The organism is Nocardia takedensis NBRC 100417 (assembly GCF_000308695.1).
Taxonomy (GTDB): Bacteria; Actinomycetota; Actinomycetes; order Mycobacteriales; family Mycobacteriaceae; genus Nocardia; species Nocardia takedensis.
Genome location: NZ_BAGG01000068.1, coordinates 1 through 57,671, shown reverse-complemented (window position 1 = coordinate 57,671; position 57,671 = coordinate 1). Strand labels below are relative to the sequence as shown.

At 68.4% G+C, this 57,671-nt stretch carries 54 protein-coding genes, 1 tRNA gene and 1 pseudogene (1 of these 56 running past the window's edge); 30 read left to right on the top strand and 26 right to left on the bottom strand.

All coding sequences use genetic code 11. From position 1 onward, the window contains the following. The 3 genes from ON30_RS14955 to ON30_RS14945 all read left to right on the top strand — a co-directional run. A protein-coding gene (locus tag ON30_RS14955; protein ID WP_040707652.1) for a PfkB family carbohydrate kinase crosses the window boundary here: on the top strand, positions 1-308 show its final stretch. 1,159 nt of this gene lie to the left of the window's left edge; the window shows 308 of its 1,467 coding nt (coding positions 1,160-1,467); the start codon falls outside the window, past its left edge; the stop codon is at positions 306-308. 92 nt (positions 309-400) lie between these two features. Then, the gene (locus ON30_RS14950; protein WP_063719882.1) at positions 401-1,150 is read left to right on the top strand and encodes a GTP cyclohydrolase II; all 750 of its coding nucleotides are present in this window, start codon (positions 401-403) and stop codon (positions 1,148-1,150) included. A gap of 224 nt (positions 1,151-1,374) precedes the next feature. Then, complete coding sequence (locus ON30_RS14945) at positions 1,375-3,204, top strand: AMP-dependent synthetase/ligase (RefSeq protein WP_040707650.1); 1,830 nt, start codon at positions 1,375-1,377, stop codon at positions 3,202-3,204. Between the two features lie 64 nt (positions 3,205-3,268). Here the strand turns inward: ON30_RS14945 and ON30_RS14940 are convergent, their stop codons facing one another. From ON30_RS14940 to ON30_RS14930, 3 genes are all read right to left on the bottom strand, one after another. Continuing rightward, the gene (locus ON30_RS14940; RefSeq protein WP_040707649.1) at positions 3,269-3,802 is read right to left on the bottom strand and encodes a YbhB/YbcL family Raf kinase inhibitor-like protein; all 534 of its coding nucleotides are present in this window, start codon (positions 3,800-3,802) and stop codon (positions 3,269-3,271) included. 31 nt (positions 3,803-3,833) lie between these two features. After that, complete coding sequence (locus ON30_RS14935) at positions 3,834-5,198, bottom strand: M20/M25/M40 family metallo-hydrolase (protein ID WP_373282545.1); 1,365 nt, start codon at positions 5,196-5,198, stop codon at positions 3,834-3,836. A 135-nt stretch (positions 5,199-5,333) separates the two neighbouring features. Next, on the bottom strand, positions 5,334-5,606 hold the full coding sequence (locus tag ON30_RS14930) for a cold shock domain-containing protein (protein ID WP_281004730.1): 273 nt from the start codon (positions 5,604-5,606) through the stop codon (positions 5,334-5,336). A 322-nt stretch (positions 5,607-5,928) separates the two neighbouring features. Here ON30_RS14930 and ON30_RS36130 point away from each other — a divergent pair, with 322 nt between their 5' ends. Both ON30_RS36130 and ON30_RS14920 read left to right on the top strand, forming a co-directional pair. Then, positions 5,929-10,425 carry a caspase family protein gene (locus ON30_RS36130; RefSeq protein ID WP_051029367.1) on the top strand — a complete coding sequence of 1,499 codons (4,497 nt, stop codon included), beginning with the start codon at positions 5,929-5,931 and terminating at the stop codon, positions 10,423-10,425. Between the two features lie 132 nt (positions 10,426-10,557). After that, positions 10,558-11,502, top strand: a complete 945-nt coding sequence (locus ON30_RS14920; RefSeq protein ID WP_040707647.1) for an alpha/beta fold hydrolase — start codon at positions 10,558-10,560, stop codon at positions 11,500-11,502. 54 nt (positions 11,503-11,556) lie between these two features. On the opposite strand, the gene ON30_RS42270 is transcribed toward ON30_RS14920, so the two are convergent. Further along, on the bottom strand, positions 11,557-12,576 hold the full coding sequence (locus ON30_RS42270) for an LLM class flavin-dependent oxidoreductase (RefSeq protein ID WP_083911420.1): 1,020 nt from the start codon (positions 12,574-12,576) through the stop codon (positions 11,557-11,559). Positions 12,577-12,846: 270 nt separating this feature from the next. Between ON30_RS42270 and ON30_RS14910 the strand changes: the two genes are divergently transcribed. The 3 genes from ON30_RS14910 (at position 12,847) to katG (ending at position 16,680) form a co-directional block, all read left to right on the top strand. After that, the gene (locus tag ON30_RS14910; RefSeq protein ID WP_040707751.1) at positions 12,847-13,788 is read left to right on the top strand and encodes a TauD/TfdA dioxygenase family protein; all 942 of its coding nucleotides are present in this window, start codon (positions 12,847-12,849) and stop codon (positions 13,786-13,788) included. A gap of 226 nt (positions 13,789-14,014) precedes the next feature. Beyond that, complete coding sequence (locus tag ON30_RS14905) at positions 14,015-14,431, top strand: Fur family transcriptional regulator (RefSeq protein ID WP_040707644.1); 417 nt, start codon at positions 14,015-14,017, stop codon at positions 14,429-14,431. A 35-nt stretch (positions 14,432-14,466) separates the two neighbouring features. Next, complete coding sequence (gene katG / locus ON30_RS14900; RefSeq protein WP_040707643.1) at positions 14,467-16,680, top strand: catalase/peroxidase HPI; 2,214 nt, start codon at positions 14,467-14,469, stop codon at positions 16,678-16,680. A gap of 55 nt (positions 16,681-16,735) precedes the next feature. Here the strand turns inward: katG and ON30_RS14895 are convergent, their stop codons facing one another. Continuing rightward, on the bottom strand, positions 16,736-17,050 hold the full coding sequence (locus tag ON30_RS14895) for a hypothetical protein (RefSeq protein ID WP_157183742.1): 315 nt from the start codon (positions 17,048-17,050) through the stop codon (positions 16,736-16,738). A gap of 49 nt (positions 17,051-17,099) precedes the next feature. Next, positions 17,100-17,666, bottom strand: coding sequence for a type 1 glutamine amidotransferase domain-containing protein (locus ON30_RS14890; RefSeq protein ID WP_040707640.1), 567 nt, complete (start codon positions 17,664-17,666; stop codon positions 17,100-17,102). 177 nt (positions 17,667-17,843) lie between these two features. On the opposite strand from ON30_RS14890, the gene ON30_RS14885 reads away from it, so the two are divergent. Continuing rightward, positions 17,844-17,928, top strand: a tRNA-Leu gene (locus ON30_RS14885). Positions 17,929-18,670: 742 nt separating this feature from the next. Here the strand turns inward: ON30_RS14885 and ON30_RS40620 are convergent. Continuing rightward, a pseudogene (locus ON30_RS40620) lies at positions 18,671-19,546 on the bottom strand (recombinase family protein); the annotation flags it as partial. Between the two features lie 120 nt (positions 19,547-19,666). Then, positions 19,667-19,825 carry a hypothetical protein gene (locus ON30_RS14860; protein WP_157183741.1) on the bottom strand — a complete coding sequence of 53 codons (159 nt, stop codon included), beginning with the start codon at positions 19,823-19,825 and terminating at the stop codon, positions 19,667-19,669. Between the two features lie 466 nt (positions 19,826-20,291). Here ON30_RS14860 and ON30_RS39185 point away from each other — a divergent pair, with 466 nt between their 5' ends. The 4 genes from ON30_RS39185 (at position 20,292) to ON30_RS14840 (ending at position 23,930) form a co-directional block, all read left to right on the top strand. After that, positions 20,292-20,465: a hypothetical protein gene (locus tag ON30_RS39185; RefSeq protein ID WP_157183740.1), complete on the top strand. Its 174-nt coding sequence runs from the start codon at positions 20,292-20,294 to the stop codon at positions 20,463-20,465. Between the two features lie 745 nt (positions 20,466-21,210). Continuing rightward, positions 21,211-22,263 carry a tyrosine-type recombinase/integrase gene (locus ON30_RS14850; protein WP_051029365.1) on the top strand — a complete coding sequence of 351 codons (1,053 nt, stop codon included), beginning with the start codon at positions 21,211-21,213 and terminating at the stop codon, positions 22,261-22,263. Between the two features lie 23 nt (positions 22,264-22,286). Next, positions 22,287-23,255 carry a DUF2637 domain-containing protein gene (locus ON30_RS36125; protein WP_051029364.1) on the top strand — a complete coding sequence of 323 codons (969 nt, stop codon included), beginning with the start codon at positions 22,287-22,289 and terminating at the stop codon, positions 23,253-23,255. A 9-nt stretch (positions 23,256-23,264) separates the two neighbouring features. Further along, complete coding sequence (locus tag ON30_RS14840; protein WP_157183739.1) at positions 23,265-23,930, top strand: hypothetical protein; 666 nt, start codon at positions 23,265-23,267, stop codon at positions 23,928-23,930. Between the two features lie 7 nt (positions 23,931-23,937). On the opposite strand, the gene ON30_RS39180 is transcribed toward ON30_RS14840, so the two are convergent. The 3 genes from ON30_RS39180 to imuA' form a co-directional block, all read right to left on the bottom strand. Beyond that, complete coding sequence (locus ON30_RS39180) at positions 23,938-24,198, bottom strand: hypothetical protein (RefSeq protein WP_157183738.1); 261 nt, start codon at positions 24,196-24,198, stop codon at positions 23,938-23,940. A gap of 500 nt (positions 24,199-24,698) precedes the next feature. Further along, positions 24,699-25,145 (bottom strand): hypothetical protein, encoded by a 447-nt coding sequence (locus ON30_RS39175; protein ID WP_157183737.1) that lies wholly within the window; start codon positions 25,143-25,145, stop codon positions 24,699-24,701. Positions 25,146-25,444: 299 nt separating this feature from the next. Further along, a complete protein-coding gene (gene imuA', locus ON30_RS42625; RefSeq protein WP_501040354.1) occupies positions 25,445-26,116 on the bottom strand; it encodes a DnaE2-dependent mutagenesis accessory factor ImuA' in 672 nt (223 codons plus the stop codon). A gap of 207 nt (positions 26,117-26,323) precedes the next feature. On the opposite strand from imuA', the gene ON30_RS14835 reads away from it, so the two are divergent. From ON30_RS14835 to ON30_RS14815, 5 genes are all read left to right on the top strand, one after another. After that, positions 26,324-26,941: a hypothetical protein gene (locus tag ON30_RS14835; protein WP_040707632.1), complete on the top strand. Its 618-nt coding sequence runs from the start codon at positions 26,324-26,326 to the stop codon at positions 26,939-26,941. A gap of 48 nt (positions 26,942-26,989) precedes the next feature. Then, positions 26,990-28,030: an ATP-dependent DNA ligase gene (locus ON30_RS14830; protein ID WP_051029363.1), complete on the top strand. Its 1,041-nt coding sequence runs from the start codon at positions 26,990-26,992 to the stop codon at positions 28,028-28,030. Positions 28,031-28,113: 83 nt separating this feature from the next. Then, entirely contained in the window at positions 28,114-29,142 is a 1,029-nt protein-coding gene (locus ON30_RS14825; RefSeq protein ID WP_051029362.1) for a tyrosine-type recombinase/integrase, read from the top strand. Then, positions 29,139-29,465: a helix-turn-helix domain-containing protein gene (locus ON30_RS14820; protein ID WP_040707628.1), complete on the top strand. Its 327-nt coding sequence runs from the start codon at positions 29,139-29,141 to the stop codon at positions 29,463-29,465. Before ON30_RS14825 ends, ON30_RS14820 begins: the two co-directional genes overlap by 4 nt. A 1,100-nt stretch (positions 29,466-30,565) precedes the next feature. Continuing rightward, a complete protein-coding gene (locus tag ON30_RS14815) occupies positions 30,566-31,753 on the top strand; it encodes a hypothetical protein (protein ID WP_051029361.1) in 1,188 nt (395 codons plus the stop codon). A gap of 266 nt (positions 31,754-32,019) precedes the next feature. On the opposite strand, the gene ON30_RS39170 is transcribed toward ON30_RS14815, so the two are convergent. Then, the gene (locus ON30_RS39170; protein WP_157183736.1) at positions 32,020-32,718 is read right to left on the bottom strand and encodes a hypothetical protein; all 699 of its coding nucleotides are present in this window, start codon (positions 32,716-32,718) and stop codon (positions 32,020-32,022) included. 730 nt (positions 32,719-33,448) lie between these two features. Between ON30_RS39170 and ON30_RS14805 the strand changes: the two genes are divergently transcribed. Then, positions 33,449-34,090: a M23 family metallopeptidase gene (locus tag ON30_RS14805; RefSeq protein ID WP_245554052.1), complete on the top strand. Its 642-nt coding sequence runs from the start codon at positions 33,449-33,451 to the stop codon at positions 34,088-34,090. A gap of 169 nt (positions 34,091-34,259) precedes the next feature. Here ON30_RS14805 and ON30_RS14800 read toward each other — a convergent pair whose 3' ends face one another. The 9 genes from ON30_RS14800 to ON30_RS14765 all read right to left on the bottom strand — a co-directional run bounded on the left by ON30_RS14800 (position 34,260) and on the right by ON30_RS14765 (position 42,875). Then, on the bottom strand, positions 34,260-35,117 hold the full coding sequence (locus tag ON30_RS14800; protein WP_040707621.1) for an alpha/beta fold hydrolase: 858 nt from the start codon (positions 35,115-35,117) through the stop codon (positions 34,260-34,262). 56 nt (positions 35,118-35,173) lie between these two features. After that, positions 35,174-35,776, bottom strand: a complete 603-nt coding sequence (locus ON30_RS14795; RefSeq protein WP_040707619.1) for a methyltransferase family protein — start codon at positions 35,774-35,776, stop codon at positions 35,174-35,176. A gap of 296 nt (positions 35,777-36,072) precedes the next feature. After that, entirely contained in the window at positions 36,073-37,323 is a 1,251-nt protein-coding gene (locus tag ON30_RS14790) for an Nramp family divalent metal transporter (protein WP_040707617.1), read from the bottom strand. A gap of 81 nt (positions 37,324-37,404) precedes the next feature. Then, on the bottom strand, positions 37,405-37,773 hold the full coding sequence (locus ON30_RS14785) for a hypothetical protein (RefSeq protein WP_040707615.1): 369 nt from the start codon (positions 37,771-37,773) through the stop codon (positions 37,405-37,407). A 42-nt stretch (positions 37,774-37,815) separates the two neighbouring features. Beyond that, positions 37,816-40,068: a SulP family inorganic anion transporter gene (locus ON30_RS14780; RefSeq protein ID WP_040707613.1), complete on the bottom strand. Its 2,253-nt coding sequence runs from the start codon at positions 40,066-40,068 to the stop codon at positions 37,816-37,818. 238 nt (positions 40,069-40,306) lie between these two features. Continuing rightward, a complete protein-coding gene (locus tag ON30_RS14775; RefSeq protein ID WP_040707612.1) occupies positions 40,307-41,227 on the bottom strand; it encodes a cation diffusion facilitator family transporter in 921 nt (306 codons plus the stop codon). 73 nt (positions 41,228-41,300) lie between these two features. Further along, entirely contained in the window at positions 41,301-42,296 is a 996-nt protein-coding gene (locus ON30_RS14770) for a cytochrome c oxidase assembly protein (protein WP_040707610.1), read from the bottom strand. A gap of 4 nt (positions 42,297-42,300) precedes the next feature. Then, positions 42,301-42,444, bottom strand: coding sequence for a hypothetical protein (locus tag ON30_RS39165; RefSeq protein WP_157183735.1), 144 nt, complete (start codon positions 42,442-42,444; stop codon positions 42,301-42,303). Next, the gene (locus ON30_RS14765) at positions 42,441-42,875 is read right to left on the bottom strand and encodes a copper resistance CopC family protein (RefSeq protein WP_083911407.1); all 435 of its coding nucleotides are present in this window, start codon (positions 42,873-42,875) and stop codon (positions 42,441-42,443) included. The genes ON30_RS39165 and ON30_RS14765 overlap by 4 nt, the downstream gene beginning before the upstream one ends. 207 nt (positions 42,876-43,082) lie before the next feature. Here ON30_RS14765 and ON30_RS14760 point away from each other — a divergent pair, with 207 nt between their 5' ends. Together ON30_RS14760 and ON30_RS14755 are read left to right on the top strand one after the other, a co-directional pair. Beyond that, a complete protein-coding gene (locus ON30_RS14760) occupies positions 43,083-43,448 on the top strand; it encodes a BlaI/MecI/CopY family transcriptional regulator (protein WP_040707608.1) in 366 nt (121 codons plus the stop codon). Then, positions 43,445-44,389, top strand: a complete 945-nt coding sequence (locus tag ON30_RS14755; RefSeq protein WP_040707606.1) for a M56 family metallopeptidase — start codon at positions 43,445-43,447, stop codon at positions 44,387-44,389. The genes ON30_RS14760 and ON30_RS14755 overlap by 4 nt, the downstream gene beginning before the upstream one ends. A 25-nt stretch (positions 44,390-44,414) precedes the next feature. On the opposite strand, the gene ON30_RS14750 is transcribed toward ON30_RS14755, so the two are convergent. Together ON30_RS14750 and ON30_RS14745 are read right to left on the bottom strand one after the other, a co-directional pair. Beyond that, positions 44,415-45,137: a DUF305 domain-containing protein gene (locus ON30_RS14750; protein WP_040707604.1), complete on the bottom strand. Its 723-nt coding sequence runs from the start codon at positions 45,135-45,137 to the stop codon at positions 44,415-44,417. A 9-nt stretch (positions 45,138-45,146) separates the two neighbouring features. Then, positions 45,147-45,854: a thioredoxin-like domain-containing protein gene (locus ON30_RS14745; RefSeq protein WP_040707601.1), complete on the bottom strand. Its 708-nt coding sequence runs from the start codon at positions 45,852-45,854 to the stop codon at positions 45,147-45,149. A 556-nt stretch (positions 45,855-46,410) separates the two neighbouring features. Here ON30_RS14745 and ON30_RS14740 point away from each other — a divergent pair. From ON30_RS14740 to ON30_RS14730, 3 genes are all read left to right on the top strand, one after another. After that, positions 46,411-46,806 (top strand): hypothetical protein, encoded by a 396-nt coding sequence (locus ON30_RS14740; RefSeq protein ID WP_040707599.1) that lies wholly within the window; start codon positions 46,411-46,413, stop codon positions 46,804-46,806. Between the two features lie 105 nt (positions 46,807-46,911). Then, positions 46,912-48,012: a PLP-dependent cysteine synthase family protein gene (locus tag ON30_RS14735; protein WP_083911405.1), complete on the top strand. Its 1,101-nt coding sequence runs from the start codon at positions 46,912-46,914 to the stop codon at positions 48,010-48,012. Then, complete coding sequence (locus ON30_RS14730; protein WP_040707598.1) at positions 48,009-49,259, top strand: MFS transporter; 1,251 nt, start codon at positions 48,009-48,011, stop codon at positions 49,257-49,259. Before ON30_RS14735 ends, ON30_RS14730 begins: the two co-directional genes overlap by 4 nt. Positions 49,260-49,332: 73 nt before the next feature. Here the strand turns inward: ON30_RS14730 and ON30_RS14725 are convergent, their stop codons facing one another. Further along, a complete protein-coding gene (locus tag ON30_RS14725) occupies positions 49,333-49,977 on the bottom strand; it encodes a DsbA family protein (protein WP_040707738.1) in 645 nt (214 codons plus the stop codon). 145 nt (positions 49,978-50,122) lie between these two features. On the opposite strand from ON30_RS14725, the gene ON30_RS14720 reads away from it, so the two are divergent. The 4 genes from ON30_RS14720 to ON30_RS14705 all read left to right on the top strand — a co-directional run bounded on the left by ON30_RS14720 (position 50,123) and on the right by ON30_RS14705 (position 54,187). Continuing rightward, entirely contained in the window at positions 50,123-50,452 is a 330-nt protein-coding gene (locus ON30_RS14720; protein ID WP_040707736.1) for an ArsR/SmtB family transcription factor, read from the top strand. Further along, positions 50,449-51,171, top strand: coding sequence for a cation efflux transmembrane domain-containing protein (locus ON30_RS14715; protein ID WP_373282548.1), 723 nt, complete (start codon positions 50,449-50,451; stop codon positions 51,169-51,171). Before ON30_RS14720 ends, ON30_RS14715 begins: the two co-directional genes overlap by 4 nt. 118 nt (positions 51,172-51,289) lie before the next feature. Then, on the top strand, positions 51,290-53,245 hold the full coding sequence (locus tag ON30_RS14710; RefSeq protein WP_051029359.1) for a bifunctional copper resistance protein CopD/cytochrome c oxidase assembly protein: 1,956 nt from the start codon (positions 51,290-51,292) through the stop codon (positions 53,243-53,245). Positions 53,246-53,725: 480 nt separating this feature from the next. After that, complete coding sequence (locus ON30_RS14705) at positions 53,726-54,187, top strand: hypothetical protein (protein WP_040707596.1); 462 nt, start codon at positions 53,726-53,728, stop codon at positions 54,185-54,187. A gap of 99 nt (positions 54,188-54,286) precedes the next feature. On the opposite strand, the gene ON30_RS39160 is transcribed toward ON30_RS14705, so the two are convergent. Both ON30_RS39160 and ON30_RS14700 read right to left on the bottom strand, forming a co-directional pair. Then, entirely contained in the window at positions 54,287-54,676 is a 390-nt protein-coding gene (locus ON30_RS39160) for a DUF6461 domain-containing protein (RefSeq protein WP_157183734.1), read from the bottom strand. A 395-nt stretch (positions 54,677-55,071) separates the two neighbouring features. Further along, entirely contained in the window at positions 55,072-55,383 is a 312-nt protein-coding gene (locus ON30_RS14700) for a hypothetical protein (protein WP_157183733.1), read from the bottom strand. Positions 55,384-55,766: 383 nt separating this feature from the next. On the opposite strand from ON30_RS14700, the gene ON30_RS14695 reads away from it, so the two are divergent. Further along, positions 55,767-56,207 (top strand): GNAT family N-acetyltransferase, encoded by a 441-nt coding sequence (locus tag ON30_RS14695; protein ID WP_040707592.1) that lies wholly within the window; start codon positions 55,767-55,769, stop codon positions 56,205-56,207. 226 nt (positions 56,208-56,433) lie between these two features. After that, the gene (locus ON30_RS14690; protein WP_083911403.1) at positions 56,434-57,498 is read left to right on the top strand and encodes a DUF4192 domain-containing protein; all 1,065 of its coding nucleotides are present in this window, start codon (positions 56,434-56,436) and stop codon (positions 57,496-57,498) included. The last annotated feature ends 173 nt before the right edge of the window (positions 57,499-57,671 follow it).

The following is a 57,671-nucleotide window of genomic DNA, read 5'->3' as shown; positions in this document are numbered from 1 at the left end:
TGCTGGCACTCGGCGTGGACACGGTGTGCACCGTGGAAGGTCTGGAGTGCCGTGCCACCTCGGACGCGGATTCGGTGCTGCACGTCGGCCGGTTCGCGGCCGCTCAACTGCGCGAATCCATCGGCGCGCGTGCGGCGTTCATGGCCGCGCTCGCGCGCCGTCTGGTGCTGGGCGAGGGCCGCGCCGATCACGAGGCGTTCCGGTGGGCGACGGCGGCGATGGCCGCCACGCAGTCCCTCGGCGACATCCCGGAGGCGATGCCCGATCCGGCGGAGATCGATCGCATCGTCGGATTCTCGCCCCGCTAGCGCGCACGCCGTGATCATTCGCCCGCCGGGGCGGCGCTATCGTCTCGTCGTACGCGTCCGGATTCCTTCCCCACTCATGCTTCGGAGGAGCATTGACCACCACTTCGTGGAGTCTCGCCGACACCGCACACCGATTGACACGCAAAGGTCGCGAACTGCGGGTCTCGGTGCGGGAGTTACCCGGGGACCGCGACGGCGGTCACCTGCTCGCTTTCGGGGATGTCGCCGACGACTGCCTGGTCAGGATCCATTCGCGCTGCCTCTACGGCGACGCGCTGGGCTCCGAGGACTGCGATTGCGGACCGGAACTGGATCTGGCGATGGACATGATCCAGGGCGAGGGCAGCGGGGTGCTGGCCTATCTCGAACAGGAGGGGCGTGGTGCGGGCCTGATCGCGAAGGCGCTGGGGTTGCGTGAGAGTGAGCGCCACGACGTGGACACCTTCACCAGCTACGACCGACTGGGCCTGCCCCGCGATGCCCGGTCCTACGTCCCGGCCGCGCGGGGGCTGCGCGCGTTGGGTCTGCGCCGCGTGCGGTTGTTGACCAACAATCCGACCAAGGCCGCCGCGTTGGAGGCCAACGGCATCCGGGTGATCGTGGAACCGCTGCTGACCCGCCCGCGCAGCGAACGCGCGCGCAGATATCTCCAGACCAAACGCGATGCGGGGTCGCACTGGCTGCCGACGGGGACCCTCGGGCCGTGGGCGGCCGAGTTCGCCTCGCCGGAGACGACGTTGCCGATGCCGATCCTGCCCGACGACGCCGCGTGGTCGGATGATCCGGAGGCCGAGGTCCGGCCGGGCCGCTACCGCTCCCGACGGGCGGACCACACGGGCTGAGGTCGGTCGGTTCGGTGGCCGCCGATGACATAACGGACACAACGGACACAGAACCGGCCATCGTCTGGCTACGATAAGTGAGCCGCGCCACTCGATGACGCGCCGGTCCGTGCGACGATGACACAACACACGCCACACTCTGTCGTGAGCGCGGACCCTGCCCGACAGCGACCCTGCGGGACGCGTCGAGGACGGCTCACGACAGAGATATCGGGACAGGGACTATGAGCACACGAGAAATAGGATTCGCCCACGAATCGGGGAAGACGGTTTACACCATTCCCGCGGCGTTCCAGGAGACCGTGACACTGCGACCGGACGCGGTCGCGCTGCGCACCGTCGGCGGCACCAGGGAGATCACCTGGAAGGACTACGCCGCGCGGGTGAAGTCACTGGCCGCGGGCTTCGCGGGACTGGGCGTCGGACACGGCGACGCGGTCGGCATCATGCTCACCAACCGACCGGACTTCAACCTGGTCGACACGGCGCTGCTGCATCTGGGCGCGATCCCGTTCTCGATCTACAACACCAGTTCCCCCGAACAGATCACCCATCTGTTCAACAACGCCGAGAACAAGGTCGTCGTCACCGAGAGCGCGTTCCTGGACTCCATCCGGGCCGCCGACACCCCGGTCGAGCACATCGTGCTGGTCGACGGTCCGGCGGCGGGCACGCTGTCGCTCGAGGACGTCGAGGCCAAGGCCGCGCCCGACTTCGACTTCGACGCCGCCTGGCGGGCCGTCACCGCCGACGATCTGGCGACGCTGATCTACACCTCGGGCACCACCGGCCCGTCCAAGGGCGTCGAGATCACCCACCGCAACGCCATCGCGCAGATCATCGCGCTGGTGAAGGGCCCGCTCGCGGTCGGCTTCGACGACCGGGCGATCTCCTACCTGCCCGCCGCGCACGTCGCCGATCGGATCTCCGGGCACGCGATCAGCCTGCTCACCGGCATCCTCATCACCTGCGTCCCCGATCCGCGCGAGATCGCCGCCGCGCTGCCCGACGCCGCGCCGACGATCTTCTTCGGCGTGCCCCGCGTCTGGCAGAAGATCAAAGCGGGCATCGACAACAAACTCGCCGCCGAGCCGAGCCCGGTCAAGAAGAAGTTGGCGCTGTGGGCCATCGACACCGGTGTCGCCAAGGCGCGCGCGGACCTCGCGGGCCGCGGCGTGAGCCCGGTGCTGTCGGTGCAGTACAAGCTCGCCGACGCGCTGGTGCTGTCCAAGCTGCGCCAGGCCCTCGGCTTGCAGAACCTGCGCGTCGCCTCCTCCGGGGCGGCCGCGATCCCCGCCGAGACCCTCGAGTACTTCCTCGGCCTCGGTTTCACCGTCTCCGAGGTGTGGGGCATGTCGGAGACCACCGGCGTGGCCACCTACACCGAACTGGACAAGCCGCGCCCCGGCTCGGTCGGCCGGGCCGTGGACGGCCTGGAACTGCGCCTGGGCGAGGACGGCGAACTGCTCGTGCGCGGCCCCATCGTCACCCCGGGCTACCGCAAGCAGCCGGACAAGACCAAGGAAGCCATCGACGCCGACGGCTGGCTGGCCACCGGCGACGTCGCGACCATCGACGCGGACGGGTACGTGCGCATCGTGGATCGCAAGAAGGAACTGATCATCAACGAGTCGGGCAAGAACGTCTCCCCGACCAATATCGAGAACGCGGTCAAGGCGGCGTCCTCGCTGATCGGTCAGGTCGTGGCGATCGGCGAGGCCAGGCCCTACATCGCGGCGCTGGTCGTGCTCGACGTGGACACCGCGGCCGTGCGGGCCAAGGACCTCGACGTCCCGGGCGACGACATCGCCGCGCTGGCCAGGAACCCGAAGATCGTCGAGGAAGTGCGCGCGGCGATCCTGGAGGGCAACAAGAAGCTCTCGCGGGTCGAGCAGATCAAGCGCTTCACCGTGGTCGGCGCGCCGTGGGAGCCGGGCGGCGACGAGCTGACCCCGACGATGAAGCTCAAGCGCAACCCGATCGCGGCCAAGTACGCCGAGCAGATCGTGTCGCTGTACGCGACGCCGCTGCCGGACACCGTGATCAGCCTCTGATCCGCGCCCGATACGCCGATGGCCCCGAGTCCCAGGACTCGGGGCCATCGGCCGTTCGGCGTTCCTACTGTTCGTAGGTGCCCACCAGGACCGCGCGGGCCAAGGTGTGCGAGAACAGGTTGAAGCCCAGGAAGGCCGGGGTGGCGGAGGCGTCGATGCCGAGGCTCTCGACGTCCACCGCGTGCACCACGATGAAGTAGCGGTGCGGGCCGTGGCCCGCCGGCGGCGCGGCGCCGACGTACCCGGCGAAGCCGCCGTCGTTGTTCAGGGTGATCGCGGAGACGGGCAGCGCGCCGCCCTCGTTGCCCGCGTTGCCCGCGCCCGGGGCCAGCGAGGTCACCGAGGCCGGGATGTCGGCCACCGCCCAGTGCCAGAAGCCCGAGGCCGTCGGCGCGTCCGGATCGTAGACGGTGACGGCGAAACTCTTGGTCTCGGCGGGGAATCCGGACCACGACAGCTGCGGCGAGACATCCTTGCCGCCCGCGCCGAACACGCCGCTGACCTGTTCGTTGCCCAGCGGGCCGCCGTCGGTGACGTCTTCGGAGGTCAGGGTGAAACTCGGCACCTGCGGCAGGGCGTCGTACGGGTTGTGGGTCATCGACTCTCTTTCCTCGTCGGGGACGGACGATTCAGCTGTTGAGCAGGAAGTGTTCCAGGACCTGGGTGCCGAACTCCAGCGCGTCGACCGGAACCCGCTCGTCCACACCGTGGAACAGCGCGGTGAAGTCCAGTTCGGGCGGCAGGCGCAGCGGCGCGAACCCGAAGCAGCGGATTCCCAAGCGGGCGAAGGCTTTCGCGTCGGTGCCGCCGGAGAGCATGTAGGGCACGGTGCGGCCCTGCGGATCGTGGGCCAGGATCGCGGCGTTCATCGCGTCGACGAGGTCGCCGTCGAAGGTGGTCTCGTAGGAATCCAGCGCGGTGATCCACTCGCGTTCGACGTCGGGGCCGATCAAATCGTCCACCTCGCGCTCGAATGCCTCGCGGCGGCCCGGCACCACCCGGCAGTCGATGACGGCCTCCGCGGTCTGCGGGATGACGTTGGCCTTGTAGCCGGCCTGGAGCATGGTCGGATTCGCGGTGTCGCGCAACGTCGCGCCGATGATGCGCGAGATCGTGCCCAATTTCGCGAGCTGACCCTCGATGTCGGGGCTGTCCGGGTCGAAGGTCAGGCCCGTCTCCTCCGAGACCACCGCCAGGAATTCGGCCACCGAATCCGAGACCACCAGCGGGAAGGTATGCCTGCCCAACCGGGCGACCGCCTCGGCCAGGATGGTCACGGCGTTGTCCTCGTGCAGGAACGACCCGTGTCCGGCGCGGGCCTTGGCGCGCAAGCGCATCCAGCCCAGCCCCTTCTCGGCCGTCTCCACCAGGTACAGGCGCCGTTCGGTGCCGTCGGGGCGCGGGACGGTCAGCGAGAAGCCGCCGACCTCGCCGACCGCCTCGGTGATGCCGTCGAACAGGTCGGGCCGGTTATCGGCCAACCACTGCGAACCCCAGGTGCCGCCCGCCTCCTCGTCGGCGAGGAAGGCGAAGACGATGTCGCGCGGCGGCACGGTGCCCTCGCGTTTGAACTGGCGCGCGACCGCCAGCATCATGCCGCACATGTCCTTCATGTCGATCGCGCCGCGACCCCACACGTAGCCGTCGCGGACCGCCCCCGAGAACGGGTGCACACTCCAGTCCGAGGCCTCGGCGGGCACCACGTCGAGGTGGCCGTGCATGAGCAGCGCGCCCCGCCCGGAATCCGCGCCCTGCAACCGGGCGAACACATTGCCGCGGCCGGGGGCGCCGGATTCCACGTACTCGGTGGTGTAGCCCACCTCCCGCAGACGTTCGGCCACCCATTCGGCGCATTCGCGCTCGCCCTTGGTGGTCGCCAACTCCCCGGTGTTGGAGGTGTCGAACCTGATCAGCTTGCTGACCAGGTCGACGACCTCGTCCACCGCGCGGGAGCCGCCGTCGATCGATCCGGATGCTTCGCCAGTAACGGACACGTTCCTTTCCTACCACTGCCCGGACCCGTGCCGCGCCACCGCCGCCCGCGCGCGAGCGCACACCCGTTTCCGGCGTGCGGTTTCGCGCTCGCGGCGATCAGCATCACGGTGAGCCGAACTCGCGACCAGCGCGGTTCAGGCTCCGGCGGGCAGCGGGCGCACCACCGCCGCGCGGGAGCGCCCGCTGCCGACGTGGTGACGGAACAGCACCGACTGGCCTTCCACGAGGACCCGGTAGCCGGGCGCGTCGATACAGGAGTGCTCCACGAACACCGGCAACTGCGGCGCTCCCGCGGGCTGGATGAACCCGAATCCCTTCGGTCCGTCGAACCAGGACACGATGCCGCGCCGCCACTCCGGCGCCGACGTTGCCGACATGACGGTGTTCTCCGAATCGGAAACCTGCATCCGGTGTCTCGTCCTTCCACTGAAGTCTGTGCGGCAGACCGACTGTGACCGGGCACACGTAATACCGGTCACCTTCGGGGTATCTGCCGTCTACCCCGAATCCGAGAATGAAAACACCTCGATTCGTCGCCGGCGAATCGAGGACCCGCCGTGCGCGAGTCGCCCCGGCGCGCCGCCCTCGCGGAACGCGTTGTCCGAAACCGGATTCGGCGACCGTGACATATTCGCGCGCCGTCACGATAGGTTCAGGGGAGGACCCGGTGACGCAGGGAGGGCGGGGTGGCGCGGGCAGTGTTCGGGCACGGTACCGACGGGGGTGGGCATGACCGCCCCTGACCACGGCGAACAGCCGCGGCGGTACCTGCTGGCCACCGCAGTCGCGACGCACACCGAGGCCCCGCACTGGAACCGTCCGGGGCTCGAGCAGGCGCGCGAGCAGATGATCGAGCTGTTCACCGAGCGGTTCGGCTACGAATTCGTCACCACCCTCGGCATGAACCCCACGCAGTTCCAGCTCCGCAAGGAGTTGCGCGGTTTCTGCATCCGCGGCGACCTGCGCCCGCAGGACATCGTGGTGTTCTACTTCACCGGGCACGGCCACCGCCTCGATCAGACCGGCGAGTACGTGCTGGTGACCTCCGACACCGACCCGGCCGACCTGCCCTCCGCGATGACGACCACCGAACTCGCGCGGGTCATGTTGCTGGGCACGCCGGTGCGGCGGTTGCTGTTGATCCTGGACACCTGCTATTCGGGACAGGGCGGCGCGGAATTCGCCGCCGCCTCGGCCACCGCCGTGACCGGTCACTGGCGCGACGAACCCGACAACGGCGTGGTGGTGATCACCTCCACCCAGCCGCGGCAGTTCGCCCGCGCCGGGGTGTTCCCGCGACTGTTCCGCGAGGCGGCCGAGTCGGGAGCGACCGCGGGCGAGATCCCCGATACGCTGCCGCTGGACACCATCACCAAGGCGCTGCAACGCAATCCGGAGCTGAGCCGGGAGCAGCGCGTGGAATTCCACCATGTGCGCGGCAGCGGACCGGTCCCCCCGTTCCTGCCCAATCCGCGCCGCAAGCCCTCCGAGGTCGATTTGGTGCTGGCCCGGGTGGCCGAACGCGAATCCCACAGCACCCGCCGCGACGACGAGTTCCGCAACCGCCTGCTCCCGCTGGCCCGTGGCAGCACGGACCCGCGTTTCTGGTGGTTCTGCGGACGCCATCGCGCGCTCACCGACATCAGCGCCTGGCTCAGCGAACCGCGCGCGGCCCGTCCGCTGCTCGCGGTGACCGGTGCGCCGGGGTCCGGCAAGTCCGCCGTGCTGGGACTGATCGCCACGCTGACCCACCCGGAGTACCGCCGCATCGTCCCGACCGCCACCTTGGGTCTGCCCGAGGCCGCCGTTCCGCCGCCGGGGTCGGTGGACGTCGCCTTCCACGCGCGACGGCTCAGCGTCGAGGAGGTGCGGGCCGGGATCGCCGCCGCCGCCGACGTTCCCGCGGGCAAGGGGACCGAACTGGTCGGCGCGCTGCGGCGGCGCGAGGGCACGATGACGGTGCTGATCGACGCACTCGACGAAGCCGAGAATCCCGACGAACTGGTCCGGGAGTTGCTGTGGCCGTTGGTGCATCACTGCGGCGGCAGTTTCCGCCTGCTGGTCGGGACCAGACCCGATCTGTTGAAGGCGCTGCGCGCCGACCGCGCCGATGCGATCGATCTGGACGCCCCCGACTACGTCGACTTCCCCGCACTGGCGGCCTACGTGCGTCGCGGACTGGTCGAGGGCACACCCGAAACCGTGTACGCCCGCCTGGATGGCGTCTTCGTCGGCGCGATCGCCCACGCCGTCGCCGCGCAGTCGGCGCCCTCGTTCCTGGTGGCGCGCACGGTCACCGAGACACTCGCCGCCGACCCGCGGATCCCAGATCCCTACGACCTGGACTGGCAACGCTCACTGCCCAAGCTGCTCGACCAGGCGATGCACCTCGACCTGGAATCACGGCTGCGCGAGAACGCCGACAAGGCGCGAGCGCTGCTGCGTCCCTTGGCTTTCGCCGAAGGCGAGGGCCTGCCCTGGGAAGACCTGTGGGCGCCGCTGGCCTCGCGCATCGCGGGCGCGGACTACACCGACGACGACCTGATGTGGCTGCGCCGCAACGCCGAATCGTTCATGGTCGAATCCACCGAGGCCGGACGCTCGGCCTACCGCCCCTATCACCGCGCGATGGCCGAATACCTCAAAGGCGACCACGACCCGATCACCGTGCACACCGCCTTCTTCGAAGTGCTGCGCGGACGCGTCCCCGTCACCGCCGACGGACACCGCGACTGGTCACGCGCCCACCCGTACACGTTGCGCCACTTGGCGACCCACGCCGCCCACGCCGCCCGACTCGACGACCTGATCGCCGACATGGACTACCTCGTCCACGCCGTCCCCGAAGCCCTGCTCGCCGCCCTCCCCACGATCGCCACCGAAACCGGTCGCCTGACCCGCGCCATCTACCGCTGCTCGGCCGACCGCCACCGCACCCTGCCGTCCGCGCGCCGCCGCCAGGTCCTGGCCCTGGACGCCGCCCGCTTCCACGCCGAGGACCAACTGCGCGAACTCAACCGCACCCTGATCTGGCAACCACGGTGGGCCACCGGCAATCTCACCCACCGCGCCCACCGCGGCACCCTCGCCGGACACGCCCTCGCGGTCAACGCCGTCGCCGTCCACCGCGTCGACGGGCACCACGTCGCCGTCACCACCAGCAAGGACGAGACCGCCCGCATCTGGGACCTGGCCACCGCCTCCGAACGCGCCGTCCTGCAAGGCCACCGCGGCTGGGTCAACGACGTCGTCTGCACCACCCTCGAACACCGCCCCGTCGCGATCACCACCAGCAACGACCACACCGCCCGCGTCTGGGACCTCACCGACGCCACCGAGACCGCCGTCCTGACCGGACACACCGAACCGGTCAACTCCGTCGCCGTCACCGACCTCGACGGCCACCCCGTCGCGGTCACCACCAGCGACGACCACACCGCACGGATCTGGGACCTGCACACCGCGACCACCCGAGCCGTCCTGACCGGACACACCGGCTGGGTCGACGCCGTGACCTGCACGCGGATCGACGGCCGCCCCGTCGCCGTCACCACCGGCGACGACCACACCGCCCGCGTCTGGGACCTCGCCACCGGCACCGAACGCGCCGTCCTGCGCGGACACGAGAGCTGGCTCAACGCCGTCGCCACCCTCGACATCGACGGCATCCCGATCGCCGTCACCACGAGCCAGGACGAGACAGTCCGCGTCTGGGACCTGCGCACCGGCACCCAGACCGCCGTCCTGACCGGGCACGCCGGCGCGGTCGGCGCGGTCGCGACCACCCGCCTCGACGGCCGCCCCGTCGCCGTCACCGCAGGCGACGACCACACCGTCCGCGTCTGGGATCTGTTCGCCCACACCCAACGAGCCGTCCTGCGCGGACACACCAGTTGGGTGATCGCGGGCGCGGTCGCCGACATCGACGGGCAACCGGTCGCGATCACCACCGGCCAGGACCGCACCGCCCGGATCTGGAACCTCACCGGCGCCACACCGCGCGAGACGCTCACCGGGCACACCGCCCCGGTCATCGCCGTCGCCGTGGCCGACGTCGACGGACACCCGGTGGCGATCACCACCGGCGAGGACCGCACCGCGCGCGTCTGGGACCTGGACACCACACCCGGCGCGACCGACAACGGCAACGACAACGGATGGCTGGCGGCGGTCGCGGTCGCCGACATAGACCGCACGCCCGTCGCGCTGACCACCGGCCGGGACAACACCGTGCGCGTGTGGGATCTCACCGACGCCGCCGAACGCGCCGTCCTCGCCGGGCACACCCGACCGATCCACCGGGTCTCGGTGGCCGAACTGTCGGGTCGACCGGTCGCCGTCACCACGAGTTGGGACAACACCGTGCGCGTCTGGGATCTCACCGGCCAGACGTCCTGCACGGTCCTCACCGGACACACCATGCTGGTCAACGCGGTCGCCGTCACCCACGTCCACGGCCATCCGATCGCAGTCACCGCGGGCCGGGACGAAACCGTCAGACTGTGGGATCTGCGCACCGCCACCCAGTGCGGCGCGCTCACCGGGCACACCAGCGTGGTGATCGCGATGGCGGTGGCCCACGTCGACGGGCGCGCGCTCGCCGTCACCACCGCCCACGACGACGCCGTGCGCGTCTGGGATCTGGCCACCGCCACCCAGCGCGCCACCCTCACCGGACACAGCCGCTGGGTCAACGCGGTCGCCTGCACCACCGTCGAAGGACACGCCGTCGCCGTCAGCGCGGGCGAGGACGCCACCGTGCGGATCTGGGACCTGGCCACCGGCACCCACCGCGCCACCCTGTCCGGACACACCGAAGCGGTCAACGCCCTGGCCGTCACCGCCCTCGGCGACCGCCCCGTCGCGGTCACCGCGAGCGACGACCACACCGTGCGCATCTGGGACCTCACCACCGCCCGCGAACGGGCCACCCTCACCGGACACACCAGCGAGGTGATCGCCGTCGTCGTCGCGCACCTGGGCGACCGGCCACTGGCGATCAGCACCGGCATCGACAACACCGTGCGGATCTGGGACCTGGCCACCGGCACCGAACGCGCCACCATCGCCCGCCACCTGCACACCGTGCACGCGGCGACGGGACCGGGGTCGGCGACCGCGATCATCGACTGCCCGATTCCGCAGCCGACGGTGGCGGTCGGTCCGTCCGCGGAGATCATCCTCGGACTGGGCAACGACATCGTCGTCCTCACCCGGGGGCGCTGAGCGCGGCCGCCAACACCTGGGTGGGGTTCGACGCCACCTCGGTGCCCGGACCCGCACCTTCGGGGGCCTGCCGAGGCGGGCGCGGGCGGCGCAGAGTGGGAGAAGTCCCCCACCCGGCGAATCGGAGTCACCATGGCGAGCATCACCGCACTCACCGCCTCGGCGGCGCGCCGAGGTGAAGTCCGTACCGCCGACGGCGTGCGACTGGCGGTCCGCGAGTACGGCCCCCGCCGGGCCGCGCTGACCGTGGTCCTGCTGCACGGGCACTGCCTGCGCGCCGAGTCCTGGGCGGCCGTGCGCGACGATCTGCTGCGCGAGCACGGCGACCTGCGGGTTGTCTCCTACGACCACCGCGGCCACGGCGAGTCCGCCGCGGGCGACCGCCGCACCTACACCCTGGACCAGCTCGCCGACGACCTGCGCGAAGTCCTCGACGCCCTCGTGCCGACCGGCCCGGTCGTGCTGGTCGGCCACTCCATGGGCGGGATGACCGCGCTCACCTACGCCGCGCGCCACCCGCACGACATCGGCTCCCGCGTCGTCGGGGTCGCGCTCATCGCGACCGCCGCGCACGGACTCGCCGACGCGGGCTTCGGACGTCTGCTGCGCAACCCGCTGGTCTCGGCCTTCCAAGGGGCGGTGCGACACGCTCCCGGCCTCATGCAGCGCGTGAAGAAAGTGGCGGGCCGGGTGTTCGGCCCGGTCATCCGCACCGCCGAATTCGGCGACCGCCGCGTCGGCCCACAGGTGCTGGCCCTGGCCAACGCGATGCACAACCAGACGCCGATCGTGACGATGGCCGGGTTCCTGCGGGAGTTCATGGATTACGACCGCCGCGACGCGCTGCCGATCCTGTCCCGTGTTCCGACGGTGGTGCTGTGCGGTTCGGCCGACCTCATGACCCCGCCCGCGCATTCGGTCGCGATGGCCGCCGCCGTCGACTACGCCGATCTGGTGCTGATCGAGGGCGCGGGTCACTCGGTGCTGTTCGAGCGGCCCGCGCCGGTCGCCGAAGCACTGACCCGCCTGCTCTCGCGCGCCGTCGCCGATCCCACCCCGGTGGCCGCCGCGGCGTGAGCGGCCCGCCGGCGCTCGACCGGAACAGCGATGCCGGGCAGCCCGATCGGCGCCTCACGCGTGCGCTCCGACCGTCCCGCGGGTCAACGCTCGGCTCGGACCGCCACGCGCGGCAGTCCGAAGCGGGCGCGCACCGTGGATTCGGTGTAGGTCGACGGGAAAGCGCCCGCGGCGCGCAGCAGCGGGATCACCTCGTCGACGAAGACCCGCAGATCCCCCGGCAGCGAGGGCGGCTGGACGGTGAAGCCGTCGACCACGCCCGCGCGCCACCAGTCCAGGATCTGCTCGGCGACCTCGGCGGGCGTGCCCAGCACCAACCGGTGCCCGCCCTCCACGCGACGGGCCAACTGCCGCAGCGTGATCCGCTCGGTGGCGACCACTTCGTGCAGCGACCGGGCGAAGCCGACGGGCTGCTGCCGGTCCGGATCCACCGGGAACCGGTCGACGGTGAGGACGGCGTCCGGGTCGGCGGGCAGACCGTGCGCCGCGGCGAATTCGCGCAGCAGCGACTCCTCGTCGGGGTGGCCGTTGAGCCGTTCTTGCGCGCGCAACGCCGCCTCGGTGCTGTCCGCGACGATCGGGACCAGACCGGGCAGCAACCGCACGGCATCCGGGTCGCGGCCGTGGGCGATCGCGCGCGGCGCGGTCCGGCAAGGGTTCGGCGCCGAAATTCGCGGCGATGTCGGGATTGAAACTCGACACCACGTTCCAGATCACCCGACCGCCGGAGAGGTGGTCGAGACTGGCCAACCGGCGCGCGAGATTGTAGGGGGAATTGTAGGAACTCGACGCGGTGATCACCACGCCGATATCGGGGACGCGGGCGGTCAGCGCGGTGAACAGGACGATCGGGTCCAGTGAATGCAGCGGCCTGCTGGTCTCGGCGCGTTGCAGCGCCGGATGGTCGGACAGGAATATCGCGTCGAAGGTGCCGCGGTGCGCGAGTTCGGTCACCGCGAGGTAGTGCTCGGTCGACAGGAACCGGTCCCAGCGCTGCCCGGGCGCGGACCACGAATTGCGGTGGTAGCCGGTGCTGTTGACCCCGACGTTGAGAAACAGTCTGTCCTGTGGCATTCCTGGCTCCGTGACGATATCGGGGGTTCGCGCCGCGAACACAGTTCGCCTCTACCCTGCGTCGCGGCCGGTATCGCGGACAAGCGACCGAATCCGGGTGATTCCAAAGGCGGGCGCGGACAGCGCGTTCCCCGCGTTCACGGCGGGTGTTCAAGCCGAACTGCACGGTTCGTGTAGCCGATCTTCGCGATCGCAACCGGGGGCGGGCCCCAGGCGTGGACCTACGCTTCGAGCACGTCCTCTCCCGAACGACGACAGGTGGTGGGTCCGATGACGAGCACTGCGGTACAACCGATTTCCGCCGAATCCGCGATCGGCGTGCAGCCTTTGTCCGGCTACACCGGCGCGGAGATCTCCGGCGTCGATCTGGCGGCCGAGTTGTCCGAGGAGGTGATCGCGCAGATCCGGCGGGCACTGCTGCAATGGAAGGTCGTGTTCTTCCGCGACCAGTCCATCGGCCATGCCGAACAGATCGCTTTCGCGCGCCGATTCGGAAAAGTCACCCCGGCGCATCCGTACGAGGAGAATCCGCCCGCGGGATTTCCGGAGATCCTGCCGATCGACAGCAGGCGTTACGACGAACTCTACGGTCGCAGGCGCACCTCCTACGACAGCAGTTGGCACACCGACGTCACCGCGCTGGTCAATCCGCCCGCGTTCTCGATTCTGCGCTCGGACATCCTGCCCCCGTACGGCGGTGACACGGCGTGGACCAATCTCGTCGCGGCCTACGAGAATCTGCCCGAGCGTCTGCGCGAATTCGTCGACACCCTCGACGCGGAGCACACGTTCGAGAATCGCGCGGCCAGGGGCAGTGCGCGCGGCGAGGTGATCTCGAACAAACCGCTGCGCACCTTCCACCCGGTGGTGCGGGTGCACCCGGAGACCGGTGAGCGCGCGCTGTTCGTCAGCCCCGGTTTCACCCGCAAAGCCAAGAGCATCCGCGATCTCGGCCCCCGGTTGAGCTCGCATCTGCTCGAGGCGCTGTGGGAGGAGGCCACCCGCACCGAGTACACGGTGCGCTTCCGCTGGCAACCGGGCAGCGTCGCGTTCTGGGACAACCGCGCCACCGCGCACCTGGCTATCCCCGACGCGGGCCATCTCGACCACGACCGCGTGCTCTACCGGGTCACCCTCGAGGGCGATGTGCCCGAGGGCGTGGACGGCCGCAAGTCGGAGTCGCTCGAGGGTGAGCCGTTCTTCGGCTCCTGACTCGCCGCGCCCGCCGACCACCCACGGAGCCCGCCGACCCTTTTGGGCGGCGGGCTCCCGCGTGTCCGCACGCACCCCTGTCCACCTGCGGTTTCGTCGGCCACTACGAGCTCACGGCGCGCGGAGATAGATCGAATCGGCACAATTTTTAGCCCGAACTTCACTTGACTCATTCCAGAAAAGGGATAAGACTCGTGGCGTGCCACCGGCCTCGGAGTACCAGCGGATGTTGCGAGACGCCGCACTGCGCGTGACCCGCCCGCGGGTCGCGGTGCTGGGGGCCGTGCACGACAACCCGCACGCCGACACGGACTCGATCATCCGCGCGGTGCGCACAGCCCTGCCCCACGTGTCGCACCAGACGGTCTACGACTCGTTGAACGCGCTCACCGCCGTCGGCCTGCTCCGACGGATCCAGCCCTCCGGCCTGCTGGCTCGCTACGAGTCACGGGTCGGCGACAACCACCACCACCTCGTCTGCCGAGCCTGCGGAGCCATCACCGACGTCGACTGCGCCGTCGGCGAGACTCCGTGCCTCAGCGCGTCCCACGACCACGGGTACGCGATCGACGAAGCCGAGGTCATCTACTGGGGGCTGTGCCCCGCCTGCGCGCGGACACAGCAGCCCGTGTCACAGCCCTGATCGACAGCCCATCCACCCAGTTCGGAAGGAAAACAGTGTCGGACGACAGCACCCACACCGGAAGCCGCAGCGAGAGCGAGAATCCGGCGATCCCCTCGCCCACCGCGAAGACCGAACACCGCCCCCGCACCAACAAGGACTGGTGGCCGGAGCAGATCGACGTGTCGGTGCTGCACGCCCACACGTCGAAGTCGAACCCGCTCGGTGCGGACTTCGACTACCCCGCCGAATTCGCCAAGCTCGACCTCGACGAGCTCAAGGCCGACGTCACCGCCGTGCTGACCAACTCCCAGGACTGGTGGCCCGCCGACTACGGCCACTACGGCGGCCTGTTCATCCGCCTGAGCTGGCACGCCGCGGGCACCTACCGCATCCACGACGGCCGCGGCGGCGCGGGCCAGGGCCAGCAGCGCTTCGCCCCCCTCAACAGCTGGCCGGACAACGCCAACCTGGACAAGGCCCGCCGCCTGCTCTGGCCGGTCAAGCAGAAGCACGGCAACAAGATCTCCTGGGCGGACCTGCTGGTCTACGCGGGCAACGTCGCGCTCGAGTCCATGGGCTTCCAGACCTTCGGCTTCGGCTTCGGCCGCGCCGACACCTGGGAGCCCGAGGAGGTCTTCTGGGGCCCCGAGGACACCTGGCTGGGCGACGAGCGCTACAGCGGTGAGCGCGAACTGTCCAACCCCCTCGGCGCGGTCCAGATGGGCCTGATCTACGTCAACCCCGAAGGCCCCAACGGTCAGCCCGACCCCGTGGCCTCCGCGCGCGACATCCGCGACACCTTCGGCCGCATGGCGATGAACGACGAGGAGACCGCGGCGCTGATCGTCGGCGGCCACAGCTTCGGCAAGACCCACGGCGCGGGCAACCCCGAACTGGTCGGCGTCGAACCCGAGGGCGCCCCGATCGAGCAGCAGGGCCTCGGCTGGAAGAGCGCCTACGGCACCGGCAAGGGCAAGGACGCCATCACCAGCGGCCTCGAGGTCGTCTGGACCTCCACCCCGACCAAGTGGGGCAACGGGTTCCTGCAGAACCTCTACGGCTACGAGTGGGAACTGACCAAGAGCCCCGCGGGCGCCTGGCAGTGGAAGCCCAAGGACGGCGCGGGCGAGGGCACCATCCCCGACCCGTTCGACGGCCCGGCCCGCACGCCCACGATGCTGACCTCCGACCTGGCGCTGCGCGAGGACCCGATCTACCGGGAGATCACCAGCCGCTGGCTCGAGCATCCCGAGGAGCTGGCCGAGGCGTTCGCCAAAGCCTGGTACAAGCTGCTGCACCGCGACCTCGGTCCGATCAGCCGCTACCTCGGCCCGTGGGTCGCCGAGCCGCAGTTGTGGCAGGACCCGGTCCCGACCGCCGACCACGCCTTGGTCGACGATGAGGACGTGGCCGCCCTCAAGGCCAAGGTCCTCGACTCGGGCCTGTCGGTCGCGCAGCTGGTCAAGACCACCTGGGCCTCGGCCGGATCGTTCCGCAGCACCGACAAGCGCGGCGGCGCGAACGGCGCGCGCGTGCGTCTGGCCCCGCAGAAGGACTGGGAGATCAACGAGCCCGCCGTCCTCGCCGAGGTGCTGCCCGTGCTCGAGCGGATCCAGCAGGACTTCAACGCCTCCGCGACCGGTGGCAAGAAGATCTCGCTGGCCGACCTGATCGTGCTCGCCGGTTCGGCCGCGGTCGAGAAGGCCGCCGCCGACGCGGGCCACCCGGTCACGGTGCCGTTCACCCCCGGTCGCGGTGACGCCGACCAGGACAGCACCGACGTCGACTCGTTCGCCGTCCTGGAACCCCGCGCCGACGGCTTCCGCAACTACGTGCGCGCCGGTGAGAAGGCCCCGCTCGAGCGGCTGCTGCTGGAGCGGGCCTACCTGCTCGACGTCACCGCGCCGGAACTCACCGTGCTCGTCGGCGGTCTGCGTGCCCTCGGCGCCAACCACGGCGGCTCCGAGCACGGCGTGTTCACCGACCGTCCGGGCGTGCTGAGCACGGACTTCTTCGTCAACCTGCTCGACCAGAGCGTCGAATGGAAGGCGTCGGAGACCGCGGAGAACGTCTACGAGGGCTTCGACCGGGCCACCGGCAAGGCCAAGTGGACCGCCACCGCCAACGACCTGGTGTTCGGTTCGCACTCGGTGCTGCGCGCGGTCGCCGAGGTCTACGCCCAGCGCGACGCCGAGGCCAAGTTCGTGGACGACTTCGTCGCCGCGTGGGTCAAGATCGTCGACAACGACCGGTTCGACGTGCGCTGATCGCCCCCACGTGAAGAGGCCGGGCCCAAGCGGCCCGGCCTCTTTCCACGCTCCCTCAGTCCGGGGGCTCCTGGACCTCGGGAGGCACCGACCCGGGTGCGTCGGTGGCGATCCCCTCGCTCTGCTCGTAACTGCCGGGACCGAGGTCCTCGGCGGCACGGCGAACGAAAGAGCCCGCGCCCGAACCGGATTCGGGCGGCTGCGGGGCCGAACCGGCCCCGGTCAGGTCGGGCAGTTCACGGTTCTCGGCGTCCTCGCGGATCGCGGTCGCCAATTCGCCCCGCAACCGCTCGGCGTTCTCACGATCGCCGGAATTGTCGGCGGTCGTGATGTCCTGGTGCAGCTGCGCGATCACATCTCGGGAAACCACGGCTACCTCCTCTGTCGCTCGATCCATGTCTGTGGGACGCGGACGACTCTCACTTCGCCGCGCCCACCGGTTCACGTTCGGCGAGCACCTCGACCAGCGCCGCGCAGAACGCGGGCAGATCGTCCGGGTTACGGCTCGAGATCAACGTCCCGTCGCGCACCACCTCACGGTCCACCACGGTGCCGCCCGCGTTGCGGATATCGGTCCGCACGCTCGGATACGAGGTCAACGTTCGGCCGCGCACCACGTCGGCCTCCACCAACGTCCACGGCCCATGACAGATCACCGCCACCGGCTTCCCGGATTCGACGAAATCGCGCACGAACCCGACCGCCGCCGCGTCCTGGCGCAACTTGTCCGGATTCGTCGTCCCGCCGGGCAACACCAACGCGTCGTAATCCGCGATCGACGCCTCCCCCACCACGCGATCGACCGCATACTCCCCGGCCGCCTCCACGTCGTGGTTCATCGCCTGGATCTTCCCGGCCCCGATAGACAACAACTCCGTGCGCCCACCGGCGTCCACCACCGCGTCCCGCGGCTGCACGAACTCGACTTCCTCGACCCCGTCGGCCGCCAGGATCGCGACCCGACGCCCCTGGAGTTCGGTGCTCATACGCTCTCCTTCCGCTCGCCCCCTTCCCGGCCGACTACCCCACGACCACCCACCCAATCCGGCCCTCCCCTCCCCTGGCCCCTCCCCGGTACCGGCACGTCGGACCGCGATTTGGTCCCCGCAGACACATCCGATAACCTTGCTGAGCACCACCGACCACGCGGTGGCGCTCCACCTGTCCGGGTGGCGGAATGGCAGACGCGCTAGCTTGAGGTGCTAGTGCCCTTTATCGGGCGTGGGGGTTCAAGTCCCCCTCCGGACACGACCACTACGCCCACGGGCGGTTGTGGCTTGGTTTCAGCCACGACTGTCCGTGTGACGTGGTCGAAGGTGAGTTTGAGGCCCAACCGCCGATACACCTCCAACTTCTCTCCCGGCTCCGCGCGGCGCAGCACGGTGATCCAGCCGCCGAGGCCGTCGATCAGTTCGGCGATCTGGGCCTTGCTCAGGTACGCCCGGTCGGCGTAGCCCTTCTCCAATGCGGCGAGTTCGGTGCGTAGTCGACTGCGTTGCGCGGCGGTCTCACTGATCCATTCGGCCACGATCTGCGGATCCGCGCCCGCTTCCAGCGCCGCGCGATGCCCGGCCAACACCTTCTCGATATGAGCCAACTCGACACGCAGGCCCGGCACTACGGGCGAGGTGTCGGTGTGGACCTGTTCGAGCCGGCTCAACGAGTGCCTCAACCGGTCTGGGTGGAACACCTCGGCCAACCACGCGTCCAACGGCTCGACCAACTGATCCTCGCGTAGATACACCGATTTGGGGTGGTCGAGGTCGTTGGCCAGGGCGTACTCGTTGGGATAGCGGCACCGGTAGTGCGGGCGGTCGTGATTCCAGTTGCCCTGCATCCGGCGCCCACACGCCCGGTGGATCAACAAGCCCTTGAACGCGTAGGGATGGCGCGTGCGCGCGGTCACCACCCGCCCCGTCGACTTCGCGTTCCGGGTGGCCCTGCGGGCGTTGGCGCGCTCGAACTCGGCCACCGACACCAACGCCTCGTGCGCGGGACGCTCCGAGAACACCCACTCCGAGTGCTTGTTCCACGTCAACCGGGTCTGGTTGCCCAACGCGACGTCCTCGACATCGATCAGGCTCTCCTGCTTGCGCTGCTTGTTCCACACCGCGAAACCGGTGTAGCGGGGATTGGTCAGGATCGCGCGGACCGCGCTCTTGGACCACGCCACCCCTTCCCGATGACGGTTACGGGCGTGATCGTGGGCCGAGGGGCAGGCGATCCCTTCGGCGGTCAGGCGTTGGGCGATCGCGAAGATCCCGAACCCCATCAGATACTCACGAAAGATCCTGCGCACCACCGGCGCGGTCACCGGATCGGCCTCCAGCTTGCGCAGCCTTTTACCGTCGGCGGCCTTGCCCGGATGCGGATGCGGACCCGCGTCGACCAACCTGTACCCGTACGGTGGCCGCCCGCCCAGATACCGGCCCTCCACCTGCGACTGGGCCGCCATCGCCGCCCTCACCCGGATCTTGATCCGGTTGCGCTCCCCCTTCGACATCCCCCCGAACACCGACATGATCAGATCGTGGGCCTCGGACTCCGGATCGATCGGACCACTGACCTCCGGCACCCACAACTGGACACCGAAATGGGTGAACACCGGGAACGTCAACCCGAACTGGTTTCCGTAGAACGCGCGTTGGGGCTCCCCGATCACCACCGCCTCGAACCCGCGATCGGGATCGCGTAACCGCTCCAACAACCGCGACGCCTCCGGGCGCCGACGCCACGGAATCGACCGGGACTGCCCCACGTCGAAGAACGACTCCACGATCACCCCGTGCCCCTCGATCAACGCCTGCGCCCGCCCCACCTGCCAATTGCGTGACGCCTGCGGATCCTGATGATCCTCGGTCGACACCCGACCCAGAAAAGCGAACCGAATCACCCGAGCCTCCTACAACACCGAGAACGGAAGGGAAAGAATGGAATTCGACGCCGCGGTCACAATCGGCGACCGGCGACCACCATCAGCGACACCTCAGTCGCAACGCCCGCCCGCGGGCGGACCGGGATCGGGCTGCTCACCCGCGGCATCACCGAGGAGGGCAGACCGACGTGCCTGGCGTAGAACGAGTTTCAGCAGCGCCTCGGCGGCGTAGACATCGAGCAGGGGCAACTCCGCCGGCGGCACGACCACGATATCCTCCGCCCCACCGATGCCCGAAACATCCGAATCCTCCGGCATCTGAGGCTCGCCCGTCACGACCGGACCCCACCATCGACGCCCACCACACCCCACGACGCGGGTCCGGGCGAGTTCAGCGACGTCGAGTCGCGCTCCAGGAACGAATCGGGCTCCCGCGTGAGACTGATTTCGACGTTCGGGACCCAAGCCACCGAGATCTGGGAAATCGGCAGCGGGCACCGTCGGGTTGGAGGGGAGGCGAGAGCGCGCGCGGCAGCGTTCTGGTGCATGAGCATCTACTTTCGTAACGCTCAGCAGCTGATTCGCCCACTCTCATACAACATCATCCGGCCCCGATACGCCACCCCTCAGCCCGATCTCCATCGACGAGGGAACGATCCGAGCCACCGCGAGCGACACGCGGCCGGCCCGCCACCCAACGCCCGGAACCCCACCGCCCGACCACCGAGGAGCCGCCATGACCGAGTACCGAGTCGTCTGGCAGATCGACGTCGACGCCCACGACCCCACCTCGGCCGCGCTCGTCGCCGACGAACTGTTGCGGGCATCGGACTCCACCGCCACCGTCTTCGACGTCCTCAGCCCCGACCAACACTCCCACCGCGTCGACCTCCGCGACCGGCCGGCATGACGTCTTGACCGATCCTCGACCGCGCCACTCTATGGCCGCTCCGTACGCCGAAACGGGGACGCAGGTGCCGGGAGAAGTTGGCATTTCTGCCAAGAAAAGCCCCTGAACAGGCGGTATTCCGTGTCCCGGAGTCCCCTCTCGCGCACAAGATCATGTCACTTGTGTCCGATTTCCCAGCCACGTGTCAGAGTGCACTCGCACCCACGGAGGCTTTCAGTGGAAACATGCTCTGACCTGCATCTTAACATGACATTTGTGCGACTTTCAGGCACTTGTCACCCCTTCCCGAAGTTTGCTGGCGAAAGTTCGGCGCGATGATCGCGGCGATCGTCCCGCCGGTCTCCATGTCACGAGAACGGGTTTCGAAACCGCTGGTCACGAACCGCGTGGTCCGTCCCCGCAGAGGCGAGTTCCTGTACGGATTGTCCGTTGTCGGCGACGGCGGCCGGATCACCGTGCGGAGCGTCGTAGACGCCCTGGGTTGGCAGCCGGGAACGAGGCTGGATCTGACGTACGCCAACGGCGATGTTCTCCGTGCGATACCGTCTTCGGAGGCATGCGCGGCCCCGACCCCGCACGGCCACCTTCGTGTCCCGTTCCGACTGCGGCGACGGGTCGGCCTACTCGTCGGGGATCGTGTCCTCCTCGTCGGCCATCGCCAGACCGGACAGCTGTTGCTGTATCCCCAGGCGACACTGGACGAGTTGTTCGCGGCCAACCTGGATGCGTTGGAAGCGGGACGGCCGTGACGACTCCGCCTTCCCCACACGCCGACGCGCAGACCGTGGCCGCGGCGCGACTGCTGTTGAGCCAGATGGGCATCTCCGCGTCCGACCTGTTCAGCCCTACCGTCGAGGTGCCGACGTTCGCGCAGGTGATCCCGGAAGTCCGAAAACAGTTGAAGCAGGGCACGCTCCGGACCTACAACACTCATTTCGAACACCTGCTCAGCGCCTACGCGGATCACCGCCTGGACGAACTGACACAACCCCAACTGGAAGGTCTGGCCCGCAAGATCCAGGCGAAGGCTCGCGTCGACCGCGCCTCCCGCGGCGGCGGCTCCGCTGTCGAGCACTTCATCAGCGCCTGCCGGTGCGTATATCGCTACGCCGAGGCGCACGGCTGGATCCGGCGCGCGGACAATCCCGCTCGCGGACTGGTGATGCCGAACCGCCGTCCCTCCAACCGCTTCGCCATCCCGTCTCCGCGGTTGGCCGCCATCTGCGCCGTAGCCGCCGCTGGCGGCAACGATCCCGAACTCGACACGCTCGTTCTGCGGTTGCACATCGAGACCGCCTGCCGCCGCAGTGGCGCGCTGGCGTTGCGTCCGCATGACCTCGACCCGGACCAGTGCCTGGTCTATCTGCGCGAGAAGGACGGCACCGACCGATGGCAACCGGTCTCTCCGACGTTGATGCGCCATCTGCTCGCCCATGCCGCCGAACGAGGCAGCGCACGATCCGAGCAGTTGCTGCGTTACCGCAGTCGCAGAGCGATCACCAGGCGGCGCTACGACTACCTCTGGTACCGCATCGGCGAGGATCTGGCCTGGGTCGCCACTCAAGGGGTCACCGCGCATTGGCTGCGACACACCACTCTCACATGGGTCGAGCGCACCTTCAGCTATGCCGTGGCCCGCGAGTACGCGGGACATCGCAGCAAGAACACGGGCACCACCGCTACCTACGTCAAGGCCGATCTGCACGAGGTGGCATTGGCGTTGGCGACACTCACGAACGAACCGCACCCGTTGGCACCCGCCTACCGGCCGCGTGTGCACCAATCCCTGGTTCCGTGACCGCTCCGTTCCGAAGGACTCCCATGACCGACTCGACGTCCACCGCGGCCCCACCGACCGTGCACACATCACAGCCGGATCCGCTCCCGACGAAACCACGTGCGCACGTCTTCTTCTGGAGCGTGCTCGGAGCCGCAGCCGTGGTATCCATCACCGGCAACGCCACCCAGGCGCTGCTGCACGAGACCGCGTTGCCGCTCGTCGCCGCGTCTGTTGCGGTCATCCCTCCCTTGGCGTTGCTGGCCGCAGTGCACGGGGTATCGGTGTTGGCCCGTGCGCACGTCAGCACACGGGCGACGCACTGGATCGCTGCGACCATGACCGCGCTGATCGCCGCCGGGGCGTTCTGGCTGTCGTTCACCGCCTTGCGGGCGCTGGCGATCACGGCCGGCGTCCCGCGAGGCGAGGCATGGTTGTGGCCGCTGATCATCGAAGGATCGATGGCGCAGTCCACTGTCGCGTTGCTCGCCCTGGCTCACGCCGCGGGTAACGACGTGCGCACCCACCCCAGTACCTCGCGCGCACCAGTCGCCACACTGCCCGACAGCTCCGACCATGATCCGGTCACCGGCATGGTCGATCGGTCGGTGTGCACACGTTCCGGCGAACCGCAACGGGGGCCGACCGCTTCCCTGTACGGCGAGAGGCGAATCCTTCACCGCGCGTCGGAGCAGGAGGATTTCGAGCAGATCGCGGCGCTGCTGTGCGCACGCGATCCGGGCCGGCGACGCGATCCTGAGATCGTCGCCCGCGCCTTGGTACACCATCACCGCGATGGCTGGAACGCCACCCGAATCTCCCAGGAATTGAACAGGAGCCGATCGACCATCAGCCGCATCCTCAGCGACGCCGCCGAACTCGACACCGACGATCCCGAAACCGTCGCCGGATCCGGCGGCGAGAGCTCGGAGTTGTCCAGTGAGGTCGTCATCGGGACCGAAGACCTCTCGACAATTCGGCCACAACGAGATTCAATGATTGCGAAGGGATAGCAGGCTTCCATGACAACCACTGATCACCGCTGGCACACGTCGGCGCCGGATAGGGAAACCCTGATGTACCCAGACATCACTTGTCCGCGGTGCGGCCGCGTCGACGCGCTGCAATCGGTGCCCGGCCTCTACCACGCCGGGATCACCGCGAGCTCGGGATCGCAAACTTACTCCGGCTTCGGCATAACCGCCGGTGGCGTGATTCCGGTGTTCGGCACCACCACGATCGACCGGACGCACACGACCGCTCTCGCCGCGAGCCTGGCCCCCGCACCAGCCCTGCTGCCCGTCGACCGACTTACCAGACGCGGCATATTGTGGAGCATTCCTGCGGTTTTCGTCGCAATCGGGATGGTCGCGGTGCTCATATTCGGCGACCTCGATGCGCGCAGCGCGCCGGGCGGCGTGCTGTTCGTGCTGCTGCTCGTGTGGTTTCTCTCCATCCCTGGGGCGGCGACGTTGCAATCCGCCGGTCAACGCCGAAAGCGCAACGCTGTCGTCGTGCGCGGACGCGCGGACGCCCACTCTGCTTGGCAGACCGCGTTCTACTGCCATCGTTGTGGCACGGTCCACTGGCCTGTCGCTCCGAGACCTACGCTGCCCGCTCGGGAGGCGCTCGCGCCGGGCGTCTTCCGTTCACTGGTGTGGAATGTGGGTGGCTACGCTCATCTGTGAGCCGAAATCAGTCGTCGGTCCGGTCGCCAATAGCCGGACCGACGTTGATCTGTCGAGGAGAACCGCCGTCCGCCGCACGCCCGGGTGAACTCCCCGTGATGCTGCTGTTTGCGGCTTCGCCAGTGTTCCCGGCAGATTCCTCAGCACCCGCACGGACGAATCCGATCAACTGACGAACCTGCTTGACGGTCAGTTCGAGCAGGTCAGCAATATCGTCGTCGGATTGGCCCTGTTCCCGAATCAAGAGGGCGGCAGCGCCTTGGGCCATACGCAACTCGGCTATCCGTCGTGCAGCCCTAGCCTCGATAGCCTCGATTCGGCTACGGAGGTCAGCGGTCTCCGCGTCCCGCTTCCGCTCACAGGCGCCGACCGCCTCCCAGTTCTCCAGATATCTCCGGACGGCGTCGGTGACAATCTGCTCACGCTCTCGCTCTGCGGCTCGACGAGCTCTCCGACGTTCGCGCGAGCGCTCCAACCGCTCGACCAATTCAGGGGACCGTTGCTGACGCATCGGCATAGCGACCTCCACGATCGCCCAGTTACTGATTCGCCCAAGTTGATCCTACGCCAGGTCACGCATCGCTGTACCGTCGTACGCTCAGGAACCTCAGCTCAGCTCGAGCCGCTCAGAGTAAGCACTACGACTCCTTAACCCCGCGACCAGGAGCGATGGGCCGCCACAATGAGCAGCACGATGCCTAACCATCACCGGCGGTGCGCCTTCCACCGAGCAGACCGAGCGCGCTCGGCTCGCTGGGAAACCACTGATCAAGCGGCGTCGATTTCATCGAGACTATTGAGAAGATGCGCCGCGAACTTGCACGCCTGTGCCCCGCTCAATTCGATGCCGGGATCACAGTCGGACATGAAAAGCTCCAGGAGAAGGGCAGCTCCACCTTCCTGATGGTCATACCTGTTCAAACGAAGTTCGATCGCCTTCGGGAACTCATGTCCTCCTGACTGCCGAACCACCATCAACGGTCCATGGTGTTCGACTATTCTCGCCTCTTCCCCGGCGCGTAGGTCACCGTGCCCCGAACACCAGGTCGGACACCCCTGCCTCACCGGCGCCAACCGCAGATCGGCGGCCCGAAGCAGCAGATGCGCCAGCCTGTACACCGTCCCTCGTGTCAGTTCGATCGCGGCACCGGCAGGATCGGTGATGGCGATGCGATAGTCACGACTGTTTCTACGGTCTTGTGCGAGTACACGCATCCCTATCCGACGTGGACGATCCGACCAGTTCGGGCCACCGAGGTCAACGCACCGTTCCGGACCGAAATGTAGGCAACAGCCGTCTGACGAGACCACGGCCCCATCGTTGTGGTCGACGCACCACGATGGGCATGAAAATGCAACGGTCACAACCACTCCTGCTTGCCGCCGAACCGGTCAACCTATTCCACGCTTACACCCTAGGCGTGAAATCTGTTGCCAACACGACGATGTGGCGCAACCTACATCCCTACAGACACCGTCGCCGGTGAGCCGAACACGAGACCGAAAACTACTGTTCAGCCGGTCCGCCGTCGGACATCTGACTCTCCGCCGTCGGCCGCACCCGAGGATCGCCGCCACCGGGTCCCTGCTTCACTCTTGGACAAAGTGACGCTGCCCACACGCGGACGCCCTCCCCGTTCGGAGACGCGCAGGTCAAAACTGATTGCGTTCACACACCCCCACCCGGTTCCGAGTCCGACGTAGCCAGATGGCCGCGCCTCGATCCGGACGTCCGGTCTGAGCCAACCCGACTCGGTGATGATTAACACTGCGGACTGACTTCGGACTCGCGCCGCCATCGCCCGGGTTCGGGATGCCGGCCCACATCCCGGGTGATCGAGGACTATGACGTCGATTCCGTCCAGTAACACCGCGACAACGGCCAACGCGTCTGGACCGGGGTCTGCAATGTGCGCCAACCTGTCCAGCCGACCACCCATTTCGTGCAGGGCAAGTAGACCGATCTGCGGATTTCCTACGACTGCCGCCCATTTCCCTGCGGCGGTTGCCCCTGCCAGCAGCGCCAGCAGCAGCGAACCGCGGGTGCAACTGATGATCGTGCCCCGCCGCAAACCGCTGTCGGGTAGGACCGCCGCCAAACCTTCGAGCACCGGTAGAACATCGTCCACGCCACGAGCGTGGCGGTCGGCGGATCGGGCTGCGGTCGCGGGCGATCCGGGCGACATCTCCAAGATCCGCGCCCTCAACGCCTCAAGTTGCCGGTCCCGCAGGTCACCGGTCGGGGTATCCGCACCATCCCGAGCGCCCACACCAACCTCCAATCATCGAACATATGTTCGCACACGCCTTGAGGTGGTGCGGCACTTCACACGCCGTCCGTAACCACCCTCGGTCAACCAGACCGACGTTCCTGTCAGAGAAAGGCCGTAGCGATGCACACCGACCCACGCGACCGTGCCGACGTCGCCCAGCACTCGTCCCAGTCTTCGCCCGCGACCGCGACACGGTCGGTCGCCGTGCGCGACCTGCGGACCGGCGACCGGATTCGTGACGTGTCCGGGCTCGCCGGGGCACGCGTGGTCTCGTGTGTGACCGTCGAATTGGGACTGGATCTGCGCCCCTGGTTTGCAGTGCGTTTCCGCGGCGGGGGTGTGCGGGTAGCCGAGAGTCTGTCCACCGAGGTCGAGTTGATCGCCGCGGAAACAGCGCGTCTACACGTCGCCACCGATCCGGCGCCGTTCGCGCCGCCGCGGTCGATGGCGGAGTTGATCGACCTCGCCCACTCGCATCGCCGCGCCTACAGCGTCGTGCACGGGGTCGACAACTCCGGTGCCCCCTTCGTCACCTTCACCGCGAAATGGTCCCCGCCCGGCTGCGAGATCGACACCGCGCTGCGAGTGACCTGGCACACCCGAGACACTGGCTCCTACCGACTGTTCCACGCTTCGGCTCAGGGCTACCACCGCGGCCATCACCCGATCACCCTCACCACCGCCCGCAGACACCTGAGCGGGAAGCTCTGCTTCTATCGCGACCACGGGACGCTGTGACTGCTCGCCCGACCCAGTCAGTTCGGTAGCTGTCCGTATGCTGAATGGGTGGCGCTGCCGGCTCCGATGCTGGCGACCGCGGGTCGGCCGCCCGATGATCCGCGTGTCTGGGCGGTCGAGATGAAGTACGACGGCATGCGCGTGATCGCTCACCGCCATCATGGCCGGTGGCGGTTGTTCAGCCGGACCCTGGCCGAGGTGACCGGATCGTTCCCGGAACTCACCGACGGACTGTCCGCCCTTGTCCACACCGACGGAATGATCCTCGACGGAGAGATTGTCGCGCCGACACCCGAGACCGGTGTCCCGTCGTTCCGCCGATTGCAGCAGCGGATGGGCCGAACCAAGCCCTCCCTCAGTATTCGGGCGACCGTGCCCGTGCAGGTCTTCGTCTTCGACGTGCTGCACACCGGCACCGAGTCGGTGACGGCGTTGCCCTATCGTCGTCGCCGCGCGGTCCTGGAAGATCTGTCGTTGTCGGGCCCGGGGGTACGGACTCCGCCGTCGTGGACGGCGATCCCGGCATCGCAGTTGTTGACCGTCGCCGCGGACCATCACCTCGAGGGCATCGTCAGTAAACGCCTGGACTCGATATACCGCCCGGGGGTGCGGTCCCGACACTGGATCAAGACCGTCCTGAGACAGCACGGCGAGGCGATCGTGGTCGGTTGGATCCCGGCCACCGGCCCCGCTGGTCGGGTGGGGTCACTGGTGCTGGCCGCCCACGACGCCGAGGGCGCGTTGGTCCTGCTCGGTCAGGTCGGCACCGGATTCACCGATGCCGCCCGCCGAGCCCTGTACGACGAACTCACCCGGATCCGGTCCGACCGCAGCCCGCTTCGCGGCGGGAACGTCTCGCGCGGCCAGGGCGGGCGGGTGCGGTGGGTGGCCCCAACGCTGGTCGGCTCCGTGCAGTATCGCGAAAAACAGGTGGTATTGCATCCGATGCAACATTCGACATTTCGGCCGACCAGAGGTCAGTGCAGGCTGGAAGACTGTAGCGCATTTGCATCGCAGGCCGGACTTATATGGCAAACAGCAGCAAATCAGCTACGCATCATTGATGCATCTGATACAACAGATGGGTGATCGTCCCGCTTCCAGGGTCCGCGCGACTTGTTTTGGCGGACAACGTTGTTCATCTCGATCCTGAGCCTGCGATTCTGGCAGCGATGTTGGAGGGTTGGCGGCGGCAGCAGTCCGCCCGCTTCCTCGGCATCGAGACGGTGGATCGCCGGCTACGGCTCATCCATCGCGTGGTGGAGTTCACTGGCCTGTATCCGTGGCAGTGGACACCAGCGGAGGGTGAGGCGTTCATTGATCATCTGCGCGGTCTCGATCCTCCGCGGGCGTTGTCGACCGCGCGCGGGTATGAGGTCGTCATCAACCTGTTTTTGGAGTTCCTGCTCGATCCGCGCTATGAGTGGGCTACGGCGTGTGAGGAGCGTTTCGGTGATGTACCGCAACTGATCTTTCATGACGGCAACTCGATCGTGCACCGGGTGGAGTACGAGGGCGATCCGCGGCGACGGCCGTTGGCATACGACGAGGTCCAAGCGTTGTTCGACGCTGCCGACGCTCGTCCGAGCAAAATTGCGAGCAGGGGTGTGAAGGGCGGGCTGGGCGCTGCTCGCGATGCCGCGGTGCTGAAAACGGTGTACGCGTTCGGGCTTCGCCGGACCGAGGCGTCGATGCTGGATCTCGTTGATCTGCGGCGCAATCCGAAGATGGCCCAGTTCGGCAGGTATGGCAGTGTGATGGTGCGCTACGGCAAGTCATCGAAGGGATCACCGCCGAAACGACGATCGGTGTTGCTGGTGCCGGAGATGGACTGGATCGTCGAGGTGTTCGATCAGTGGCTGACCGAATTGCGACCGCGATTCTCTCCAGGTCGACACCCCGCGCTGTGGGTCACCGAACGCGTTGGGCGGTTGCAGCCACGCTCGATCAATGAGGCGTTCGTAGCGGCCAAGCGCGACGCGGGCTTGGACGAGCACCTCGATGTCCACTGCTTGCGCCATTCGGCAGTTACGCATTGGACCGAATTCGGCTACCCCGCACAGTTCTGCCAGGAGCAGGTCGGACATTCGCATGCTGCGACGACCGCGATCTACACCGGGGTGTCGAACGAGTTCCGCAACCAGATGTTGGCGGCCTCGTTGAAGGGCCGACTCGGCGTCCAGTGGGATGTGCCGGTATGAACAAGAAGATGGGCTACCAGTGGAGACTGCGGGATCTGATGGCCGATGCGCAGATGTTCCAGACCTCGAACCTCGTTCCACTGCTCGCCGAACGCGGGATCGTCCTGTCCCGGGAACAGGTCTATCGACTGGTCACCCAGCCGCCTCAACGGTTGAGCATGGATGTCCTGGTAGCGCTGTGCGACATCCTGGACTGCACACCCAACGACCTGATCGTGCCCGAGGTGGTCAACGCCCAGATCCGTAAGACCGCAACCGACGAACTCGATTCGGGTCCGGTCCAGCCGCGTCGCAGTGTGATCCGAAGGCCCGGAGCCCAGTGAGGCCCGGACCGTCTCGTCGTGAAGACCTTTCCGAGATCCGCGGCCGCTTGATCGCGACGTTGTCAGCAGTGGCGGGACCCGAACTGGGCGCCGAGGAGGCCGAGCATCTGTTGCGGCGGGCGCGCGCTTGGGAGTCCGGCGGCGCGCGCTTGTTGAGCGAGCACCTGACTGAGTGTCCTGATGCGTTCACCGCGCCGTCGACGGACTGTCCACTGTCGTTGCCGACACTGTCGAATCTACTCACCGACAACGGGTTCGGCGACCATGTCGTGCTGCTCGGATGCGCTCGCTGCGGACGCACCGACAAGACTCTCAAACGCCGGACCGCAGAGGGCCGTTGCTGTGAGCGATGCATGGAAAGGGACAATCGTCGGCCGTGCGGGCGATGCGGGAAGTCCGCGAGGATCGTGGCCCACCGAGAGGATGGACCGATCTGCCGAACGTGCTATCGCCGCGATCCGGCCCGACAGCTGCCGTGCGCGCACTGCGCGAGGATCGGGCCGATCGTCGGCCGCGCCCCGGACGGGGGACCTCTGTGCCGCAGGTGCCGTCCCCGGCCGATGAAACCGTGCGCGCACTGCGGACAGATCCGGGTGGTGTGCGCGAACACCCCGAAGGGGCCGAGCTGTCGCCGGTGTCACGAGAGGTCGCCCCGACGGCTGTGTGGAATCTGTGGGCAGATACGCGCGATCAAACGCCGCGGCGATGACGGGCGCCCCGATATGTGTGAAGGGTGCGCGCGGAGAGTCGACGACTGCGCTCGATGTGGTCGCCGCCGGGCCGGCGCTGGGTACAGCGATGGCCAGTTCTACTGCACCACCTGCTACCCGAAGACACCGCGGCCCTGCGCGATCTGCGACAGGAGCGCACATGTCAACGCCGTGTGGCCGTTGGGACCGGTCTGCCAACGCTGCTACCGTACGGGCCTGGCGCGTCCAAGCGCCTGCGCCGACTGCGGGCAGCCACGTATCCTCGTGTGTATCAACGCATCCGGGCGCAGGGTATGCACGCGATGCGCGGGGGTCGATCTGGACTTCACCTGCATCACTTGCGGTGAGGAAGGTCCGGGATTCCGTGACCGCCGATGCTACCGATGCCTGGTGATCGCGAAGATCACCGCACTGCTCGGTGGTGGCGCAGTTCGGGACACACAGCTGCGATCGTTGTTCGACATCCTCGGCGCGGTCAGTTCGGCCAGTGTGCAGCACTGGCTCCGCAGCGAAGAGTCACTGGGTCTGCTCGCCGCGCTCGCCCGAGACAGCGACAAGATCACCCACGAAGCGCTCGACGCCCTCCCGCAGAACGGGCGAACCCACCACATCCGCGCCGCACTGGTCTCCGCGACCATGCTCCCACCTCGCAATGAGCCCTTGGCGCAGCTGCAACTGTGGGTGAACCGCACCATTCCCACGCTCGCATCCCACCACCAGCCCGTTGTACGCTCCTACGCTGAATGGCACATCATCCGGCGTGCCCGCCAACGAGCAGCTCGGGGGCCGTTCCGCCCTGGTGCCGACGCCTCGAACCGGCAACGAATCCGTTGCGCCATCGCCTTTCTGCACTGGCTCGACAACAGCGGCATCGCACTCACCGACCTGGGTCAGCGCCACATCGACACCTACTTCGACACCCGCCCGTCCAACCCGAAGGCTGTTGCCACCTTCCTGTCCTGGATGCGTGCGCGTCGCTTGATCACCGGCATCGATATTCCGCATCCGAAAGACGCTCTCCCACTAAAGTTCCAGGACGAAATCGATCACATCGAACAGTTGCGGCGTTGCCTGACCGACGTGACACTGCCGCCGCACGTCCGGATCATCGGCACGCTGGTCAGGCTATACGCGCTGCCCGTAGCACGGATCGTCGAACTGACCACCGACCGATTCCACCGCGACGATACCCACGCCTACCTGGTCATCGACCGACATCCGGTGATCTTGCCGCCGTCGCTGGCCGCACTGATCGAGGATTTCATCGGGGCCTCCGATCCCGACTCCGATCTCACAGAGAGGCATCCCGCCAGACCCGCCTATCTCTTTCCGGGCAGGCCGTCCAGCAGACCGCGCAACACCACCAGCCTGGGCCGGGAGCTGAGCAAGTTCGGGCTGCCCACGCGAGCCGCCCGCAACTCGGCGATGATCGCCAACATCCTGGACCTGGAACCAGCCGTGATCAGCGATCTCTACGGACTCGCCCCGCAGACAGCTCACAAGTGGGCGCAATTCGCGCAGAGTAGTTGGGCGGCCTACCTGGCGGCTCGATCGGACCAGACGCGGACATCGTTGTAGGCGCATCCGGTGCGGACCCCCGAACACGTTTCACCGTGCCGTGGCCGCAGCGAGCCAGACAGTTCGGCTCCAAGAAACTCGACGAACGCCCGCGACACGGCCGTCATCGCTACTTCGAGACGTATCGACATGACCGCCCGCCGTAGCCATCCAGTCAGTCCGACATGCCGATTCCGGTGCAGCCGCCGGTCGAAGCGTCGGCGCGGCCATACATTGTCCCTTGATCGGCCCTGATCGAATCGAATGATTCGGCCCGCCGGATTCGTCTACCAAGGCAGGGGCTCGAAGTCGCTGTCGTTGATCCGTTCCGGATGCAGGACTTCCTCACGTTCGTCCTCGTCGAGGGTGGCGAGGTTCTCCATGTCACGGTAGATGCCGAGGTTGGCTTCTTCGAGGGTGGTCCACACCGGGCAGGGCGACGGCTTGCGGCATGCGCGGCAGATTTCGTCGTCGTCGGGTTCGTGGGGCAGGACGACCTCGGCGAAGGTTGCGCGCCACGTGTCGCGGGAGCGGTAGGCGGCTTTCATTCTGTCGCGGTAGGCGTTCTGGGCCAACCATGCCCTGCGCGCATACGATCGCAGGTCGGCGTCGTGTGCCCGCAGGCGTTCGAGCTCGCGCTCGGCAGGCTCGTCGGGCTGTTCGTAGTGTGAATCGCACAGTGGGCAGTACAGGTCGGCTTCGAGTTCGAGCAGCGTCGAGGGTGCCCACCCCACGTTGCGCCCACAGCACGCACACGCGAATTTCGGTCCGGGTGGGCCGTTCCGCTGGCGTGGGGCTTGCGTGTCGCGGTAGGCGTCGAGGATCGTCGCGTTTTCACGACGTATCTGCGCGGCACGATCTTCGCTCATGCGTCGACGTTCATTCGCGAACCACTCGCGCACAGTTGCGGCGTCCCTGGGGGTAAGCCCCGAGTTGCCGTTCGCCGCGGCGATGCCCAGATCGTGCATCAATCCCAGCAGTTGCACGGGGTCTGCCCCGAGTTCTGAAGCGAGCCTGGCAGCTCGGACACGCTGCTCAGTCAAGGGCGTAACCTTTCGTCGGTCCCGCGTTTGCGCTCAGTCTAGGTTCGGGCACCGACAGGTTGCGGTGACGTTGCCGAGCACCCTTCGCTCTCGGATGGGCCGGCGGATGAGGGGGCAGCGGCGGTGTGCGCGATGTCGTCCGGAGGGTCTCGGTTCCGACGGCACGACTACACGGGCGGCCGCCTCATGATCGCGCAGCTTCTGATGACAACCGAACGACGACATGTAACTATGTATCGTAGTTTTTCGGAGCGGGTGATGATGCCCGCGGTCGTTGAGGAGCTCAGTTGGCGCATCCGGGATGTCGACGAACGGTCGCGAGCTCGTCGCGCTCGACACACGGTCGGCCCTTTCGCGCCGCTCGGGCGAAGCAAGCGTGCTCGGGGCAGGGCGTGGCGGTGATCGACGCAGGATGAGCAACACGAACCGGTTCGTGCGGATCCGCGAACCGGGTGTCCGACCATCTCAGAACTTGTCGTGACCACCTCGCCGGCGTCGCCCGGGAGGATCGGTTCGAATAGAAGTCGAGGACGAAATGTCGCTTCACCGACCACATGTCGGCTCCATCCCCGCACGTCAGCTGCTGGGTTCGGGCACCGCCGAGCTACCCAGTGGGCCTTCACATCGCAGGGAGTCCGGGTCGGGCCGGGTCCGCGCGATAGCGGGGTCGGCCGTGGCGGCCGGCGCCCTGGCGGGAGTCGCCGGACAGGTGGCGCCCGCCGCAGCGTACGCCGCGCCGGTCACCGAATCACAGGATGCCGCGGTCGCGCCGTTCGGCCTGGTCGACCTTCCCGCGGAAGTCGCCGCGCCGCTGCGACAGGCGGAGCAGGCCGTTGCCCAGTTGGAACAGGCATGGAACGAGATGCAGCAGAACGGCGCCTTGGCGCCGCCCGCTCTGTCCAGGCCGACAGCGGTGGTTCCCGTTGGTGGACAGATCAGCTCGTCGTACGGCACCCGGTGGGGCGCGTTCCACAACGGTGTCGACATCGCCGACACCATCGGGACCCCGATCCGTTCGGCGTTGGGTGGAACCGTGATCGAAGCCGGGCCGGCCGCTGGATTCGGGCTGTGGGTGCGGGTCGCGCAGGATGACGGAACCACCGCGGTCTACGGCCACATCAACGACTACAACGTCGCGGTCGGAGATCGGGTCGACGCCGGCGACGTGATCGCGTCGGTGGGCAATCGCGGCCAGTCCACCGGACCGCATCTGCATCTGGAGATCTGGGACACCGAGGGATACAAGATCGACCCATTGGCCTGGCTCTCGGCCAATGGTGCTGCGATGGAGCAGGATTGGGGTCCGCGGATGTAATGGCGCGGCATCTGTCGATCGTGTGGCGGCCACGCCGTGATGTTGCGGTTCAGTCAAACGAGTCCTGCGCGCCGCCGTCGGCCGTGACGAGCCGGTCGAGGGCGACTGCGCGGCTCCACATCGCATCGCGGGAAGTGGATCCTGCCCTGCCCGTCGGGGATCGCTCATGTCAGGTCGAGCGCGCCGCTTCCCTCGGTTCGCCGTCCGGGTGAGCACGGCCGAGGAACTCGGTGACGGTGGCGATGTAGTCGTCGGGACGGGTGAGCAGCAGGGAGTGTCCCCCGTCGGGGAAGGTCCGGTATTCGGCGTCGGGGTGTAGGTCTCGTAGCCGTCGGGTGTGGGCTGGGGTGATGAGGGGGTCGTCGTCGGCGCGGATGATCAGGACCGGTCCGGCCCAGGGGGTTGCGGCGTGCCATCGGTCGAGTCGTTCGGCGGCGTCGAGCAGGCGCCGGTAGGAGTTGATCGAGCCGTCGTGGCCGCCGGCACGGGCGGCGGCATCGACGCGACCGATCCAGAACTCGGCGTCGGCGGCGTCTTTCCAGGTGTTGCGCAGTGATGTGGCGATCACGTCGAGGGTGTCTTCCCACGGGGTGTCACGGGTGCGTTCGACGGCCGCGCGCAGTCGGTCGAGGTCTTCGGGGCCGTAGAGACCGGTGCCGGTGAGAGCCAGTGAGCGAACCCGGGTGGGCGCGCGTTGGGACAGTATCTCGGCGAGCATGCCCCCGGCGGACTGCCCGACGACGTCGGCGGTGTCGATGCGCTCGGCATCGAGGATCGCGACCAGGCCGTCGGCGAGTTCTTCGAGGGTGAGCGGGCCCGGTGGGTAGTCGACGGCGAGTGCGCGGCGATCGCGCAGGGCCGGGGTGAGATCGAGCCAGCCGACCGCGATCCCGGCGCCGCCGGGCAGCAGCAGCACCGGAGTTCCTTCGCCGCCGACATGGTAGGTCCAGTCGTGCCCTGCGGCGTGCAGCCTCTTCTCGGGGTGGTCGCGGTCGAAGGCGGCGGCGCGGTCCTGGATGGCGGTCACGGTGGTGGGTCTCCCTGCGAACGAGTGGGATTCGGGCACGTTAGGATCGGGGGCGTCTAGGTTCGGCCGACGCCTGGCAGGAATCGCCCGACGGTGTGCACGTAGTCGCGGTAGGCGGTGCCGTGGACTTCGGCGAGGTAGGGCTCTTCCACCACACGGACCTGGAGTTCGATGGTGGCCAGCAGTCCGACGAACGCGACCACAGCGACCGGGTTCGGGATGAGCAGCGTGATCCCGGCGGCGAAGACCAACATGGCGGTGAAGATGGGATTGCGGATGAGCCCGAACACTCCCCTTCGGACCAGCGTGGTGGTCTCCTGCGGGTCCACTCCGATGCGCCATGAATCGCCCATATCGGTCTGGGCGTAGAGGGTTCCCGCGATTCCGGCTACCGCGATGACCGCGCCGACACCCTGCACCCAGGGGCTGTCGAGTGCGGCGAACGGTGAGAGGGCTCCGGCAAGTTGGCCGATCGGGGCCGCGAGACCCGCGAGGATCGCGACGACGAATCCCGCACCTGCCCACCATTCCAGCGAGCCAGGGGTCCCGCTGATGCCGCGGAATCCGGTCGAGCCGGTCCGTAGATACTGGCGGCGGCTACGCCATCCGAAGCCGAGGACGCCGAATACCAGGTACAGCAAGAGCGCGAGCATCGCCATGGGCAGAGTCCTTCGATTCCGTATGGATGGCCGATCCGGTCGGGCCCGGCCACCGATGGATATACGGGGCAGGCCGACAACACACAGAATCATATGCATACATCACTATGTATGCAAGCGACTTGGCGCGCCGAACCGCGAACCCGCGGGACTGCACGAGTACGACTCCGGCAGAGGGTCTGCCCTGCACTCCGACCGCGAGCAGGTCGGTACTCGGTGCCGAGCACGGATCAGTGTCTCGCGGGACCGTTTCGACCGTCGGGGCCGGAGGGCATCCGCATGGCGTGGCCCGTGATCTATCCGCCGGTGACGGTGAGGTAGATCAGGGCCACGTTGAGCACCGAGATGACGGCCGCGACGAGCCAGGCCAGGGCGGTGGTGAGGCGGCGGTTGACGTCCTCGCCCATGAGGGCGGGGTCGCTGGTGAAGCGAACCAGCGGGATGAGGGCGAAGGGGATGCCGAAGGACAGGACCACCTGGGAGATGATGAGCGCGCGGGTGGGGTCGATCCCGGCGGCGAGGACGATCAGGGCGGGGATGAGGGTGACGAGGCGTCGGATCAGCAGGGCGACGTGGCGGCGCAGCAGGCCCTGCATGATCATCGCCCCGGCGTAGGCGCCGACCGAGGTCGAGGCGAGGCCGGAGGCGAGCAGGCCGATGGCCAGCAGCAGGCCGGCGGCCGGGCCGAGTGCGTCGGCGACCGCGGCGTGGGCGGATTCGAGGGAGTCGACGTCGTCGCGGCCGCGCAGGGTGGCGGCAGCCATGAGCAGCATGGCCAGGTTGACCGTGCCGGCCAGCAACATCGCCACCCCGACGTCGACGCGGGTGATCGCGAGCAGGCGGGTGCGCGCCGGTCCGGGTTCGGGGTGTCCGTGGCGGTCGCGGGCCAGTCCGGAGTGCAGGTAGACCGCGTGGGGCATGACCGTCGCGCCGATCATCGCGGCGGCGAGCAGCACGCTCTCGGTGCCGTCGAAGCGGGGGACGAGTCCGGAGATCGTGCCGGAGGCCGACGGCGGTGACATGACGGCGGTGGCGAGGAATCCCAGCGCGATGACGGCGAGCAGGCCGATGATCACTCGCTCGAAAGGCTGCTGCCCCTTCTTGTTCTGGATCGCCAGCAGCGCCATCGAGACGACGCCGGTGATGATCCCTCCGACGATCAGCGGAAGTCCGAACAGCAGTTTCAAGGCGATGGCCCCGCCGACGATCTCAGCGAGATCGGTGGCCATGGCGACGGTTTCGGCTTGCCCCCAGTAGGCCAGGCGCACGGGTCGACTCGCGCGTTCGCGCACCATCTCCGGCAGCGTGCGCCCGGTGACCAGCCCGAGTTTGGCCGAGAGGAACTGCACCAGCCCGGCCATCACGTTGGCGGTCACGATCACCCACACCAGCAGATATCCGAACTGGGCTCCCGCGCTGATGTTGGAGGCGACGTTGCCGGGATCGACGTAGGCGATCGCGGCGACGAACGCCGGCCCCAACAACCAGGCCGCGGACCGGACGCGGTGCAGGGCGGCCCTGGGAGAGGCGAGGGTGATCGTGCTCATCCCCGAAGTTTAAGGGAACCCGAAGTTTTTAGTTACCCAAGCCGCAATCCTTGCGACGGCACCCTCGAGAGCATGCGACGATCACCACGACGACACGTCGGTCGGCGCCGAGGCCAGTACGCCGACCGATACCGCCTCCGGGGCGAGGATCGGGTCCTCGATGATGATCGTGAGCCGATATCGGGGGTCCTGTGCCGCTTGTCGCGCGTAGCGGGCGATCGATTGCCCCAGTGCGTCTTTGGCTCGGGGACTGAACGTGGTCGGGAGCTGGGCGAGGACCGGTCCGAGGTTCGCGGCGTCGATCGCGGCGGCCTCGCTGCGGGTGAAGGTGATCGTGACCTGCTTCGCGGTGGTTTCGACGGCCATCGCCGACGCGGCGGCGCTGCCGAGGGTGGCGGCGGCTCCGGTCGCGATGAGCGTGATCAGTACGCGCAGAACAGGTTTGACCATGATTTCTCCTCGATGTGCAGGTGTGGGTCGGCTGGGCCGAGTTCACTGGGCGACGGGTCGAACCGACCGGACGGCGAGGTCGCCGACGATGTCGGTGTCGGTGATGTGCAGGACGCGCGCGGAGCCGATGTCGAAGAACAGGCCCGCTACTTCGAGATCGCCGGTGGCGACCCAGGGGGCGACCGCCGGGTGGCCCGTGCGCAGTCTGTGGACCTGGACGGCGACGTTGACCATCCCGAGTTGATCGATCTCGTCGAATCCGGCTGCCGCGGCGGCGTCCGCGACCGGGTGGCCGCGCAGGAACGCCTCGCGGGTCGCGGTGGCGTGGGCCAGCCACGTCGTGACCGGATGGCTGTGGCCGGGGCCCGCCCCCGGGGCGCTCGCCAACGCCTTCATCGCGCCGCATCCGGAGTGTCCGCACACGATCACGGAGTTGACCCGAAGCGTCTCGATGCCGAAGGCCAGCGCGGCTTCGAGGGAGGTGTCGAGTCCGTCGGGAGCGACCAGGTTTCCGACGTTGCGGACGGTGAACAGGTCGCCGGGACCGCTGCCGGTGATGACATTGGGCACGATCCGCGAATCGGCGCAGGTCAGCAGCAGCGAATGTGGTTGTTGGCTCTCACGCAGTCCGTGGAGGTGCTCCCGCAGCAGGGGGGCGTGGTGACGGTGGTAGTGATCGATTCCGTCGATGACCGGCAGCAGGGCGGCGCTGCGGTTCGGGTCGTGATGCTGGCGGGCCTTCCAGGGGGCGAGCCCGCGGATCAGCGAGGCCGCGAGGTGCCGCCGGGGCGCCCGGTGCGCCGCCGCGGCGATGGTGGTGGATCCGATCTCGTCGATCAGGACCGTGCCGCCTGCCGCGCGGTGGCGGCGGGTCCATTCCTCGATCGCCTCGGCGACGGCGTGATCGAGGAAGTCCACCGTGAGTTCGACGGTGACGTGGCTGCCGACCGGGATCGCGGTCAGGACCTTCGTCAGGCGAGGCAGGGACAGGAAGCTACAGGTGCCCTCGATCGTGACGCGCCAGTGTCTCGACGGCAGCGTGCCTTTCGGTTCGGCGTGTACCGAAGCCCGGACCGAGCGCCAGAGCACGAGCGCCACCGCCAGCAGCAGTCCGAGCAGCACGCCTTCGAGCAGATTCAGCAGCATGACGCCGAGGATCGTGGTGATGTACACCGGTAGGTCACCGGTGCGGCGGGCCAGGCGGATGTGGGCGAGTTTGATCAGTTGGACGCCGATGACGATCAAGAGTCCGGCCAGGGCCGACTTGGGGATCTGTTGCACGAGCGCGGCCAGCGCCAGTGAGAACACCAGGATCCACACGCCGTGCAGGATCGTGGAGGCGCGCGTGCGGGCGCCGGCGGTGACATTGGTGGCCGAGCGGACGATGACACCGGTGACGGGCAGCCCGCCCAGGATCCCGGAGACCATGTTCGCCGCTCCCTGACCGATCATCTCCCGGTTCAGGTCCGAACGCGGTCCCGAGTGCATCTTGTCGACTGCCACCGCCGAGAGCAGGCTCTCCACGCTGGCGATCAGCGCCATCGTCAGGACGCCGCCGAGGAAGGCGCCCCACGCGCCCTGCGGCAAGGCGGGCACCGCGATCGCGTCGAGGATGGAGCCGTCCATGACGACGCGCTCGACACCGAGCGGGAAGATCAGCGACACGGCGGTGGCGGCGACCACGCCCACCAGTGCCGCGGGGATCCGCGACAGCGGAGCGGGCAGATGTTTCCACCCGAACAGCACCGCGATGACGGTCAGGCCGACCACCAGGTCTCCGCCGTGCAGCGATCCGAGTTGCGAGGGCAGCCGGGTGATGTTCTCCAGCACCGAACTGCGCGAGGCCCCGCCGAGCAGGACGTGCACCTGCTGCAACGCGATGATGGCGCCGATTCCCGCGAGCATGGCGTGCACGACGACCGGCGAGATCGCCAGGGCGGCCCTGGCGATCCGGCTCAGTCCCAGCAGGATCTGCACCAGGCCCGCCGCCACGGTGATCGCACAGGTCACCTTCCATCCGAATCGGCCGACCAGCTCCGCGACGACGACGGTGAGTCCCGCGGCCGGGCCGCTGGCCAACAGCGGCGAGCCGCCGAGCAGCCCGGCGACGATTCCGCCGGCCACCGCGGCGATGAGCCCGGCCATGACCGGAGCGTCCGAGGCGATCGCGATGCCCAACGACAGCGGCAACGCGACGAGGAAGACCACGATCGAGGCGGGCAGGTCATATCGCAGCACCGCTCGGAGGCGGTCGCGGGGAAGGGCGGGGGCGCCGCCGGACGGCTCTGTTGACATGGGTGTCCTGTCGTTTCTGGAACCGGCCCCGGCAGGCACGTGGAAAGGAAGGGTGGATCGGCTCTCGGCGACGGTGCCACCGTTGAGCACGGCGCGACTCTACGGATGCCGAACCGCCGCGACGGTGACGACAGTCACAAGTTCGGGAACTATCAGCGGATTCTCAGTAAATACTATTCAGCATAGTATTTAGGTCTCCCGCGTGTGGCGTCCGAGAAGTCATGTCGCCCCGAGTTTTTCACCAGTCCATCTCCTCGCATCGGGCGCGGGCGAGCTCGGGTTCGACCTGGATGGTGGCATGCGCGAGCCCGTAGCGGTGCTCGAGCATCTCCTGGGCTTCGCGCAGCACCGCGGCGGAGTCGGCGTCGGGAGCGGTGGTGAGGTGGACCGAAGCGACTTCCATGCCGCTGGTGACGGTCCAGACGTGCAGGTCGTGGGCGTCGATGACGCCGGGCAGCGCGGTCAGGGCAAGGCCGAGCGTGTCGAGGTCCAGTTCGGCCGGCGCGTGTTGGAGCAGGATGCGGATCGCCTGCTTGCCGAGGTTGTAGGCGCGCGGCAGCACGAACAGCGCGATCGCCACGCCGATCACGGGATCCGCGTAGCGCCAACCGAAGACGAGGGTGACGATGCCGCTGGCCAGTACGCCGATCGAGCCGAGCATGTCGGACATGACCTCGAGGTAGGCGCCGCGGACGTTGAGGCTCTCCTTCGCACCCGAGCGCAACAGCAGGAACGCGGCGACGTTCATCGCCAGGCCGACCACCGCGACGATGGTCACCGGCAGGCCCGGCACCTCGGGTGGGGACTCGAAACGCCCGACCGCCTCGTAGAGGACCCAGCCCGCGACCGCGAACAGCAGCACGGCGTTGAGCAGGGCGGCGAACACCTCGACCCGGTGCAGACCGAAGGTGCGGTCGGGCCTCGCGGCAGCACGCTGGGCGGCCGCGATGGCGGCCAGGGCCATCAGGATTCCGAAGACGTCGGTGAACACGTGCGCCGAATCAGACAGCAAGGCCAGCGACGAGGTCGTCAGACCGACCCCGACCTGCGCGACGACCGTCACCAGCCCCAGCCCGGCCGCGATCCACAGTTTGCCGACGTGGCGACTCGAGGCGCTGGCCGCACTCGAGGCGTGTGAATGTTGATGTCCCATCGTCATGTACCTCCCTAGCGATAATATAGTCACATTCGCATATGAGCACCAGAGCTTCGGTCGGGGGCCCGGGTTTCCGTCACGACGAACCGGCCCTCGAAGGTTTCCTCGGCAGCGCGGCGCCGGTGGAGGGCTGTCCGTGCAGGGCGCGCAGGTAGTCGTTGTAGGCATTCAGGTCCGGGTCGTCCTCGGCGGTGTAGCGCTCGGCGACGGCGTTGTCGCGACGTTCGTCTCGGTGCCATCGGATCGCGAAGATCGTGACGATGATCAGGGCGACGGGTTCGCCGTAGGACCACGCCAGCGCGCCCGCGATGTTCTGGTCGGCCAGAGGGTCGATCCCCCAGTGGGGCGGCGGGGTCGCGAACAGGGCGATCATCGGACTGGTGGCCATCATCATCACCACGCCGATGAATACGTGCAGCGGCATTTCGACGAAGATGTCGAAGAAGCGCCCCAGGTTGGTCTGCCGGATGGGCAGCGGACCGGTCGACAGCACCGGAACGATGAACAGCAGACCACTCGCGAGGAAGAACACCTCGAGTCCGAGATGGCCCGGCACGGTGGCGCCCACGACATCCAGCAGCGGGGTGAGGTAGAGCCCGTAGTAGCTGAACAGGAAGACCGGGATGGTGAAGGCGGGGTGCAGCGCCAGACGCGCGAGTCGGCTGCGCAGTCCGGCCAGCGCGAACAGGACCACGAGGCGACCGAGTCCGCGGTGGGCGGTCGAACGCAGCAGCAGCACGCCCGGGCTGCCGAGCACCCACAGAGGCGGGATCAGGATCGAGAGGGTGAGGTGCTGGAACATCCACACGCTCAGCAGGCGGTAGCCGTAGCCCTCGATCCCCAATCCGGTGACCGCGATCAGCAGCGCGCATCCGGTCATGAAGCAACAGGTGCGCCACCACGGCCAGTCGCGGCCATGTCGCCGCAGTCGATACACCCCCCATCCGTATACCGCCGCGAGGACCGCCCCGAGCAGGGGCAGTAGCGGTACCGGCTGGGGATCCCAGCCCAGGAACGCGGTCAGAGACGGCGGCGCGTCGGGCAGGTGGGCGGCTACTGCGAGGACCGACATCGGCTCAGCGCGGGCCGCCGCGTCCGGGCCGGGCGCCTCGGAACACCGCGAACAGACCGCCCGCGACGAGGATCGCCGCGACGATGAAGGCTCCGAGCATCGGGAAGTCGTTGTCGTTGTCGTCCTCGCCCTCGGTCTTCGCGTTCACGGTGTCGGCGGGGGCGACGGGGAGGCCGCAGCAGCGCCGGGGACCGTGTTCTCGAGCGGTGTCGAGGCGACGGTGACCGTGAAGCCGTAGGAGCCGGTGATCGGGTGGCCGTCGGCCGAGACCACCCGATAGCCGACGGTGAACTGTCCGGCGGGCATTCCCGGTCGCAGCGCGGTCCGCACCTGATGCCCGTCGACGCTCACCTCCCCCTGGGTCCACTGCTCGTTGGCCGGACCGCCCATCACCGACACGGTGGCGAAACTCTGCTCGATGCGCTGATTGAAGCTCAGCGTCACCGTCGCCGGCGCGGTGTCCAGGACCGCGCTCGGGGCGGGGTCGGAGGTGTCCATCTCGCTGTGCGCCGAGGCGCGGGCCCCCGTGAACGCCAGCGCGGCCACGACCATCGCGAGCACCAACGCCGTTCGAGTCATCCCGATCTCCTTCTCGCACCGCGGACCCGCTCGGACCCGTCGTTCTAAGTACTATGGAGCATAGTACTTAGGTGTCGCAGCTCCGGGCCCCGGCGTTCCTCGCCCCGGTGCGAGTGCCGGATCTCGATGTGGGCGATGTCGTGCCGGGCGGAAGCGCCCCCGCCGACGCCTACGGCACAATTGGCGCTGGAGAAGGTGAGGAGAGCGGTGAAAGGACTGGGCGCACTCGAAGCTCGGGTGATGGAACTGTTGTGGGACAGCGAGGAGCCGTTGTCGGTCCACGACCTGGTGCAGCGTCTGGCCGGGCCTCGCCGGCGTCCGCCCGCGTACACCACGGTGTTGACGGTGGTGACCCACCTGTTCGAGAAGGAGTGGGTCGAGCGCGAGAAGGTCAGCCGGGCCTACCACTACCGGCCGCGGCACAGCCGCGCCGAGGCCACCACCGAGATGCTGCGCCAGATCCTCGACACCACGCCCGACGCGCCCGCGGTGCTGTTGCACCTGGCCCGGACGGCCTCCGAGCTCGAGGTCGAGGCGCTGCGCAAGGGTCTGGCCGAGAGCGAGGAACTGTGATCCTGGCGCTGGCCCTGGCGATCGTGGCGTCGGCGTCGGCGGTCGCCGCGCCGTGGGGGCTGCGTGGCGTCGCAGCACTCGCGCCGCCGATCGCGACGATCGCGGCATGGCTGGCGGCGATCGTGTCCGTCCTGGGCTCGGGTCTGGCCGCGGTGGCGGTGGGGCTGTGGCCCGGACACGCCCCCGGGGAGCTGACGCTGGAAGCCTGGATGCGCTGCCTGAGCACGGTGGAGCATTCGATACCGGCACCGGCTCGTGGGTTCCTGTGGGGCGGCGTCCTGGGCATCGGGGCGGTCCTGCTCGCGCGTCTGGTGGTGGTCGGTGTCGGCGATACTCGTGCGCGGACGAAGTTGAGCGGGCAGTACGCCGAGATGGTGCGACTGCTCGGGCGGGCCGATCCGCAAGCCGCGCGACTGTACTGGCTCGAACACCCGGTGCCGCTGGCGTTCAGCGTGGCGGGTCGGCATCGCTACGTGGTGGCGACCGACGGTTTGGCCGAGCGCCTGACCCCGCGGCAACGCAGCGCCGTACTCGCCCACGAGCACGCTCATCTTCGCGGGTTCCACCACCAGATCACCGGACTGTGCCGGATCCTGGCCGCGGCCTTTCCTCGCATCCCGCTGTTCGCCGCCGCGCCCGGCGCGATCGCGGCCCTGGTCGAACTCGCCGCCGATCGCTCGGCGGCGCGCGTGATCGACCCGTTATCGATGCGCACGGCTCTCGGCGCGGTGGCTTCGGTCTCCCCCGCGAGTCCCGGTCTGGCCGGACCACTGGTCGACGAGTCGCTGGAGTTGCGGATGAACCGTCTCCGCGCCGACGCTCCCGCCGTGTCGGCGCTGCCGGCGGTGATGGCATGGGTGGGCGCGGTCGCGACGGGGATGGCGGTGGCCGGTCTCGCGATCGCCGGTGTCGCGATCGTGGCGTGCCTGGGTCTGGCCTGAGAACACCGGCCCCGACCCACGGGTGTCAATTGGGCCCGAGCGGCGCCGCGCCGCGCTGGGCCAGGAGTGCGCGGATGGTGTCCGATTCCGCGGACTGGGTGGCCTCGATCGTCGCGGCCAGGCGCGCGACCACGGGTTCGGCGGCGTTGGCGGCGGCGTAGCGGGCCATCGGCAGTCCGCCTTCGTGGTGGCGCAGAAGCAACTGGAGATACAGGACGTCGGCCGAGGAGCCCGAGGACTGCCGCAATCTGCGCATGTCCTGCGTTCCCGCCATACCGGGCATCGTCGTGTCCGCTTCGCCCATGCCGGTCATGTCGTGGCCGGCAGGCATGGGGGCCGGGGTCTTCGTGCTCATCCAGGTCATGGCCGCTCCGGGCGCCGTGGCGGGCTGGTCCCACAACGCCAGCCATCCCTGCATCGTGCCGATCTGACTCTGCTGGGTCGTGATCACGTCGTAGGCCAGCGCTCGAATCTCCGGATCGCCGGTGCGCGTGGAGGCCAGCGCCGACATCTCCACGGCTTGCCCGTGATGGGTCGACATGTCCTGCGCGAAGCCGACGTCGACGGCGCTGTGACGGGCCTGCGGCGCTCGGTCGAGTCGCCAACCGACGCCGATGCCCAGGATCAGCCCCGCCGACAGGGTCAGGGCCAACAGCACCGGCCCCGCCCGCCGCGCCGGGGTGTCACCGGCGGCGGATGCGGTCGCGGGCCGATCGTCGAGGTCGCGGTCGGGGCTGTCGAGAGTCATCGCGTTCTTTCATGAGGTGGGCAGCGCGAACCCGGCAGGAGTCGCGGCGCCGGGGATCGCGTCGGGCCCCGGCGGGTCGGATCGGAAGGGCGGAGGGTTGTCGGGGTCGAAGTCGCCGGCGACCGAGCAACTGGCGCCCGGTTCGGGGTGGGTGTTCGGGTTCTGGCGCAGCGCGACGACGAATCGGTCCAGCCGCGGGTCCTCGACCCGGTCGAGTCGCAGTTGACGTCCCCACGATTGCAGGCTCAGCCGCGTCGGTTGTCCCGGATACGGCGACATCAACATGTAGCCCCGACCTTCGACCTTGTCCCGCAGGATCGCCAGGTCTTGCGGCGACAGCTTCTGCGGGTCGTAGGTGATCCACACCGCGCCGTGTTCGAGGGCGTGCACCGCGTTCTCCGAGCGCAGCGCCGTGGTGTAGACGACTCCGGTGCACGCCGCCCAGTACTGGTCGTGGGGTCCGCCCATCGGTGGGCTGCGGTCGTAGGCGACCCGCTGCGGGTCGCGGACGTGTTCGGCGGGCGGATATTCCGCTCGCTCGACCCCCTCGATGTCCGTCGACGGATCCGGGGTGTCGGCGTCGGGGGTGAATCGCGCCATTTCCGCGGTCTGCCGATACTTCGGGACCAGGTCGTAGGCGATCACGCCGACGAGCACCAGCACACCGACCACCGCGCCCACCAACAACCAGGACGGACCGCGCCGGGAAGCGAGCACACGCGACGCGCCTGTTCGTCGCCCGGCGCGCTTCGCCCTACCGGGCCGTCTCGGCGACCGCGCCGTCCTCGTCATCACCGCACGCCCTCTCCGCCGCCCGCCCAGCGACCCATCAAATACTAGGTTACATAGTTTTTAGTTTCATCAGCACCCACACGGTCGACTGCTATCCAATGATGTTCCGATAGAGAACATTCAGTTCATCTCCTACTGACCCAGTCAGTACTATGTGACGTAGTTTTTACTTAGAAGTCACTGAGAATCCATCGAATTGTGGTGGCGATCACGGACGTGGGCCGGCCAGGAGGACTACCTTGCCGGACGTGCCGCGAATTCCCTCATCAGGTCTCGAGAGCACACCGCCGAGTCGGCGGGGGCATGAGTCCCGCCCGGTTCGCATCCTCGGTCTCGACGCCGGGCCGGCACCCGACGTCGAGACCGAGGCCGCCGAATCGACCACGCGCCACCCCGAGGTTCCCGGCGGCGGCCGTACTTCGAGGTGACAGGCCGCATCAGCGGCCGGAATTCATAGCTGTCCGCTACTAATGTTTGGGGTGTGGGTGTGCGGCGACGCGGCGACGCGGCGAAGGTGACGCTCGGCGCGTTCTGCGCGCTGCTGGTGTTGGTGTTCTCGCTGACCGGCTGCGATGACCGGCACACCGGATCCTCGTCGGACCCCGCGTCGACCTCGGCGTCCTCCATGTGCGCGAGCGGACTCTCCGATATCCGCCACGACGACCGTGTATTCCACGCCGGGCACTTCACCTCGCTGCCGGGACCGCCGCGCTCGGAACACGACGACCTCCCGCGAGCTGTATCGATGCCCGCGACGCAGGTGCCCACGTACCGGGCGGACGCGCCGGTCAGAGTTCCGCGCTGTCACGGCCCACCCGCCGCCGTCGAACCCGCGGGGCGGGAGATGCTGGTGCGTCTCTGTATCTGGCGGCGCTGACAGGTCAGCGTCAGACCGGAAGGCGATGCTTCCGGTCGGTGCCCGCTGCCCATTCAGCACCGGGTCGCGGCGTGCGCGGCGACCCGATACAGAAAGCGACACCTGATGGACAATGTCGTACTCGACACCCCCGCCGGTCCGTGGACTCCCCAGTTGGTCGCCCGCGAGCCGCAGGCGCTGATCGGCAACACCCCGGTGGTACGGATCGGCGCACCGTTGGCACCGACCGGACGGGGATTCTGGGCCAAACTCGAAGGCAGCAACCCGGGCGGGATGAAGGATCGACCCGCGCTGCACATGGTGCGGTGCGCGCGGGCGCGCGGCGAACTTCGCGATGGTGCGCCGATCATCGAATCCAGCAGCGGCACGCTCGGATTGGGGTTGGCGCTGGCGGGCATGATCTGCGGTCATCCGGTCACGGTGGTGACCGATCCGGGCTTGGAACCGATCGTGACGCGGATGCTGCACGCCTACGGCGCCCGGGTGGACACCGTGACCGAACCCCATCCGGTCGGGGGTTGGCAGCAAGCCCGCCGCGACCGCGTGGCCGAACTCCTGGCGACCCGACCGGGAGGATGGTGCCCGGACCAGTACGCCAACCCCGACAACGCCGAGGCATATCGGGGCCTGGCTCTGGAACTGTTGGCGCAGTTGGGCCGGATCGACGTGCTGGTCTGCGCGGTCGGCACCGGCGGTCACTCCGCGGGCGTGGCCCGGGAACTGCGCCGCTACTGCCCGCAACTGCGGTTGATAGGCGTGGACACCGTGGCTTCCACGATATTCGGCCAACCCGCCGCACCACGCCTGATGCGCGGGCTCGGGTCGAGCATCCATCCGGCCAACGTCGACTATCCGGCCTTCGACGAAGTCCACTGGGTCGCGCCCTCGGAAGCGGTGTGGGCGGCGCGGACACTGGCGGCCACCCACTACGCCAGCGGCGGCTGGAGTGTGGGCGCGGTCGCGTTGGTCGCCGGATGGGCCGCGCGTGTGCACGATCCGGACACGCGGATCGCGACGATCTTCCCCGACGGGCCCCACCGCTACTTCGACACCGTCTACAACGACGCCTACTGCGCCGCGCACGGACTGCTCGACGCCCCTCCCCCGGTCGAACCCGAAACCATCGACCACCCGCGACAGAAGACCGTCACGACCTGGACCCGCTGCGCCACCGTCATCGACCCCCGCGCGGGGGCCCGCGTATGACCACCTGGCGGCAGTTCCGCGAGTTCGACCGCCCCGCCCGACTGTTGATGATCAACCAGTTCGGCATCAACCTCGGCTTCTACATGCTGATGCCCTACCTGGCCGGATACCTGTCCGGGTCGCTGGCGATGGCGGCGTGGACGGTCGGACTCGTCCTGGGCGTGCGCAACTTCTCCCAGCAGGGCATGTTCCTGATCGGCGGCACCCTGGCCGACCGGCTGGGTTACAAACCGCTCATCGTCGCCGGATGTCTGCTGCGGACAGCCGGTTTCGCGCTGCTGGTCTTCGCGACCTCGCTGCCGTGGCTGCTGATCGCCTCGGCCGCCACCGGATTCGCGGGCGCGCTGTTCAACCCCGCGGTGCGCGCCTACCTCGCGGCGGACGCCGGGGAACGTCGGCTGGAGGCGTTCGCGGTGTTCAACGTCTTCTACCAGGCCGGCATCCTGGCCGGACCGCTGGTCGGCCTGGCCCTGCTCACGGTGGATTTCCGGGTCGCGGCGGGCACCGCGGCGGTGGTGTTCGCCGCGCTGACCGTCGCGCAACTGTCCGCGCTGCCGAGCAGACGGCACGACGCCGCGACGACCACCTCGATCCGCGAGGACTGGCGCACGGTGCTGCGCAACCGGCGCTTCGTCTGGTTCGCGGTCGCGATGATCGGGTCCTACGTGCTGTCGTTCCAGGTGTATCTGGCGCTGCCGCTGCACGCCCAGGCGCTGTCGGGCGAGGACGCCCAGTGGCTGGTCTCGGCGATCTTCGTGGTCTCCGGAATCGTCGCCATCGCCGGACAACTGCGCATCACCCGCGTCTTCTCCACCCGCTTCGGCACACGCACGGCACTGGTGGCCGGCGTAGCGGTGATGGCGGCGGCGTTCCTGCCCTTGGCACTGGCGCCGACCGCAGCGGCCTTCGGCCCGGTGGTCGCGTGCACGGTGTTGCTGGCCTCGGCGGCGATCCTGGCCGTCGGCGCCGCCGCGGTGTTCCCGTTCGAGATGGATACCGTCGTCTCGCTGGCCGAAGGTCGACTGGTGGCCACCCACTACGGCTTCTACAACACCGTCGTCGGGATCGGCATCCTCGCCGGCAACCTCGCCACCGGCGCGGTGTTCGGCTTGGCGCGCGAATCGGGATCGATGCGCTGGGTGTGGATCGGCTTGGCCGCGACAGGCTTCGCCGTGGCATCGGCCCTGTCCCGCCTCGACCGCCGGGAGATGCCCACCCCCGAAGCCGCACAGAAGGTTTCGGCATGAGAACACGGCGTTGAGCCGCGCGCCCGCGCAGGTCCACCACGGAACGGTCGGCCCGCGCGGGCGCGCGCCGCGCTCAGCCGAGCGCGGCGTCGAGCGCGGCGGCCAGGTCGTCGTACCCGGTGGCGGTCACCTTCCGGTCGCCGACGAAGAACGTCGGGGTGCCCTGCACCCCCAGCGCCAGGCCGTCCTCGAAGTCCGAACGCACCCGGGCCGCCGTGGCCGGATCGTCGTAGGCGCGGTCGAAGGCCGCCAGGTCCAATCCGAGGTCGGCGGCGAAACCACGGAAGACCCCGTCCGCCGGCACCCGCTGTTCACCCCATTCGGCCTGGGTCTGGAACATCCGTTGATACATCAGCTCGAATCGCCCCTGCGCAGCGGCGGCCTCGACCGCGCGCGCGGCGCGTTCGGCGTTGAAGTGCGAAGGGATCGGGAAGTAGCGCACCACGAATTCGACCCGGTCGCCGTAGGCCGTGCGCAGACGCTCCACGCTCGGGAACATCGCTCGACACGCCTCGCATTCGAAGTCCAGGAACTCCACGAACCGCACCCGCGCGTCGGGAACGCCGGAGAGCCGATGGCTGTCCTGGCGCACGACCGCCGCCGCACCCTCGACGCGCTGCGGAACGTCTTCGTCGCGGGCGCCGCTCACCGCGATCGCGGTCACGACCACGGCGAGCACCGCCGCGGCGGAGGTGAGCAGACGGGACCGGCGCGAGATCCGCGCGCGCACCGGGCCGGTCACCGTCGCACCACTGGAATGAATAAGACAATTCGGATATCCATGAACACGCGGCAACGCTACCGCGCCCACCGCGCCTCGATCCAATATTTTCTGAATACAGAAAATGATGTACCGTTTTCTCATGGAGACGGTCCTGCACATCGACGCGCTGTCCCGGTTCGGGCACGCGCTCTCCGACGCCACGCGCACGCGCATCCTGCTGCAACTACGACAGAAGCCGGGATACCCGGCCGAGCTGGCCGAGCGGATCGGGGTCTCGCGTCAGATTCTCTCCAATCACCTTGCGTGCCTGCGTGGTTGCGGTCTGGTGGTGGCCGTACCCGAAGGTCGGCGCGCCCGCTACGAACTGGCCGATCCGCGGATCGCGGCCGCGCTGTCCGATCTACTCGGGCTGGTGTTGGCGGTCGATCCCGCCTGCTGCCCCGACGCAGCGACCGACGGATGCTGCTGATGGCCGATCTCGGACTGCCCGGTCTCGGCGCGCGCACCGTCGAGACGATCGGACCGACCCCGCACCGTCGGGCGTTGCTCACCCGCCGCATCCGCTGGTTCGTCGCGGCCACCATCACCTACAACGTGATCGAGGCGATCATCGCGCTCACCGAGGGCGCCCGCGTCTCCTCCACCGCCCTGATCGGATTCGGACTCGACTCGGTGATCGAGGTGTCCTCCGCCGCCGCGGTCGCCTGGCAGTTCGCGGGCCGAGACCCGCAAGCCCGCGAGAGGATCGCCCTGCGGGTTATCGCAGTGTCCTTCTTCGCCCTCGCCGGCTACGTCACGGTCGAGTCGATCCGCGGACTGCTCGGAGTCGGCGAGGCCCGACACTCGACCGCCGGGCTCGCGCTGGCCGGCGCGAGCCTGCTGATCATGCCGATCCTGTCCGCCGCGCAACGCCGAGCCGGACGCGAACTCGGCTCCGCCTCCGCGGTCGCCGACTCCAAACAGACCCTGTTGTGCACCTATCTGTCGGCGGTACTGCTGATCGGACTGCTGCTCAACAGCCTGCTCGGCTGGTCGTGGGCCGACCCGATCGCCGCCCTGGTCATCGCCGCCATCGCCGTCAGAGAAGGCGTCAACGCCTGGAAGGGCGACACCTGCTGCCCCACACCGTCCTCCGCCTTCGGCGGACCCTCGGATTCCGCGAGCCACACCTGCGACTGCTGCGACTGACACCGCCCCGCGAGCACACCGAGGCCGCGAGCACGCGCGGCACACAGCGCCCCCGCTTCGTGGGCGTCCGCCACGCCCCGGGGAACAGACAGCACGCCCAATAACTACGCTGCATAGTATGTCGCTGTCCGTGAGGTCACCCGCCGAACCCGACGACCCACCCCCGGGCCGCCCGGCCGGCTCGGCCTCGTTCGGCGCGCTCGTAGCACTGTGTGGCGCACTCACCGCGGTCGTCGCCACCGTCGTGGTGGGATTGTCGGCGACCCGAGCGCTGAGCCTGCTCGGGATTCCCGATCCCGGAGCACTGACGACCTACGGGTTGCCCGCCGTGCGAGCGCTCGCCGATCTCGCCGCGGCGCTGACCGTCGGTTCGCTGTTGTTCGCAGCCTTCCTGACACCTCCCCAGACCGATGGACTGCTCGACGTCGACGGCTATCGCGCGGTGCAGCGCGGGTCGTGGTCGGCGGTGGTGTGGGCATGCTGCGCCGCGCTGCTGGTCCCGCTGACGGTCTCCGACACCACCGGCCGAGCCGTCGAACAACTGTGGCGGCCGGAACTGTTGTGGCGAGCGATGAATCAGATCGCCGCGGCCGAAGCCTGGCGAACGACAACCGTCCTGGCGCTGATCCTGGCCGCGGGCGCCCGAGTCGCCCTGCGCTGGCGATCGACACCGTTGCTGGCGGCCGGGGCGATCACGGCCATGATGCCGCTGGCCCTCAGCGGACACTCTTCCTCGGGCGGCGCCCATGACGTAGCCACCAACAGCCTCGTCCTGCACCTGATCTCGTCCGCGGTGTGGGTCGGTGGACTGTTCGCGGTCCTGGCGCACGCGATGCGCGGCGGCGCGCGCACCGACCTCGCGGCTCGCCGCTTCTCCGCCATCGCGACCGGCGCGTTCATCGTCATCGGCCTCAGCGGTGTGATCAATTCCTGGGTCCGGGTCCCGACCCAGGATCTGCTCACCACGACCTACGGCCGACTGGTGCTCGCGAAGGCCGCCGCGCTGCTCGCTCTCGGCGTCCTGGGCTGGTTCCAACGCCGCCTCGCCGTGGCCAGATTGGTCACCGATCCACGCGACCGCGCCGCGCTGATCCGATTCGGCGGCCTCGAGACGGTGACCTTCGCGGTGACCGTGGGCCTCGCGGTCGGGCTCGGCCGAACCCCGCCGCCGCCACCGACCGCCGAACCGACTCCCACCGAAGCCGAACTCGGCTACACCCTGTCCGGACCACCCTCGATGCCACGACTGCTGTTCGACTGGCGATTCGACCTGATCTACGGCGCGGCGGCCCTCGCGCTCGCCATCGCCTACCTGCTGGGAGTACGGCTCTCACGAGAACGCGGACACACCTGGGCGCCGACCCGCACGGTCGCCTGGCTGTCCGGTTGCGCGGTGATGCTGGCGGCGACCTCCTCCGGTGTCGGCCGCTACGCGCACGCGGTCTTCAGCGTCCACATGGGCCAGATCATGGCGTTGTCGATCCTCACACCGATCCTGCTCGCACTCGGCAGCCCGGTGACTCTCGTACTGCGGGCCCTGCGCCCGGCAGAGCACGGTGAAGCACCCGGACCACGCGAATGGACCCTGGCCGCGGTACACAACCCTCTCTCGCGCGCGCTCACCCACCCGATCGCAGCCCCAATCATCCTCGCAGGCGGGTTCTGCGCCCTCTACCTGAGCGGCATCTACGATTCCTACCTCGATTCCCATGCCGCACACCTGATGATGAACCTCTACTTCCTCGTCGCCGGCTACATGTTCTTCTGGACGATCCTCGGGATCGACCCGACCCCGCGTCCCGCAAGCGGCTCGACCCGACTCGCCATGCTGCTCGGTTTCCTCACCGCGCATATCGGTTTCGGCATCGCGCTCATCACCACGACGACCGTGATGGGCCAGTGGTACTTCCGCGGACTGGGCTTGGACTGGAACGATGACCTCCTGACAGATCAACGCATCCGAGGCGGTCTCGTCTGGGCAATCGGCCTCGTCCCCGTCGTGATCGTGACACTCGCGCTACTACTCCGAAAGCGTCCGAGCCCGTCGTCGATTCACCAGAGACCCGCGACGTGACGCGACGTCCATCGCCATCCTGTGGGCCGCTGTAGCTGGTTGGTCGCAACGGCTCGACACCGGGTCGCCGGGGACCCACGCAGCCGACACCGAAGCAACGAGGCCGACGGCCCGATGACCCACAGGTCTGGTAACCAGGCTTCTTGGTCCCACCGTGGCGGTTGGAACCGACACGCTATTCCAAGTGGACATCCGGCTGTCGCGTTAGACAACTCGGCTCCTACCCCGACCTGAATAGCGCACGTTCCGAATACCTACGCTCCACCAGTTCTCACAGAGGCGGGATTGCGTCACGCCAGTTGGCGCGGACTACGACCCGACATCGACGCCACCGACGTCACCTGGCCCACCCAGGACCCTCCCCAATCCTGACCACGACACGACCGGCCCCGCGCGGGCCGTCGACCCACGCCCTGTCAATCCGACAAGCGGAATGCCGCAGACCTTCCCGGCTTCTGCCCTGGCCCTTGGAGGAATCCGATGTCCTGCGAGTTCATCCGCGTGCCGCGCTACCCGCACCTGGTGGCCCGCCTCGCCGAGGCGATCATGACCGAAGTCACCGATGCCATCGAGGGCGGCGAGATCCCCGCCACGGTCGCCACCTATTCGCAGCTGCACGACCACGTCGACGCCAACATGCTCGCCCACGAAATGCGCGGTGAACTGATCGCCACGGTGCCCGGATGGCAGATGCTCGACCAGGAGATCGACGCCACCACCCACGTCGATGTGTGGTTGCGGGCTGGCCGCCCGCCGACACTCACCCCGTACGCCGCGGCGAGCGGGCACGAATCGCTCCTGATCGATCACGCCCACGTCTTCGAGGACACCCTCGGATTCGGGCTGCTCGCCCAGCGGCGTGCGCGAGCGGCCGGATTCGCCGACCTGCCCACCGTGTACGACAGCGAACCGCCGGATACCGAAAGCGCTTCCCAGGAGTGACCACTCGGTGCCGCCATCACGTATAGGGCGCTCGCTCGGCGGACAGGGGGGTGGGTGGCCGATCAGTCGGTGAACGTCGAGATGTCGTACTCGGCCACCTCACCCCGCCCGACGCCGGTCACCCGGTTCAGCATCTCGAAGACGAAGTCCTCCCCGCTCGACGTCGCGACCTCGGTTTCCTGCGGCGGCAGTTCGCCGTGTTCTCGGCGACCGTGCTTCGGCGTGCATGATCCGCCGTATCGGGACTCCGTCGCGATAGAAGGCGAATCCGTCCACGCTCGACACGCTGTTGCTCACCCACGCCAACACCTGCCCCCGTGCGGTCACCTCCGCTGTCGCCCGGTCGTCGAAGGTCACCCGGACCTGCGGATCGGCGATTAACGTCCAGCCGCCCACCGTCGTCACACCCAGGTCGTAGGGTCGCGCGAACACCGCGTCGAGGTCGACGCGTTCACCGCTGCCCCGCAGCCGCCCCTCAAGCGCCGACACATCCGGGGACGGCCTGTGCCGCCAGCCCCTGCACTTCCACCCCATCGCTCCGCCCTTCCGCCACCACCACAGCATCGACAGGTCGATGTCGAGATGTCGACGCCGTTACCGGCGACGCCACCTCCGTTATGTTCCCCACCACCGAAGAGGATTTCGCGAGACCCGTCCCCGCCCCTTCGTTGTGCAAACGCCTTTCGAGGGCCGCCGACCTCGCGACACGGTCGACGGCCCCCGACCTCGGCCTTCAGCGCCACGGGGTTCGCACATCACCATCGGGCGTTCTCCCGGGACGACCGCGCCGGACCCCGGCGATGCTCCCGGTCGCTCACCAGCGCTGTCACGACACAGCTGGACAGTGAGGTCTCGGGAAGGGAGGCGGGACGGAGAGCAGATTGCTAGTTGAGAGCTTTCCAACCGTCGTTTCGGACCTTTTCCAGAGCGGTCACCTCTCGAATCATCCGGGGAATCGCGAAGACGAGTGCCACCACGGGCCCGCTGGTCAGCACGAGGAACTTCCCCAGCTCGTCGAGGGGTGTCTGCCTGCCCAGGACCAGCGCCACGATCACCTGCCCGACGATTCCGGTGATGATCGCCAGGATGAGTCCGCCTCCCAACCATCGCAGTCGATTGCCCATTGCGTCGTGGATCAGATAAGCCAACTTCCGGCGGAAGCGATCCCAATCGTTGTCCATGTCGAGCACCCTCACGCCCGCTCTCCCACCCCGTCAACACCCCCAGCGGGTACCGATCAGTAGTAAACTGTTGTGTCGCAACGTGATTGCCGACCTCCGTGCCGATTGATGATCTTGACAAGGAGCCCGTCGTCGGGCATTCACGCTGGTCGCGGATTTTGGGTGATGGCATCGAGCCGACCCGCCGTCGGCGACCACGACTCGATGCGTGTAGGCGCGGCACGAACGCAATCCCCCTCGACACCAGCGGCTGCGTCCAGCGCGTCAGGCAGCGGAAGCGCGCGAGGGGTATCACCTGGCCCATCGCCCGCTGCGTGGATAGTTCACGATATGGTCGACGGACCGGACCATGAACTGTCCGACCTGGACGGTCGCCGACGGTGTGAGAGCCTGATCTGGTGCCCGAGCCGTCTGTCGTCGTCGAACGCGGCGCCGTGCACATCCCACCCGCTGCGGTCGAGGCCCTGTTGGGTCGCCTCGCCGAGGTCCACCCGTTGGCCGACTCCGACTTCACGCACCCGAAATGGGTGGCCGAGCCCGACCGGGGCGGCGGAACGTGCCATCTGTTGGCGGTGCGCGGCGGCGTTCTCGTGGGGTTCCTGGCCGGTCGACCACGGACCGGGCACATCGCGCTGCTGGGTGCCCTGGCTCCGGGCAACAGGGCCGGTAGGGCGTTGCTCGAAACCTTCGCCTCTCAGGCCGTCGCCGCAGGAGCGACACGGTTGAGCGTGGTCCTCGACACCGAGATCGAACACCGGTGGCAGCGCCGCCGCTTCTTCGAAACGAACAGCTTCCGCCCCGAGCGCGGCAGCGCACTGCACTTCCTCCGCGACCTCTGACCGGCGCACACACCAGGCCGAACCGCCCGCATCCACCGACCACCTCGCAGAAGTCGGTCGTCCCCATCCGCGATGCCGACCGTCGGCCGATTCCGGACGGGCAACGCGGACATACAGAGTCGGCGCTGACCACCCGCGCTCGTCATCACCCATCCCAACCTGACGCGACACCGCCCCCGAAGGCGCGCGGTTCGCGTCGGCGCCCTCACCTGACAAGGAGTTCGTCATGCCGCACTCTGCTCCGATTGTCGTGTCCCCCGGCCCGGTCATCGCCTCGATCCCCGGCTATATCGGTTTCGTCCCGCAACGATCGCTGGTGCTGCTGCTGGTGCGGACTGAACCGGTCGACTCCGGCGCCGAACAGTCCGCTGCTCTGCGCTTCGACCTGACCGACGAGGTCCCGTTGATCCTCGAGGACGTGCGGGCCGTGCTCGCGATCCTCGGTCCCTCGCTCGGGATCGTGGTCGTGGTCGACGACCGACTCGCCCCGCCCGAGGTCGGCGCCGGAGCGGGTCCCGGCCACGCTCTGGTCGAGCGCGTACTGGACGGGCTGGCCGGGGACCCGCTCCGTGCGTCCGGGATCTTCGCCACCACCGCGATCCTCACCGAGGGTCCCTGGTGGTCACTGACCGAGACCGACCGGACCGGGCTCCTGCCCGATCCCGCACGAACCCCTGCCGCGCGTGAACGCGCACTGCTCGGCATCCCCGTGCTGGAGTCCCGCACGGCCCTGGCCGAATCGCTGGCCACCGATCCCGCACTCGCCGTGCCGGTCTCTGCGCTGCTGCCCGATGCCCTCGCCGCCGCGCTGGAGAGCCGCCGCACCGTCAGCCACGAACAGCAGATGACCGCCCTGAACCGCCGCGACCTCGAAGAAGTCCTCCACGCGATCGCCGACCTCGCCGACGGCGCTGATCTGTCCGCGGAACGCCTCGCACGGTTGGGCGCGGCGCTCGCCGTCCCGGCAGTCTGGCAGTGCCTGCCCGCCACCGCCACCGGCGAGCCCGAACACCTCCTGGCCGCCGAACGATTGTGGACGCTGTTGATCCGCAGCCTCACCGGCACCCGGCGCGCCCACCCGGCGCTCCTGCTCGCCCTCAGCGCCCGACGACGCAGCGACGGAGCCCTGACCACCATCGCGACCACGATCGCCCTGGACGCCGATTCCACCAACATCGTCGCCCATCTCATCGCCGCCGTGATCGACCACGCCCTCCCGGCCACCGAACTGGACGGCTACACACGCCACGCCACCGCAGCCGCCGCCCGCCTCGCCATCACCATCCCCTGACCCACACACCGACCCTGGGAGGAGCGCAGGCCGCCGTGACAACAACCACCCGCCCAGCGACGTCGGGCCGGTCCCTCCGCCCCGGTCGCCCGCCGCACACCGACGTCGATTTCTCGCTGTCCCCGGCTCCCGGGCTCGGTGGGTACGACCACTATGTGATCTCGATTTCGGGC

Excerpts from the sequence above, each read along its gene's own strand:
- ON30_RS14910 (WP_040707751.1), top strand. The coding sequence starts at position 12,847 with ATGACGAGCACTGCGGTACAACCGATTTCCGCCGAATCCGCGATCGGC.
- ON30_RS14905 (WP_040707644.1), top strand. The coding sequence starts at position 14,015 with ATGTTGCGAGACGCCGCACTGCGCGTGACCCGCCCGCGGGTCGCGGTG.
- ON30_RS14835 (WP_040707632.1), top strand. The coding sequence starts at position 26,324 with ATGCACACCGACCCACGCGACCGTGCCGACGTCGCCCAGCACTCGTCC.
- ON30_RS14795 (WP_040707619.1), bottom strand. The coding sequence starts at position 35,776 with ATGGCGATGCTCGCGCTCTTGCTGTACCTGGTATTCGGCGTCCTCGGC.
- ON30_RS14890 (WP_040707640.1), bottom strand. The coding sequence starts at position 17,666 with ATGAGCACCGAACTCCAGGGGCGTCGGGTCGCGATCCTGGCGGCCGAC.
- ON30_RS14940 (WP_040707649.1), bottom strand. The coding sequence starts at position 3,802 with ATGACCCACAACCCGTACGACGCCCTGCCGCAGGTGCCGAGTTTCACC.
- ON30_RS14735 (WP_083911405.1), top strand. The coding sequence starts at position 46,912 with ATGGACAATGTCGTACTCGACACCCCCGCCGGTCCGTGGACTCCCCAG.
- ON30_RS36125 (WP_051029364.1), top strand. The coding sequence starts at position 22,287 with ATGACCGACTCGACGTCCACCGCGGCCCCACCGACCGTGCACACATCA.
- ON30_RS39175 (WP_157183737.1), bottom strand. The coding sequence starts at position 25,145 with ATGCGTGTACTCGCACAAGACCGTAGAAACAGTCGTGACTATCGCATC.
- ON30_RS14765 (WP_083911407.1), bottom strand. The coding sequence starts at position 42,875 with ATGACTCGAACGGCGTTGGTGCTCGCGATGGTCGTGGCCGCGCTGGCG.
- ON30_RS42270 (WP_083911420.1), bottom strand. The coding sequence starts at position 12,576 with ATGCCACAGGACAGACTGTTTCTCAACGTCGGGGTCAACAGCACCGGC.
- ON30_RS14720 (WP_040707736.1), top strand. The coding sequence starts at position 50,123 with ATGGAGACGGTCCTGCACATCGACGCGCTGTCCCGGTTCGGGCACGCG.
- ON30_RS14780 (WP_040707613.1), bottom strand. The coding sequence starts at position 40,068 with ATGTCAACAGAGCCGTCCGGCGGCGCCCCCGCCCTTCCCCGCGACCGC.
- ON30_RS39180 (WP_157183738.1), bottom strand. The coding sequence starts at position 24,198 with ATGGCCCAAGGCGCTGCCGCCCTCTTGATTCGGGAACAGGGCCAATCC.
- ON30_RS14710 (WP_051029359.1), top strand. The coding sequence starts at position 51,290 with ATGTCGCTGTCCGTGAGGTCACCCGCCGAACCCGACGACCCACCCCCG.
- ON30_RS14770 (WP_040707610.1), bottom strand. The coding sequence starts at position 42,296 with ATGTCGGTCCTCGCAGTAGCCGCCCACCTGCCCGACGCGCCGCCGTCT.
- ON30_RS14690 (WP_083911403.1), top strand. The coding sequence starts at position 56,434 with ATGCCGCACTCTGCTCCGATTGTCGTGTCCCCCGGCCCGGTCATCGCC.
- ON30_RS14820 (WP_040707628.1), top strand. The coding sequence starts at position 29,139 with ATGAACAAGAAGATGGGCTACCAGTGGAGACTGCGGGATCTGATGGCC.
- ON30_RS39185 (WP_157183740.1), top strand. The coding sequence starts at position 20,292 with ATGACCGAGTACCGAGTCGTCTGGCAGATCGACGTCGACGCCCACGAC.
- ON30_RS14825 (WP_051029362.1), top strand. The coding sequence starts at position 28,114 with ATGTTGGAGGGTTGGCGGCGGCAGCAGTCCGCCCGCTTCCTCGGCATC.
- imuA' (WP_501040354.1), bottom strand. The coding sequence starts at position 26,116 with ATGTCGCCCGGATCGCCCGCGACCGCAGCCCGATCCGCCGACCGCCAC.
- ON30_RS14705 (WP_040707596.1), top strand. The coding sequence starts at position 53,726 with ATGTCCTGCGAGTTCATCCGCGTGCCGCGCTACCCGCACCTGGTGGCC.
- ON30_RS14730 (WP_040707598.1), top strand. The coding sequence starts at position 48,009 with ATGACCACCTGGCGGCAGTTCCGCGAGTTCGACCGCCCCGCCCGACTG.
- ON30_RS14920 (WP_040707647.1), top strand. The coding sequence starts at position 10,558 with ATGGCGAGCATCACCGCACTCACCGCCTCGGCGGCGCGCCGAGGTGAA.
- ON30_RS14790 (WP_040707617.1), bottom strand. The coding sequence starts at position 37,323 with ATGAGCACGATCACCCTCGCCTCTCCCAGGGCCGCCCTGCACCGCGTC.
- ON30_RS14750 (WP_040707604.1), bottom strand. The coding sequence starts at position 45,137 with ATGACTCTCGACAGCCCCGACCGCGACCTCGACGATCGGCCCGCGACC.
- ON30_RS14930 (WP_281004730.1), bottom strand. The coding sequence starts at position 5,606 with ATGCAGGTTTCCGATTCGGAGAACACCGTCATGTCGGCAACGTCGGCG.
- ON30_RS36130 (WP_051029367.1), top strand. The coding sequence starts at position 5,929 with ATGACCGCCCCTGACCACGGCGAACAGCCGCGGCGGTACCTGCTGGCC.
- ON30_RS14945 (WP_040707650.1), top strand. The coding sequence starts at position 1,375 with ATGAGCACACGAGAAATAGGATTCGCCCACGAATCGGGGAAGACGGTT.
- ON30_RS14785 (WP_040707615.1), bottom strand. The coding sequence starts at position 37,773 with ATGGTCAAACCTGTTCTGCGCGTACTGATCACGCTCATCGCGACCGGA.
- ON30_RS14840 (WP_157183739.1), top strand. The coding sequence starts at position 23,265 with ATGACAACCACTGATCACCGCTGGCACACGTCGGCGCCGGATAGGGAA.
- ON30_RS14775 (WP_040707612.1), bottom strand. The coding sequence starts at position 41,227 with ATGACGATGGGACATCAACATTCACACGCCTCGAGTGCGGCCAGCGCC.